Below are 57,671 nucleotides of genomic sequence, written 5' to 3'. Positions count from 1 at the left end.
AACTCGACCAGCAGCCCATGTTATGGGCCGACGTATCACGCATTTTGGCTTATCAACTGCATTTCGCCAGTCTGCGCGACCTGCATTTGCTGAATAACCATGCTTATGACGCCATCCGTGGGAAGCTATTGGAGTTGATCAACGCGCCGGAAAATACTCGCCTCGAGTATTCGGCACTGAGGTATATTCAGGAACGCACGACGCTGGCGCGCAGCACCATATTAAAATGTCTGGGTGATTTGAAGACTGGCGGTTATATCGCCATGGAGAAAGGACATCTTACTCAGGTATTCAATTTACCTCAGCGTTATTAAAAAATGCCGCTGGGGGTGCCAGCGGCAACGGACACTACTGATATTGTCTTTCTTGTTTTATTGCTTACACACACCATGGCAATAATAGAGTAATAAAACTCCCTGCCCATCTTTATTCGGTCCGAATTCGGACTCTTTCCGCTCTGATTATTCCGTAAAATATTCCCAAAGTCCGTCATCGAAATTTTTCTGCATTCAATCAGTCGCCAGACAGCCTCACTGTACCTTCTGGCCAACGGGATAATCATGAACAAAAACGCATTATGCTTAACCGGCAGCTTACTGCTGTGCGGCGGTCTGTTGCTTACCGGCTGCAAAGATCAGAACCCAAAATCATTGCAGGTCCCGCCGCACCCGGTCGGAGTGGTCACCCTCCAGCCACAACCCTTGACGGTAAAAACCGAATTACCGGGGCGCACCAACGCCTACCGCACGGCGGAAGTCCGGCCACAGGTCAGCGGTATTATCCTCAAGCGCCAGTTTGTCGAAGGCAGTGACGTGCAAGCCGGTCAATCGCTATACCAGATTGATCCCGCGACCTACCAGGCCGCCTGTGACAGTGCGCTGGGCGACCTAAAAAAGGCTCAGGCCAGCAGCGAAATAGCGCACCTGACCGTGCGACGTGAACAACCGCTGCGGGCCAAAAATTATGTCAGTCCGCAAGAATTCGATACCAGCGTGGCCCAAGCCAAGCAGGCGGATGCTGACGTGATCGCCGCCCGTGCAGCATTGGAAAACGCGCGTATCAATCTGCAATACACCAAAGTTCTGGCCCCCATCTCCGGCCGCATTGGCAAATCCAGCGTCACCGAAGGCGCATTGGTGACCTCCAGCCAGAGCAGTGCGCTGGCTACCGTGCAGCAACTGGATCCGATGTATGTCGATGTCACCCAATCCAGCGACGATTTCCTCAAGCTTAAGCAGGCTATCGCCTCCGGCGCCCTCACCCACAACGGCGGTAAAGTGCCGGTCAGCCTGATCCTCAATAATGGCCAGCGTTATCAGTCCACCGGCACACTGGAGTTTACTGACGTCACCGTCGATCAAAGCACCGGCTCCATCACCCTGCGCGCCATTATCCCGAATCCGCAACACAGTCTGCTGCCCGGTATGTATGTCCGCGCCGAGATTGACCAGGGTCAGCAGAAAAATGCCCTGCTGGTGCCACAGCAAGGCATCACCCGCAACCCGCGCGGCGAGGCCACGGCGCTGGTCGTCGATGCCCACAATAAAGCGCAGCTCCGTCAGGTGATCGCCAGCCAGGCTATCGGCGACAAATGGCTGGTGAGTTCGGGGTTGAAAGCCGGCGACAGAGTGATCGTCAGCGGTCTGATGCGTCTGAAGCCGGGCATGGCGGTGCAGGCAACGGAAGAGACGCCGGACACCGCTCAAGCCTTGTCTGACGTTTACCACGGTTAAGGGGCGCTGAGACATGTCTAATTTCTTTATCAATCGTCCAATATTCGCCTGGGTCATCGCCATCATCGTCATGATGGCGGGGGCGCTATCCATCATGAAACTCCCGGTAGCACAGTATCCCACCATTGCGCCACCGGCGGTCAGCATCAGCGCCTCCTACCCGGGAGCGGACGCCAAAACGGTGCAGGATACGGTCACCCAGGTGATTGAGCAGAACATGAATGGCCTGGACGGCCTGATGTACATGTCGTCCAACAGTGACGCCGCCGGTAACGCCACCGTCACCCTGACCTTCGCCAGCGGGACCGACCCGGACATCGCCCAGGTGCAGGTACAAAACAAACTGCAACTGGCGATGCCGTTACTGCCACAAACGGTGCAGGATCAAGGGATTAATGTGCAGAAGGCCTCCAGCAGTTTCCTGATGGTGGCCGCCTTCACTTCCGACAGCAGTGCCATGACGCAGGCGGATCTGGCGGACTACGCGGTCGCCAATATCAAGGATCCGATTAGCCGTACCAGCGGCGTCGGCCAGGTGCAACTGTTCGGCGCGCAGTACGCCATGCGTATTTGGCTGGATCCCAACAAGCTGGACAATTATCAACTGACCAGCGAAGACGTGGTGCGCGCCATCAAGGCTCAGAACAACCAGATCGCCGGTGGCCAACTCGGCGCCTTGCCGGCGGTGCCGGGGCAACAGCTCAACGCTTCGATCATCGCCCAAACCCGCCTCAGTTCCCCGCAGCAATTTGGCAATATCTTGCTGCGCGTCAATCAGGACGGCTCGCAGGTTCATCTGCGTGACGTAGCGCGTATTGCGCTGGGCAGCGAAAACTACACCACCAGCGCCGAATACAACGGCAAACCGGCCGCCGGACTGGGGATTAAACTGGCCACCGGTGCCAATGCGCTGGATACCGCCAACGCGGTGAAGGCTGAAATCGGTCGTCTGGAACCTTATTTCCCGGCGGGGATGCACGTGGTGTATCCGTACGACACCACCCCGTTCGTCAAAATCTCGATCAGCGAAGTGGTCAAAACCCTGATCGAAGCCATCATTCTGGTGTTCCTGGTGATGTATCTGTTCCTGCAGAACTTCCGCGCCACGCTGATCCCCACCATTGCGGTTCCGGTGGTGTTACTGGGGACCTTTGCCATTCTGGCGGCTTTCGGCTTCTCGATAAACACCCTGACGATGTTCGGCATGGTATTGGCGATAGGCCTGTTGGTGGACGATGCCATTGTCGTGGTCGAGAACGTCGAACGGGTGATGTCGGAGGAAGGGCTTTCGCCCAAAGAAGCCACGCGCAAGTCGATGACGCAAATCCAGGGGGCCCTGGTGGGCATCGCCATGGTGCTGTCAGCGGTATTTATTCCCATGGCGTTCTTCGGCGGTTCGACCGGTGCCATCTACCGACAGTTCTCGGTGACCCTCGTTTCCGCCATGGTGCTGTCGGTGCTGGTCGCACTGATCCTGACCCCAGCGCTGTGCGTTACCCTGCTAAAACCCGGCGCGCATGCGCCAAAAACCGGCTTCTTCGCCTGGTTTAACCGCCTGTTCGACCGCAGTACCCAACACTATCAGGGTTGTGTCGGCAACATCCTCAATCACACGGGTCGCATGCTGCTGATTTACCTTCTGATTGTGATTGGCATGGCGCTGTTGTTCATCCGCTTGCCCACCGCCTTCCTGCCCGACGAGGATCAGGGGGTGTTCATGAATATGGTACAGCTGCCGGCCGGTGCCACTCAGCAACGCACCGAAGCGGTGTTGGGCCAGGTGACTCACTACTACCTAAATAAGGAAAAAGCCAACGTCAACTCGGTATTCACCGTCGCCGGTTTCGGTTTTAACGGTAACGGCCAGAATAACGGGCTGGCGTTTGTCAGCCTGAAGGACTGGAGCCAGCGCCCAGGAGCGAAAAACAAGGTTGAGGCGATCATCAAGCGCGCCAATATGGCCTTTGCCCACAGCATCAAACAGGGCATCGCCTTTGCCTTCAATCTGCCGGCGATTACCGATCTCGGCACCGCCACCGGCTTTGACTTCGAGCTGATCGACAATGGCGGTCTTGGGCATGCTGCTCTGACCAAGGCACGTAACCAACTGCTGTTTATGGCAGCTAAATACCCCAACGTGGCGACCAAGATCCGTCCGAATGGCCTGGAAGATACGCCGCAGTTTAAGGTCGATGTCGATCAGGCCAAGGCCGAAGCGCTGGGGGTCTCAGTGGATGACATCAACCAGACGCTGTCTACCGCCTGGGGCGGCACCTACGTCAATGACTTTATCGATCGTGGACGGGTAAAAAAGGTCTATGTGCAGGCCGACGCGCCCTACCGCATGCTGCCGGATGACCTCAATCAGTGGTACGTAAAAGGCAATCGCGGCCAGATGGTTCCGTTCTCCGCCTTCGCCAGTGCCCACTGGGAATATGGCTCACCCAGGTTAGAACGCTATAACGGCCTGCCTTCGATGGAAATTCTTGGCGAACCCGCCCCAGGGCGCAGCTCGGGCCAGGCGATGATGCTGATGGAGAAACTGGCGGCCAAACTGCCGAAGGGGATTGGCTATGACTGGACCGGCATGTCTTATCAAGAACGGCTTTCCGGTAACCAGGCCCCGGCGCTGTATGCCCTCTCGCTGGTGGTGGTGTTCCTGTGCCTGGCGGCGCTGTATGAAAGCTGGTCCATCCCGTTTGCCGTGATGCTGGTGGTGCCGCTCGGCGTGATTGGCGCCCTGTTAGGCGCGACCTTGCGTGGCCTTAACAACGACGTTTACTTCCAGGTCGGCCTGCTGACCACCGTCGGCTTATCGGCCAAAAACGCCATTCTTATCGTCGAGTTCGCCAAGGATTTGATGGAGAAAGAGGGCAAACCACTGCTTGCTGCCACCCTGGAAGCCACGCGCATGCGCTTGCGCCCCATCCTGATGACGTCACTGGCCTTTATCCTCGGCGTACTGCCGCTGGTGATCAGCACCGGTGCCGGCTCCGGCGCGCAAAACGCGGTCGGCACCGGCGTTATGTGCGGCATGATCAGCGCCACTCTGTTGGCCATTTTCCTGGTGCCGGTGTTCTTTGTCGTGGTTCAACGCCGCTTCGGCCGTAAATAAACCGATTCCCCCTGGCGGGCCGCACCGGCCCGCACTTGCTTAAAAGGCCTCATGATGATGAAAAAACAAAAGTTAAGCTGGATCCTGCTGAGTGCAGGCTGTTTCAGCCATTCGGTCTGGGCGCAAAGCCCGTGGACACTAGGCGCATCGGTGTTGGTCAGCCCCAGCCCCTATCAGGGCGAACAGGATCGGGTGATGCCTCTGCCGGTGATCGGCTACGACAGCGACCGTTTCTTCGTGCAAGGGCTCAGCGCCGGCGCCTATCTGTGGAAAGACCAGCAGAATCAACTCAGCCTGAACGCCTATTATTCCCCGCTGCATTTCAAGGCATCCGACAGCGACAACGACGCCATGAAGCAGTTAAACAACCGCCACGCCACCCTGATGGGCGGCATCGGTTATCGTCATCAGGCCCGTTGGGGTACCCTCCGTACCGAACTGGCGACCGACATGCTGAACAACAGCAACGGCTTTACCGGTGACGTCGCCTATCTGTACCCCATCGAACACGGCGACTGGCAACTGCGGCCCGGTGTCGGCGTCACCTACAGCAACGGTAAAAGCAATGATTACTACTATGGCGTTTCGGCCGACGAGTCGGCACGCAGCGGGCTGGCCACTTACCATGCCGGCTCGTCCTGGTCACCCTATCTGGAATTGTCGGCCACCTATCAAATGACCCCACAGTGGTCGACCTTTATCACCGGGCGCTATACCCAGTTGGCCAACGCCATCACCGACAGCTCGATGGTGAACAAAAAAGGCAGCGGCATGCTGTGGACCGGTGTGTCATACCGCTTCTGACCGCCGCAGTCCGATTCCGGACCCGGTTTAAATATCGTCCGGAAATTGAACATGCCATTCTGAGGCATCCGAGAAAATTGAGTGGGGAACGACATCAAGCGCACAGAGCAGGATCTTTTCCTGTCAGCGCCGTTCCCCGGACAGGCTCAAGAGTTCCTCGGTTTAACAAGAGGAAGATCGCATGTTCAACATGAAAAAATTACCCTGGGTTCTGATGGCGCTGCTGGCACTGAGCGGGTGCGATCGGGCACAAGACCGCCCTGCTGCTGCATCTTCTGCCGCCGCGCCGGCACCGCAGGTACCGGGCAGCAGTGTGCGACAAAGCGCCCCCAATGCTGAGCAATTGTATTCACTGCTCGGCCCTGTCGCCCTGTTCCCTGATAATTTGCTGGCGCAGGTCCTGGCCGCCAGTACCACGCCCGAGCAGGTCAACGCCGCCAACACCTGGTTGCTGCAAAACAAAAACCTGACGGGCACCGCACTGACGAAGGCGGTTAACGCACAGCCTTGGGCACCGGCCGTAAAAGCCATGGTGACCTTCCCTGATGTACTCCAGCAGATGGCGCAGAATCCGGGCTGGACCCAGGCATTAGGCACCGCCTATACCCAGGCTCCGAGTGATGTGATGAACGCCGTCCAGCAACTGCGTCAACGCGCCAGCAACAGTGGCGCACTGAAAAGTAATGCTCAACAGCAGGTTGTCGTTACCGCCAACAATAGCGCCAACGCACCTGCCGTGGCGGCCGGTAAAACCGTGGCAGCGCCAACCCAAACTATCGTCATTAAATCGGCTCAACCTGGCGTGGTGTATGTACCCAGCTACGGGACCGCCGTCTACGGCAACCCGCCAGTGGCCTATTATCCCGGCTATGCGCCACCTCCGGCCTACAGCTCCGGCGACATGGTCGCCACCGGGTTGATCAGCTTTACCGCCGGCGTCATGGTGGGGTCGATGTTTGATAACAACTGGGGCGTGCATTGGGGCGGCAGTCCGGTGGTGGTGTACAACAACCACACCTTTGTGAACAACAACCGGATCAACCGCAACGACTGGCATCATGACGGTTATGGCCCACGGGCGTCCTTTAGCGAACCGCACTTTTCACCGGCGCGCAGCAACTTTACGCCAATGCATACCGCCCCGTTGGCACATCGAGCGATGACCTCGCCCAACTTCGAACCGCGCCGCAACGCCGAACGTTATACTGGGCCAACCCGCACTGCCGCGCACCAACCGCAAAGACGAGTCGAACATGCTCTGCCGCAACGCGATAACCGGCTGCAGCCTGAACGTCATTTTGCACCCGGCCCGGTACGTCTGTCACAAGAGCATCAGCCGCAGTTCCAGCGCGAGCGTGATACGCGTCCATTTGCCGACGGCGCATCTCACCAGGCATTTTCCACTGCCCTGAACCACTCATGGGGCGATGGGCATCTCTTTGGCGGCAATCATCGCCGTCGGTTGTAATCCCGCCAAGACAGCAGCCCGAACATCAAACTTCGGGCTTTTCCCAATGTCCACGTATACACCTGAGAAGCCTCACCTTAAGCCCAGACTATTAAAGGCAAACCCCGACTTCTCATAGTAACCCTCCAGTTCGGTGCATAAATGCAACTACAGGCAACCAGCCTGACGAGTGTCCTCCGCTACATGGTTAATCAGCAACGCACCATGACCACGGCATCCCGCTTAAGCCAAAGATATAAAACAACAACAGAGCATCCAAATAGGTCATTATTGATACCTGAACAACTCGATGATAATACTCTGCTATTTCGTATCGACAGCGAGAACCGTGACGTTAACCATACATAAGAATGGTTTCCCCTGTGATACGAGCAATAAAGATGAAATGTCAAGGCTGTACACATGCCAAGAGTGCATAAATAATAACCAACATGTTCTTCAGCAATGGCAATATTACATCAACCCTCTATATCTCACTGAAATGTCATAATCAGAAAATACTTATATTGCATTTTCATAACTCAAAAGATTGTATATCTCATATGAGAAACTAATGAATTATTAATGAACACTATGATTGATAGCTTCCCATTAAATCAGTACGCTTAAACACTTATTTTTAATCCGGGTATTTTACTACTTTGAGGGAACAATCTGGCTCGTTACGGAGTAGAACATCCGTCACAAGCAGGGCTGGCACGAGGCACATGATATTCCTGATTCAGCTAACCACTCCAGTCGACCACGGTTATGCACCAGCAGAATCTCCGCATTAAAAATCAAGCAATATCAAATAAATACCATCATGCATCTCGGCATTACCTAATAATTGGACAGTACGTTTATTTTGTTTTTGACCTAGGTTGGATCCAGACAATCGCAGCCGATACTGGCCAGTATAAACTGGGTACACCACGGAAAAACTTCTGACATAAAACGCGGCCTAGCCTATTAATTTATTTGCACAATCCATAGGTCAAAAAACTCTATGTCTGTCTCATTTTGTAGGGATTAGCCTGTCGCCATTAGTCTTACTAAAATAAGGGTAATAGTATAAATTTTAGTTCAACACCGAAATGGTAACCATGGAAATAATACACACTTCAATATTTTCAGGCCTGCACAGTAAATTACTTTTTATTTAAAAACAAAGAGCTACCAAACCACGATCGCCATAAAACTAGTGTAAACACGATTTACAGCATCTATCATCCACATCGCAATTTTCATATCACTGTCATTATTCCTACTACACTTATCTTATTTATAGGCAAGAAAAACTCAGATACCTTCAATATCAAAAATATGTTTTAGCATTGCCATTGACAGTTCGTATTAGTTGAACTTTCCTTTACATAGGTAGCAATAACGCCATTTGTGCGCCTTTGCCACTCGTTACTCTCCTTCACAACTTTTTTTCTGGGAATTTTATTATCTCAGGGTGGACCCCCCCGTCGAAAAGTTGCAGATGTAACAAAGTTATTGAGGTGACAATAGTTCGTATCCTTTTGACTGACATGAGGTAATTTATTATGGCTTCTTTACCATCACAGCAGCAAGCTGCATCTATTTACTACGCGCTTCTGGGCCCCGTGACAACATACTCAGCGTTTAATTCTTATGCAAAACAACTGGAAAGCGGTGATAAAACGGTAGAAAGCTTGGCCGCGGAGTTTTTAAACTCAGCGAAAGGGCAACAACTTTACGCGGGCCAAAGTAATGAACAAATCATCGCTCAGGTTTATGAGCGCGTTTATGGTGAAGCTCCATCAGCAGAACAAGTCACACAGTTGCTTGGCACCGGTTCTCTGGGGCAAGCATTGGCGTCCATCAGCAGCAGTTTAATTAATTATCAAGGGTTTGACGATGCAACTTTGACCCAGCAGGTTGCATTTGAAAGCAATGTGAATAAATTGCTTTATCTGGATCCCGAGCATTTAGCATCTCAAGAGCTCCGCGAACAAGCGGTTTCTCTAGCATTAGGCATTGCAGATCGCGGTATTTACTCCATTTCTCTTGAGGCCTGGAGCAAATCCTTATCGGAAGGGAGCAGCCTCAATTATCTGACCCAAAAACTGCTTGCTTATCCAGAATTCCAAAACAGCGTTGGCCAGTTGGAAGGCAATGCTCTGATCCAAAAGGTCTATACCACGGTACATGGCACAGCACCTACGGCCGAGCAGTTGGCTGCCTATAGCGCGCTGCCGAATAAACAAACCATCATTGAAGCCATCATCAACGATCTGCGTACCTCGACAGGTACTGGCGATACCGCAGTCTCTCAACAGCACGCATTCGAAGCCCGTGTCGGTGAAAACCTTTTGTACAAAACCGCCGCTAAGCTGAGCGTTACAGAAGGTGGCGGCAATGCAACCGGCACAGTGAACACTCAAAATAGCCATCAACTTAGCAATGCTGAAACAGCAGTACTAAAAAATGTCCAACTCGATGCCAACAGCGCAGGCACAGTGGATCTGAAGTTTGCCGATAATTTGAGTGCTCTGACTATCAACGGTAGTGCCGCCACGACGGTTAACCTGTCCGATAATGGCGTTAACACTGGGGTGGACATTACAGTAAACAACGCTAACATCGTGTTAAACGCCAGTTCTGGAGACGATGTCGCTAGTATTTCATCCACAGCCAATATTGCCGCTGCTACAGGTAAATTTAACTTGGGTAAAGGCGATGACGCGCTGATATGGGGTGGTAATGCCACTACGGGTGCCAACAGTATCGCCACTACCCTCACCGCAAACGGTGGGGACGGCACTGATAGTATTTCCGCCAACTTCATCACCAAAAATGTCGCAACCACCACAGGTCTGTTGGGGGCTCGCACCAGCACCATTACCACTAACACCAGCCAATTCACTGGTTTTGAACAGATCGACCTGGGGGGCTATGTTGGGAAATCCACCGGGACCTTGAATGGACAGACGGTCACTACAGGCGCTCATACCTTTGACTTTGGCGTGCTGAATGGTACCGCGACAGCAGAAGGCACCACAGGCGGTACCACTACTCAAGCAACTCAAAGCACCTTGGGCTCACTCGGTTTCGCGCTGTCCAGTAAAGCCGATAACGTCAAAGTAATCAACGCCGCCGGCGGTGATGCTGCAGCGCTAACGGTTACCGGTAACGCCACCGCCGACAGCAACCTGGAAATTACTTTCCGTCAAAATGCCACCAACAAATTCGATATCCACTTCGATGCCACCAGCACTGGTAATATCGATGCAGGTTCTCTGAGTCTGATAAGTAGCAGCAGCCTACTGGGCGGGACTTCACTGGCCAATGTCAATATTGCTTCTGATGGAACAGGTGATTTCACTAACCTTCTGAACCTTATTGGTACCAACGCTCAGGTAACGACCATCAATGTCTCAGGCGACAACAAGTTGGATCTGACTCTGGGTAGCGGTTACAGCAATGTTCGCACTATCGATGCATCCAGTAATACTGCAGGCATCGATTTGGATTCAGCACATGCCGGTACCGGTGACGGTATCCTGGTACAATTGTTGAATATCCTGCCTCTGAGCACGGTAACTACCACACTGCTGACCCCGCTACTGAATACCCTTGGCCTGAACGGTTACCAGTTGAACATTACCGGTACAGCAACCGATGACACCTTCAACGTAGCCGCTAACTCCACCATCACTGGTGGCGCTGGCAGCAATATCTATGAATTGAAGGGCAGCACCAGCCAAGCCGGTGTCACCATCACCGACTTTAGCAGCGCCAAAGACAGTATTATTGATGCCGCATCCGGCGTGACTATCTCTGGTGATGCCGGCAGTTCCGTGGCAGATTACGGCCTGCGTTCGGCCGATATCATGGACGGTTTGTTGGGTTCGCTGATTGGTGGGTTGACCAACGGCGTTGTCGGCCTGTTAGGCGGTATTCTGGGTCTGAGCAACAGCAACTCGTTAACGTCAAAAGTCGGTGTAGCCTCTGTAGCATTCGACGGCGGTAACGATGCCAGCTATGTCATTATCGATAACAACGATAACGGTTCTCTTGATAGCGCTGACAGCGTGATCTACCTGACAAATCAGAATCACCAGACACTGATTGATACTCTGCACTACGCTGAAGTCAGCGTAAACGGTGTTGCCAGCACCTCAACTGCAGATTTGGCGGTAGCCTAACAGATAACAGTTGGCAGAAACCGTTCGAATAGAAACTGTTCAAAGCCCGCAATGTAAATTGCGGGCTTTTTTTAATGAGTATGACCCTTCCCGAATAGCGTTGACACGTTTCGACCTAAGTCATTACGGTTGTCGGTAGCAGCACGCTCTGCCCCCTATATCATCACTGTGCCCCAATAACGTTGGTGAGAAACAACAGTATATTTATCTACTATAGCTGTAGAAAGCAGCTCATTGCTTGAATATGATGATTTCTTGCCTGAACGTCCCACCGGAAGTGGACGTTACAACTAAAACCAGGAGTCATCATGACGCAAAATATTTATGACAATCAGGCCTTCTTCGACGGCTATGCCCAGCTCAGTCGTTCGGTCAACGGGCTGGACGGCGCCCCGGAATGGCCGACTATCCGCAGCATACTGCCGAATTTACACGGCAAGCGGGTGGTCGATCTCGGTTGCGGCTACGGTTGGTTCTGTCGCAGTGCGCGTGAACAAGGGGCTGCCGACGTACTCGGGCTGGATCTGTCGGAGAAAATGCTCAATAAAGCGCGGGCAATGACGCAGGATGCCGGCATTGAATACCGCCAGCAGGATCTGGAACAGCTTCAGCTGCCGCCGGAGTCCTGTGATCTGGCCTACAGTTCGCTGACGCTGCACTACATCGAAGATCTGGCGCGGCTGTTCGCCACGGTTTATCAAGCACTGGCAACCGGCGGGCAGTTTATCTTCACCGCCGAGCACCCTATTTATACCGCGCCGCAACATCAGGGCTGGTTGGTCGATCAAAACGGACAAAAGTCCTGGCCGGTCAACGGTTATCAGCAGGAGGGGCAACGAATTTCCAACTGGCTGGCGGAAGGGGTGATCAAGCAGCACCGTATGCTCGGTAGCTACGTTAATTTGCTGGTGCAGCAAGGTTTCGTCATTTCCTACCTGAATGAATGGGGTCCTTCAGCACAGCAAATAACAGAAAACCCGGCGCTGGATGAAGAGAAAGAACGCCCAATGATCTTTATTCTGGCCGCCCATAAACCCGCCTGATGATCCCGTCCTGCAGTAAATCCTGAACACATCCAATATTGGGGAGGCTGCCTCCCCCAGACAGAGTCATACCGTTAAAAATTCAGGCGCGGATATCCTGATATTCCGGCGTAGTATCAAATTCGTGTTTGGCAAACGGGCACAACGGAATAATTTTGCGGTTTTCCGCTCGCATTTTGGCGACCACCAGCGCCACCAGTTTTTTACCCACGCCCTGGCCTTTCAGCACCTCATCCACCCAGGTGTGATCAATAATGGTTAATTTATCCCCACTCGGCACAAAAGATATCTCGGCGATCATTTTTCCCTGCTGATCGTTTATATAGAAACGTTTTTCATCTGCCAGAAATTCAAGATCCATAGAAATTATTCCTATAAAAAAGTGCGTTACTCTCGGCTGTCGCCACAACAAAGCTAATATTAGTCTACTATTTAACCAGTAACACAACATAATTGTGACAGTGGCTGAGGAGTTCAAAATGGGTGAAAGCTCAAAAGATGGCGTTATTCTGCTATCCCGAATATTGTTGATGATCCTGTTTATCATTTTTGGCTGGATGAAGCTGACCAGCTTCGGCGCAACCGTCACGGCAATGGAAGGTTATGGTACGCCAATGCCGTATTTAGCGGCGATTATCGCCGTGGTGGTTGAGTTCTTTTTTGCTATTGCACTTATTCTCGGGTTATTTACCCGACCCATTGCGGTTATTTTTGCCGTTTATGTCCTCGGCACCGCTTTTATCGGCCATCCGTTCTGGAAAATGACCGGCATGGAAATGATGGGCAATGAAATAAACTTCTTCAAAAATATCAGCATTATCGGCGGACTGTTGCTGCTGGCGGTCACCGGTGCAGGGCGTTATTCGCTGGATTATAAATTCTTCAATAAATAACTCTCCTCCGCCGGTAGCCATGCTGCCGGCGGGTTTCTTGTCCTTCCCCTCCCCCTTGGCAACTGCACTTGGCATCGTGCCGCCCCCGCTGGACACCAAGCCTTTAATGCCGGGAATGAACCTGGTTGTAAGACCCACGGCCCCGGTTGCAAGTCGGGAATTTTCCGCAATCGTCGTCAACGGGTGAGGTTCTGTGCAGTTTTCGTTATACTGCAACCCATTATTGAGTGCCGCAAAGGATCGATCCCATGAAAATGCGCGAGCTGGAAACCCAGTTTCAAAATGCAATGAGTGAGTTGCAGGCCAGCTTCGAAAAGCAGCACCGCGAATGGCAGCACAGCTATCAGGCGCTGCAACAGTTGCTGGAAGAAGCCAAACAACGCGAAGTCGCATTACGTATGCAGAACGAGCAGTTAGTGCGCAAACTGAGCACCGCCAGCTCAGTGCCGGAACAGCACGCGTTGGTGAAGCAGATCAAAATGCTGGGCGCCCATCTGGATGCGCTGGCCAAAGATGCCGCCACCTTCAATCATCACCTGCGCAATCAGCAGCGGGCAGCCGACAATTTCAGCGGCGAACAGCGTTGACACCGGGCGCTGACTTGCAGCGCCTCCTGCCAAATACTGGCGTTCGAGAGTGTAATAAATCATAAATGACCTGGATCATCATCGCTGCCCTGATCGTTGTATTTATTATTGGTTACCGCATTCTGACTTCCGATACCCGCAAAGCCATCGACTCTCTGGCCCACCTGCTGAAAGTAAAACCGATGCTGATTGAATCGATGATTCAGGAGATGGGCAGCCGCAACAGCCAGACCTTTATCCGCATGCTGAACAACGGTTACACCGAAGAGATGCACCAGGCGGCCTATTTGCTGTTTATCTATCTGACCTTTATCAAGCAGGCGGACGATCACCAGATCGCCCTGTGGCGTGAAACGCTGCTGCGCGCCGGGTTGTCGCCGGAGCTGCATGCCGAACACACCGAGGCCGCGCTGTTTTACTTTGCCGATCTGGATATTGACGCTTTTGAACTGGCGCAGTTTCGCCGCGCTTACAATGAGCGTTTTAATCAGGAAGCGATCGCGAACTGGTAAGAAGGTGTCCCCCGCAGGCGGGGGAGGCATTACAGAAACATGCTGTAGATATAGCGCGAAAGCGCCTCACGCGAGCTGAAGCCGTGGGGAATGCCGTAACGTGCACTCGGGGCATCGCTGCTTAAATCCAGGGGAAACTCAAGATACTGATCGCTGGTGCGTACCGGCGAGGTCGGCGTAGCAAAATGCACGCTTTTCTCTTTCAGCGCCGGGTGGATCACCAACGCGGTTCTGCCCATCCGCGCTTCACGATTCACATACACGTAGTGCTCACCCTTGCGGTAACCATAGGCCTGATCGGTGACATAATCACGCTCAAACCCCGTATTCTCCAACACTTTAGCCACTTCATCCGGCCGTAAATACATCGATTCCTCCTCTCGTTCTGGACCGCTGAGCGACCTTACCGTAATCATGAGATGAAACAATAAATTTTTCGGTATGGATGTGGGTTTAGGAATATTCCTTAACTAGGTATTTTGCCGGTTTTGCAGCAGTAAGCGCAGCGTCAACATCACGCCCAAAAACACCATCAGCGCCGCCGCCAAATAGATCGACGGCACGCCCATGTGGCTCATCAACAGGCCGGCCAAGGGGCCGGTGATCCCCAATGCCAGATCGAGAAACGCCGAGTAGGTTCCCAGTGCGGTGCCTTGATTCTGCTGCGGCACCTGTTTCACCGCTTCCACACCCAGCGCCGGGAACACCAGCGAGAAACCGGCGCCGGCCAACAGAGCCCCGGCCTGCACCATCAGCGGATCTGCCGCCTGCCAAATCATCAGCAACCCGACAATTTCGATCAGGAACGAAACCAGCGTCACCTTTAAGCCACCGTGACGATTAATGGTCTGGCTGAAGATCAAGCGAATGCCAACAAAAGCGCAGCTGAACAGCGTCAGTGAAAATGCCGCCCCGCTCCAGCCCTTATCAGCATAGTAGAGGGTGATAAAAGTGGCGATCACGCCAAAGCCCACGGTGCCCAGCCCCAGCCCAAGGCCGTACGCCCAGATACGCCCAAGCACCGCGCTAAAGGCGATGCGCTTGCCTGCCGCAATCGACACATTGGGTTTACCGCTCGCCAACCACAGCGAGAGCGCCACCGCCAGCACGATCAGCGCCGCCACACCGGCCAGCCCCCAGTGCTGATTGAGGTACACGCCTAGCGGTGCCCCGGCCGCCATCGCACCGTAAGTCGCCACCCCGTTCCACGAGATCACCCGGGCGGTGTGCAACGGCCCCACCAGGCCAATGCCCCACAGCGTGGAGCCGGTGCTGGCAAAACTTTCGCCAACGCCGAGAAACACCCGCCCGACGCACAGCAGGATCAGGCTCAGCAACGGCACGCCTTCGCACCAAAAGGCCAAGGCGTAAAACAGGCCACTCACCCCGCAACAGGCCAGTCCGAACAACACGACCTTTTTCGGTCCGAGTTGATCGGCATAGCGACCGGCATGCGGCCGGCTAAATAACGTGGCGAAATACTGGGCGCTGATAATCAAACCGGCCAGCACCGAGTTATAGCCCAAATCGTTATGCACAAAACCCGGCAGCACCGCCAACGGTAAGCCGATGGTCAGGTAACAAACAAAGGTGAACATCACCACGGACAGGATCCGCCGGTTAAGTTGGAAGGTGTTTTCTTTAGAACTGATTGCGGTCATCGAAAGTGGCTCGCATTAAACGGGGTAAACAACAACACTCAGCATACCCCGCCAGGATCCGATCATAAATCTGCGAGTTATAACGAATTATTATTTAAAGGCGCTTTTGTTGTCTGCGCCACTCGCTTGGGCTCACGCCCTGGATGCGTAGAAACTCGCGGTTAAAGTTCGATTTGGTGGTAAATCCGGCCCTTTGCATGATCTCGGTCACCGGCTCGTCACCGGTGAGCAGCCACTGTGCCGCCTGGCGAATTCGCAGTTGATTTACATATTGCGACACATTCATGCCCGTGTGGCGGTTGATCGCCTGTGAAACCCGACGCGTCGGCAAGCCGACTTTGCGTGCCAGTCGGGCCAGATTCAGCTCAGGTTCCAGATAGAAATCATCCTGCTGCAACCGTTGCTCCACCCGTGCAAACCAGTCTGCCAACGGCGCTTCATCTTCAATCGGGCTGTCTGTCGGTTCCGCTATCAGCTCGACCGGACGGTCCGCGGGCCGGCTGCGTGACAGCACCAGACACAGGCTCAGCGCCACCAACAGGTTGTCGACCGTCGCCAGCCAACCGACGTGCCGCCCGCCAAACAGGGAAAAATCGAGCGCAATTACCCCTTCGGCTATTGCCACCATGATCAGCAAACTCCCCAACCCCTGCCACAATCGGTAGCTCAGCCAAGTTTCCGCCAGCGCCACCTGCGGCAAGCCGTTTTCACCATGCCGCAACGCATACAGCAGAGCGCCGCCATAGCCCAGATAAGCGCACACCACCAACGTATCCAGCCAAAATGGTGCGACCAGGCTCGCCAACAGCGTCAGACCCAACGGCGTCAGATGCCATAACTCGCGGCACCGCAAACGGCCCTGAGTGCTCACCAAAAATGCCAGATAGGCCAGTGAGGGGATCGCCATCGCACCGAACGGTTGCACCCCATTCAATTGCGTTATGCCATAGCCATAACGGATACCCACCAGCAGGCTCTGCCAGGCGCACAGCAACAGCAATAGTTGAAAGATCCAGTAGCGCGCTCGTGGTCGGCCCAGGCGAAACAGCAGGCCCAAACACAGCAGGCCAAACAAAAAAGTAAGGGGGATAAGCGGCATCGTCGGCATCTTGTTGTCTGCACACGGAACCGACAGTGTACTGTTAAAACAATCCTTTAACGACCCGGATCGCGATCGAGGTCGCCGAATTGCCCCCCACCATGCCACCCTCTCAGCCTTGATACTTTGAGGAATGAAAATGAAAAGTGCGTGGTTTTTGTTGATGCTGTTATGTGGCGCAGCGAGCGCCTCCCCCTATCAGGTGGCCACCGGCGAAGAAACCTTTCAGGCCGGTTCGCGTTCGTTAGTCAGCCGAATTTACTACCCCACCACCGGGGCGGGTGAGCCGCAGCTCATCGGTGCGAATCCGGTCTTTACCGGTATCCTAAGCCGGCCTGATGCGCCGGTGGCCAACGGGCATTTTCCTCTGATCGTGATCAGCCACGGCAGCGGTGGCAATAACGCCAGCCAGGGTTGGCTGGCGACAGCACTGGCCCAACAAGGCGCCATCGTGGTGGCAGCCAACCACCCCGGCAGCACCACCGGTAACTCAGTCCCGGCGCTCTCTGCCGAGCTATGGTTACAAACCGGCGATATATCCGCCTTGATTAGCGCCATTACCGCCGATCCTCGCTGGTCACCGGTGATTAACCCTCAGGCGATTGGCGTGATCGGCCACTCTAAAGGCGGCTACAGCAGCATCGCGGCTATCGGCGGCAGAGTCCGGCTGAGCGACTTTATCGCCGGCTGCCGGCAGGCTCCGCAGTCGCCCAACTGCCAGTTTTACACGCACGCCAACGTCGCGCTGACGCAACTTCCCGCCAAGCAGTTTGACGCCGACTACACCGACCCGCGTATTCGCTTTGCGATCGCTCTCGATCCCGGCATGGTGCCCTACCTGCTACCGGGCAGCCTGCGCCGGCTCAGCGCCCCGTTGCTAATCGTCGAGCCGCAGCACTTTTTACCCGACGGTCAGGAGCCCGGACTTGGCGGTGCAGCACTGGCCGCGTATAGCGGACAACAGCCTATCCAGGCGCTGAAGCTATCCAGCGGCAATCATTTCGATTTCTTGCCGGTTTGTCAGCCCAAAGGAAGGCAAATACTGGCGAGCGAAGAAGAGGACGGGGAAGTCCTGTGCGCATCTTCCCGCGAACAACGTGAAACCCTGCACCGGCAAACGCTGGCCGCCATCATGAAATTTATCCGCCCATGGCTACCCGCGCCCGCAGGAAATCAATAAACGCCCGCACCTTTTCCGGCACGTGGCGGGTGTTCGGATACAGCGCGTAAATGCTTTGCGCAGGAAATTGGTGGTCCGCCAGCAGCGAGCACAGCTTGCCTTCGGCGATGGCGGGCCGTACCAGCCATTCGGGCAACAGCGCTACCCCGGCACCGTGCAGGGCAAACGCCAGCAGCGCCGCAGCGCTGTCGCCCATCAGCGTGGCGGCATCCTCGACCTTGAACAGCACCGCCTGCCGTTCCGGGGTAATCACCTGCCAACTCAACGGTGAACTGAGGCGACTGTGGGCGATCCACTGCGCCTGTGCCAGCTGCGTCAGCGACTCGACAGGATGACGATCCAGATAGGCCGGCGAGGCGACCGGCACAATGGCAAAGCTGTCGAGCCGCGCCGCCCGAAGGCTGGAGTCGGCCAATTGGCCCAGCCGAATGGCGACGTCGAAACGCTCTGAAATCAAATCGGCATGATAAGAAGAGGAAACGTGTTGAATGCGCAAACGTGGATGCAACTGAGAAAAGGCCGCCAGCGCCGGTACCACGACCTGAGCGCCGTATTCCGGTGTCGTGGTGATGCGTAATACACCGCTCAAGCCATGGTGATCGCGGCGCACGTCATCCAATACGTTTTCCGCATCCTGCAACAGCCGCAGACAACGCTGATAGAAACGTTCGCCGGCATCGGTCAGCGCCAGCCGCCGGGTACTGCGCACCAGCAACGAGACCCCCAGTTCGCTCTCCAACTGTTTGACATTGAAACTGACTACCGCCTTGGTTTGCCCCAAGGCCACTGCGGCGGCGGTGAAACTGCCGGCGTCCACCACCGCCACGAAGATAGCCAAACGCTGCAGGTTAAGCATGTTACCACCCTTTATTGTCAAAATAATTTTGACAGTGTAATCGCTCGCAGCCGATTTATCCGCACTTTCCCGCCCGTTACACTGCTGGCCTTCAACCGGAGGCACCATGCCCTATCGCATCAAAGTCGCAATCGTCTACCTGCTCGGATTTTTTGTCGATCTGATCAACATGTTTATCGCCAACGTCGCTTACCCGTCGATCGGCCATGCGTTGCAGGCTTCAGTCGGTGAACTGGCCTGGGTCAGCAACGGTTATATTCTCGGCCTGACGCTGGTGATCCCGCTCAGCGCCTGGTTAGCACAGCGCATTGGCGGGCGGCGGGTGTTTTTGCTGTCGTTGACCTTGTTTATGCTGGCGACGGCAGCGGCGGGTTATGCCGATTCCATCGGTGAGTTGATTGGCTGGCGAGTGCTGCAGGGTATGGGCGGCGGGTTGCTGATCCCTATCGGTCAAACGCTGACCTATCAATTGTATCGCAGCCACGAACGCGCCGGGCTTTCCGCCGCCATTATGCTGGTCGGCCTGCTGGCCCCGGCGCTGTCACCGGCACTGGGCGGGTTCATTGTCGACCGGCTCGACTGGCGCTGGGTGTTCTTCGCCAATCTGCCACTGGCCGCATTGGCACTGTTGTTGGCCGCATTTTGGCTGCGCCCTCAGGCAGGCGATCCGCAACGCCGGCCCCTTGAGGTCAAAGGGTTGCTCAGCGCCTGCACCGCCCTGACGTTGATCTTGCTGGGCCTCACCCAACTGGGTGAAAAGGGAGGTCTGCCGGCAGGCGCTCTGCTGCTGGCCGCCGGGGGATTAACGCTGGCCTATTTCCTGCGCCGTAGTCTGCGCATCGCCCACCCTCTGCTGAACCTGCGCTTGATGCAGGATCCGCTGCTGCGCACTTCGATGATGATTTATCAGTGTATTCCCGGCCTGTTTATCGGCGTCAGCCTGGTGGCCATGCTGTATTTGCAAAATCAGCTGGGCATGCGCGCCGCGCAGGTCGGCAGCCTGATGCTGCCCTGGTCGCTGGCCTCGTTTCTGGCCATTACGCTGACCGGCAGGAAATTTAATCGCCTTGGCCCGCGACCGCTGTTCATCCTCGGTTGCCTGTTACAGGGACTGGGCATTTTGGCGCTGTCACAGGTTGCGCACGCTGGGGATTATGGGTTGCAGGTCATGGCCTTTGCCCTGATGGGGTTTGGCGGCAGCCTGTGCAGCAGCACCGCGCAGAGCAGCGCCTTTTTGCAAATTGCCGATGAGCAGTTGGCGGACGCCAGTGCGCTATGGAATATCAATCGGCAGCTCAGTTTTTGCCTGGGTGTCGCCCTGCTCAGCCTGCTGTTAAACCTGCTGCTGGAGCATTTTACCCCCACGGTTGCCTACAAAATCTGTTTTTATCTGGCCGCCGCCAGCACGCTGCTCCCCCTGCTGCTGTGCTTGCGCATCGCTAACCGCGCCATTGTGCGCCGTCTCAATACTCAACAGGACTCCCAATGAACCAATATTTTACCGAAGTGCTCGACGCTCACGTCGCCATTGAAAACTGGCTGGAAAAAGGGGCTGGGGAAGAACAGGCGTTACTGGCACGTTTTGATCCGGCATTCAGCATGATCGCGCTGAACGGAAGTCGGCTGGATTTCGCCGCACTGAGCGCGTTTTTCCGCGCACACCGGGCTGCCAAACCAGGGCTGGCAATCAGCATAGAAGAGATGACGTTAGTGGCCGAATGGCCAACAGGGGCGGTGGTCAGCTATCGCGAAAAACAAAGGCTGCCAGGTCAGGCGGCAACGCTGCGCAACTCCACCGTGGTATTTGAGCAAACCCCAACCGGGCTGGGGTGGCGGCACCTGCATGAAACCCCTATCACGCAATAATCAGAGAAAACCGTCGGCCAGGAACAGTTCCCAGGCCACGATCAACCCGCACAGGGTGACGGTGCTGAAAATCACTTCGAATAAATAACGATTGATCATCATGGGCTGGTCCTCAAAAGAAAACACCCGGCAAAACCGGGTGTTTATACAGCGTCTGGATGCTGCGGTATCCGCAGACTTCACTTATTTAGCGGCTGGAGTTGCTGCTTTTTTGGTAGCTTTGTGGTGTTTTTTAGCGGCCTGAGCTTTCTGTACTGGCGCTTTTTTGTGGTGCTTTTTAGCAGCCTGGGCTTTCTGCACTGGCGCTTTTTTGCTTACTTTTTGGTGCTTTTTAGCAGCCTGAGCTTTCTGGGCTGGGGCTTTCTTGGTCGCTTTGTGGTGCTTTTTAGCCGCCTGGGCTTTCTGAGCTGGGGCTTTCTTGGTCGCTTTCTTGTGCGCTTTCTTATGGTGAGTCGCTTTAGCCGGAGCCTTCTCAGCAGCCGCTGGTGCAGCGCTAGTGGTGGTGGTTGCAGCCGGAGCAGCAGTGGCCGGAGCGGTTGCAGCGGTGTCGGCAGCGAAAGCCACAGAAGACAGACCCATGGTGGCAGCAACGATCAGGGCTAATACTTTTTTCATCTTTAATTCCTCAGAGTGTTTTTTCAGTAAGCCCCGTTGGGCCGTTGAAGCAGATACTAGAGGAATCGATGAGGCGCTTCCGTGAGTGATTGGTTTCGCCGAGTAACCAAATGTACAACGTCACTGAGCCTTGTGGCGAAGATGACCGGATATGTATTTTACCGTGATCAGCGGCACATTTTCAAAAATGGTCTACACTTAATAGACATGTGTCGAAACGGAGAGTCGAATGTTTAAGAAATCAGAAAAAGTTGAACGCGACATCGATCAGGACGTCACTCTTTTGGCTGATACCTTAGATGAGGTGCTACGCGCATCCGGTGACAAGACCAAAGAGGAACTGAAAGAGCTGCACAGCAAGGCTAAAGGCGTATTACGCGATGCCCGTGCGCGCTTCAATGGTTCCAATAATCTGACACAGCACGCCCGCGATGCCGTCGAACAAGCCGACAGTTACGTGCGCGACAAACCTTGGCAGGGCGTAGGGATCGGGGCCGCGGTTGGCATCGTCCTCGGCGTTCTGCTGGCCCGGCGTTAACACCCCTTGCAGTCATAAAGATAAAACAGATGCGCGTCTGGCCCACGGGAAACCGTGGGCCGTTTAATTTGTACCTTTGAATAACTCGGCTAATCTGGCTACCGCCTGCTCTGCCGCACTCTGCTGGGTGAAGTTGGCAAATCCCATTAATAATCCTTCCCCCGCCGGGTTTGCTATAGCCCATGCCGAAAGCGCCTGTATTGACAACCCACGTTGCCAGGCTTCTTCCGATAAGCGCCGATCCTGCCCATTGTCCGTCAGCCGAGCCAACAACTGAATGCCACCGGCCTGCGAGGCCACCGTCAGATATTCACCCAGTTGGTGTTCCAGCGCCTGCGCCAGCCACTCGCGCCGTTGGCGATAAAGGGGCCGCATTCGCTTGAGATGACGATAAAAATGCCCCTGATTGATAAAGTCCGCCACGCTGGCCTGCAGCAGCGGCGGGCAGCCGCAACCGCGTAGCCGGCTGCCGTGCCCAAAGGCCTCCACCAGCCCGTTCGGGACCACCAAATAGGCCATGCGCAGGGCCGGAAACAGGGCTTTGCTGAAGGTTCCGGCATACAGCACCCGCCCTTGCCGATCGAGGCTTTTCAGCGGCGGCAGCGGTCGGCCGTGATAGCGAACCTCGCTGTCGTAATCGTCCTCCAGGATCCAGGCGGCTTGCCGTTGTGCCCACTCCAGCAAGGCCATACGCCGTGCCAGGCTCAGTGAGACGCCCAGCGGACTTTGGTGGGTCGGCGTCAGCACCGCCATGCGCGCCTGGGGTGCAGTGGCCAGGCCAAGAGCAATATTCATGCCCTGCTGGTCAACCGGCACCGCCACCGGCCGCATGCCGGCGGCGCGAAACACCGGCAGCGTCACCGGGTAGCCCGGATCCTCCAGCCACACTTCGTCATCCGCTTTAAGCAAGGTGCCCACCACCAGATCCAGCAATGCCTGATACCCGGCGCAAATAAAAACCTGTTCCGGTCGACAACGGATGCCGCGCGAAAGCTGCAAATAATTTACGATGGCCGCGCGCAGCTCAGGTAATCCCTGGGTTGATGGATGCGCCATCGCCGACAGCGGGCCGGTGCGCAATTGACGTCCGACAATCCGTTGCCATAACGCACGCGGAAACGCATCCAGCGCCGGTAGCCCAAGTTGGAATGGCTGAGTTGCCCCGCTCGGGTGCAGCGGATCCGCCGTCACGGTCGGCATCGCCTCCGCCGCTAACAGCTTGCGCACCGGCAGGTTCTGCAACTGCGGCGAAACATAAGTGCCTGCCTGTCCCCGGCTCTGCAAAAAACCTTCGGCGATCAGTTGGCCGTAAGCGTTTTCCACCGTGGCACGCGCAACGCCCAGATCGCTCGCCAGCCCACGCACCGAAGGCAGTCTGCTGCCCGCCTGCAGGGTCCCCTGGGCAATGGCATCTTTAATCCGCAGATAAATCTGCCGGTACAAGGGATCGGCCAGCCGGCTGTCCAGCCGCAGGGAGGGAAGAAACTGACGCATCACGTCTTAATGCTGCAAATTAAGGCGAAATAGCCCCCTCTCCCTTGGGAGAGGGGGCGCTCACTTAAGCAACGTTGCGCACACTTATGCATAGTCTGATGGATATAGCGCATTATGGCCCGGTTAAATAATCATTTTATGGCCCTATAGCATAGTCCATACCACCGCTAAAGTAGCGTCATGATTTTGCTATTCGCTAACTGAGGTTGACCATGATTAAGCCACGTTTGAAATATTCCGAACTCTCTCCTGCCCCTTACAAAGGCATGGTGAACGCCCTGATGGCACTGGAGAAAGGTGCGCTGGACAAGGCGACGATTGAGCTGATGTTTATGCGTGTCTCGCAGATTAACGGCTGCGCCTACTGCCTGGACATGCACGGCAAAGCGCTGCGCGAAAGCGGTGTCGACAACGCCAAACTGGACCAGCTTGCAGGCTGGCGCGTGAGCCATGAGTTCAGCGACCGCGAGCGTGCGGCGCTGGAGTGGGCGGATTCCGTCACTCTGATCGCCGCCACCGGCGCACCGGACAGTGCGTTTGAATCACTGCAGGCGCACTTCAGCGATGCGGAAATTGCCGATTTAACCTTCGCCATCAGCATTATGAACGCCTTTAATCGTCTGGCTGTCAGCATGCGTCAATGATCAAACCGCACTTTTCCCCTCTCAGCACGAGAGGGGTTTCCCGCCGATCCCCCGACAAAAAAATTTTTCCCTGCACGGTTCCAGCCCTGATGCGGCCTCAACGCAAAACCCACCAAAACACCATATATAGCGTGGTTGATAAATTAAATATCTACATATAGTATTTAACTCATCAACCGCAGGGAACATGCAGCGGTTGATAACGCCGTCAGAAACGCCGTTCAATGCTCCGTTATCTGACCTGTCCGCCTTTCCTTCGGCCTAAAAGGTAAATGCGAATCATGAGCATTATTATTTACAGTAAACCGGACTGTGTCCAGTGCAACGCCACCTATCGCGCATTCGATAAACAAGGGATTGGTTATCAGGTGATCGACCTCACCCAGGATCAGCAGGCGCTGAACCATGTGAAATCCCTTGGCTATCAGCAGGTACCGGTAATTATCGCCGGTGAAGATCACTGGTCCGGTTTCCGGCCGGACAAAATTGGCGCGCTGGTCCACGCCTTAGCATCCTGAGGCTGCCCATGAACCCGCTGGTCTATTTCTCCAGCAGTTCGGAGAACACCCACAGGTTCGTTGAAAAACTGGGATTGCCGGCGATACGCATACCGATCGCCGGCGCCCGCAGCAAGCTGCTGATGGACCAACCCTATATTTTGATCGTGCCCAGCTATGGCGGTGGCAGTGCCACAGGAGCCGTGCCGATCCAGGTGATCCGCTTTCTCAACGATCCACAGAATCGCGCTTTCCTGCGTGGCGTTATCGCCGCCGGGAATACCAATTTCGGCGCAGCGTACGGCATTGCCGGCGACATCATCGCCAAAAAATGTCAGGTGCCTTTTCTTTACCGCTTTGAGCTGCTCGGCACCACACAAGACGTTGCAAACGTTCGACAGGGAGTAACCGCATTTTGGCAACGACAGAACTGAACAGGCCCGCCGCAAGCGCGCTGGATTACCATTCGCTCAACGCGATGCTCAATCTTTATGATGCCGAAGGTCGTATCCAGTTCGATAAGGATCGGCTGGCGGCGCGGCACTACTTCCTGCAGCACGTGAATCAAAACACCGTGTTCTTCCACAACCTGGAAGAGAAACTGCGTTATCTGGTGGAAGAAGGTTATTACGAGCAGAGCGTGTTGGCGCAGTACGACTTCACCTTTATCAAACAGCTGTTCCAGCAGGCCTATGCGAAAAAATTCCGCTTCGAGACCTTCCTCGGTGCCTTTAAGTATTACACCAGCTACACGCTGAAAACCTTTGACGGCAAGCGCTACCTGGAACGCTACGAAGATCGGGTGTGCATGGTGGCGCTGACGCTGGCGGCGGGGGATACCGCACTGGCGCAGGATCTGGTGGAGGAGATGATTTCCGGCCGCTTCCAGCCGGCGACGCCGACCTTCCTCAACTGCGGCAAGCAGCAGCGCGGCGAACTGGTGTCCTGTTTTCTGTTGCGCATCGAAGACAATATGGAGTCGATCGGTCGGGCGGTGAACTCGGCGTTGCAACTGTCGAAACGCGGCGGTGGCGTGGCATTTCTACTGACCAATATCCGTGAGGTCGGCGCCCCGATCAAGCGCATTGAAAACCAGTCCTCCGGCGTGATCCCAATCATGAAAATGCTTGAGGATGCCTTCTCTTACGCCAACCAGTTGGGCGCGCGTCAGGGTGCCGGCGCGGTGTATCTCAATGCCCACCATCCGGACATTCTGCGTTTCCTCGACACCAAACGCGAAAACGCCGACGAGAAAATTCGTATCAAAACGCTGTCGCTGGGGGTGGTGATCCCGGATATCACTTTCGAGCTGGCGAAGAATAACGAAGAGATGTACCTGTTTTCGCCGTATGACGTCGAGCAGGTGTATGGCGTGCCGTTCTCGGAAATCAGCGTCAGCGAGAAATACCGCGAAATGGTGGATGACAAACGCATCCGCAAATCGCGTATCAATGCGCGTGAATTCTTCCAGGTACTGGCGGAGATCCAGTTTGAATCCGGTTATCCGTACATGATGTTTGAAGATACGGTCAATCGTGAAAACCCGATCGCCGGGCGCATCAACATGAGCAACCTGTGCTCGGAGATTTTGCAGGTTAACCGCGCCAGTAGCTATCACGATGATCTGAGCTATGACCAGGTGGGCAAGGATATTTCCTGTAATCTCGGCTCGCTGAACATCGCCAAAACCATGGATGCCCCCGACTTCGGCAAAGCCGTCGACACCGCGATCCGTGCACTGACGGCGGTGGCGGACATGAGCGACATTCGCTCGGTACCCTCGATCGCCGAAGGCAACCGCAGTTCGCATGCCATCGGCCTCGGCCAGATGAACCTGCACGGCTACCTGGCCCGCGAACGCATCTTCTACGGCTCAGAAGAAGGCATCGACTTCACCAACCTCTACTTCTATACCGTCGCTTACCATGCCATTCGCGCCTCTAACCGGTTGGCAATTGAACGTGGCAGCGCGTTCGGCGGCTTTGAGGATTCGACCTACGCCTCCGGCGAGTATTTCAGCAAATACACCGAGCAGGAATGGCTGCCGCAAACCGAGCGAGTGCGTGCGCTGTTTGCCGACGCCAATATCGCCATCCCCGGCCGTGAAGAATGGCTGGCACTGCGCCAGTCGGTGATGATGCACGGGTTGTATAACCAGAATCTGCAGGCGGTACCGCCGACCGGCTCCATCTCTTACATCAATAATTCGACCTCCAGCATTCATCCGATCGTGTCGCGCATCGAGATCCGCAAAGAGGGAAAAATTGGTCGCGTGTATTACCCGGCGCCCTTTATGACCAACGACAATCTGGAGTATTACCAGGATGCCTACGACATCGGCCCGGAAAAGATTATCGATACCTATGCCGCCGCCAGTCAGCACGTAGATCAGGGGCTGTCGCTGACGCTGTTCTTCCGCGATACCGCCAGTACCCGCGACATCAACCGCGCGCAGATCTACGCCTGGCGTAAAGGCATCAAAACCATCTATTACATCCGCCTGCGCCAGATGGCGTTGGAAGGCACCGAGGTGCAGGGCTGCGTGTCCTGCGCACTGTGAGGCAACTTATGAATACGATTAAACCGGCGCGGTTGGTGCGTGCCATCAACTGGAACATCATCGAAGACGACAAGGATCTGGAGGTGTGGAACCGCCTGACCTCCAACTTCTGGCTGCCGGAGAAAGTGCCGCTGTCAAATGACATTCCGTCGTGGGCAACGCTGACACCGAAGGAACAGCAGTTGACCATCCGGGTATTCACCGGCCTGACGCTGCTGGACACCATTCAAAATACCCTGGGCGCGCCGGCGCTGATCGAAGATGCGATTACGCCGCATGAGGAGGCGGTGTACTCCAACATCAGCTTTATGGAGGCGGTGCACGCCCGCTCCTACAGCTCGATTTTTTCTACGCTGTGCCAGACGCCGGACGTCGACGACGCCTACCGCTGGAGCGAGGAGAATCGTGCGTTGCAGAAAAAAGCCAGCATCATTCTGGCCTACTACCGCGGCGACGATCCGCTGATGAAGAAGGTCGCCAGCGTCTTCCTCGAGTCGTTCCTGTTCTATTCGGGCTTTTATCTGCCGATGTACTGGTCGAGCCGTGCCAAGCTGACCAATACCGCCGATCTGATCCGGCTGATCATCCGCGACGAAGCGGTACATGGTTATTACATTGGCTACAAATTCCAAAAAGGGTTGGAAAAGGTCGATGCGGCACGCCGCCAACAGGTGAAAAACTTCGCCTTCGATCTGATGCAGGATTTGTACGATAACGAGGTGCGTTACACCGAAGAGCTGTACGACGGCGTGGGCTGGACCGAGGACGTGAAAACCTTCCTTCACTATAACGCTAACAAGGCGTTGATGAATCTGGGTTACGAAGCGCTGTTCCCACCGTCGATGGCGCAGGTCAATCCGGCCATTCTGTCAGCGCTGTCGCCAAATGCCGACGAGAACCACGACTTCTTCTCCGGCTCAGGCTCGTCTTACGTGATAGGTAAAGCGGTCAATACCGAGGATGACGACTGGGATTTCTGAGGGTTGCCGCAGGGGCAATAACTTCGCCCTATAACGATAACCGGTGAACGGGCGCAGCATGCAGCGCCCCTACCCTTTAGATATTCCCGGAGCGCTGCCGGATGCGCTGCCAAATAGCGTGTTTTTCTTCATCATCGGCGCTCGACCAGGCGGCAATTTCATCCAACGTGCGCCAGCAGCCCCGGCACCAGGATTTTTCGCTGTCGATCTGGCAAAGGTTATTGCAGGGCGAGCGAACGCCGTCGTCAATCTGACTGCCGGTTTTTCTTCTTCTACTGCGGCCTGCCATAAGGCACTTCCTCGCGGTGAATTTCTCGCGACAGGATACCCGATCCTGTCGCGAAAAAACCGCCCGCCAGCATCAGATAATGCCACCGTTAGCACGCAAGATTTGGCCATTGATCCAGGCACCGTCGGCACCGGCCAGGAATGATACCGCTGCGGCGATATCCTGCGGCTGGCCCAGACGCTCCAGCGGCGCCATTTTCGCCAGACGGTCGATCAGTTCCGGGGTTTTGCCGTCCAGGAACAATCCGGTGGCGGTCGGCCCCGGCGCGATGGCATTGACGGTGATATTGCGACCGCGCAGCTCTTTCGCCAACACGCTGGTCAGCGCTTCTACTGCAGCCTTGCTGGCGGCGTACATGCCGTAGCTCGGCTGCAACAACCCGACCACACTGGACGAAAAGTTGATGATACGGCCATTGTCGCGCAGACGTTTCGCCGCTTCTCGCAGGGTGTTGAAGGTGCCTTTCAGGTTGATGTCGATCAGCCGATCAACATCGGCATCGCTCATTTCTGCGACCGGAGCCAGGGCAATCACCCCGGCGTTATTCACCAAAATATCCACGCCGCCGAAAGCCTGCTCGGCGCGATCAAACAATTGGGCGACGGCGACGGCGTTGCTGACATCCGCTTTGGCACTCAATGCCCGGCCGCCATTGTGTTCAATTTTGCGTACCAGCTCATCGGCCAATGCCTGATTGCCTGAATAGTTGACGATCACGGTAAAACCGTCGGCGGCCAGGCGTTCGGCAATGGCCGCGCCGATACCGCGTGATGCGCCGGTGACAATGGCAACTTGCTGAGTCGTGGTGTTCATGTTGTCGATCCTCGTCGGGTATGCGCCAACGGACTCGCTGGCGTAAGAACATCATGCCCCTTTCACATCGGCGAATAATCCCCTAATCTTCGTTATCACTATCCGAATTTAGCGAATAATCAGCATGGACAGAATTGACGCCATGCGCCTGTTCACCCGTGTGGTGGAACAGCGCAGCTTTACTCAGGCCGCACAGGATCTGGGCTTGCCGCGATCGACGGTGACCGATGCCATCAAGCAACTGGAAGCCCGGCTACAGGTACGGTTGTTGCAACGCACCACCCGCCACGTCAGCCCAACGCTGGATGGCGAAGCTTACTATCAACGCTGCCTGACCATTCTGGCGGATATAGAAGATGCCGAGATGGCATTTGCCGGTGCCAAGCCGCGCGGACTGCTGCGCATCGACGTACACGGCACACTGGCACGCCACTTTTTGCTGCCGGATCTCCCCGATTTTTTGGCGCAATATCCGGAGATCGCATTTTTCATGAGCGAAGGCGACCGGCTGGTCGATCCGGTGCGGGAAGGTATCGACTGCGTGGTACGCGTCGGCAAACTGAAAGACAGCGACATGGTGGCGCGTCGGTTAGGCGAGTTGGAAGAAGTGACCTGCGCGGCGCCGGACTATCTGCAACGCTTTGGTACGCCGCTTTCCATCAGCGAACTTGAGGGGCACCGAATGGTAGGTTTTCGCTCTTCGGCCAGCGGTACCCTGATGCCGCTGGAGTTTAACGTCGCGGGCCAGGTGCAGCAGGTGACACTGCCGTGCACGGTGTCCGTCAGCGCGGCGGAAAGCCTGGTCGCCGCGGCACAGAGGGGCCTGGGGATCATTCAGGTACCGCGTTATCACCTGCGCGACAGCCTGGCCAACGGCAGTTTGCTGCCCCTGCTGCCGCAATCCCCTTCCACCCCGATGCCGGTTTCACTGCTGTACCCGCGCAACCGCCAACTCTCACCGCGGGTTCGGGTCTTCATCGACTGGTTCAGCAAAGTCTTTGCCGCCCGTAACCGATAAAAAGTGGTGGTTCAGAACGCTTTACATGGCGCCATATTCCAGCGGCACCCAGTCGTATCCTTCCCCCTGCTTATTCAGATAACCCAATCCGGGGAAGGACAAATGTGCTCCCCCCACCAGCACACTGCGTTGAGCACTGTCGCTGAATATCCGCAGGCGTTGGGCTACCGCTGCCTTGGCATCACTGTCAAAACTTATCGCGACGCGCGGGTGGGCGAACTGCACTGCTGCCACGTGGATCAGATCGCCAATCAGCAGCAATTTTTTGCCCTGGCTTTCCACCAGATAAACACTGTGGCCTGGCGTATGCCCATGAGCAGCAAACGCGCTGATCCCCGGCGACAGCTCACCGTCCTTGCTGAACGGCTTAAAATGCCCGGCGGCCTGATAAGGTTTGATCGCGGCAATAACATTCTCGAACGACGCCTTGTCCTTCGGCTCGGCCTGTTTCAAGCGGCTTTCGCTAAGCCAAAAATCGGCATCCTGCTGGCCGACGCGCACCACTGCATTTGGGAACGCGGCCTGGCCATTTGGCGCCAGGCCGCCGAGATGATCCGGATGCATGTGCGTCAGGTAAATTTCATCCACCTGCTGCGGCTGATAACCGGCCGCCTTCAGATTGACGGCCAGTTTTCCCAACCCGTCCCCCAGCAGCGAGCCTGCCCCGGTATCAATCAGAATTAACTTGCTGCCGGTATTGAACAGATAGGCATTGAACGAGGTGACGACCGGCAGGCCCTGATGGTGCTCGGCCAGCGCAGTTTCAATCTGTTTTGGCGAACTGTTTAGCAGCAGTTTGTCTACCGGTAAAGGGAGCACGCCATCGGACAAGGCGGTGATTTCATAACTGCCCAGCATGATGCGATAAAAACCCGGTGCGGGGGTTTTCACCTGAGGCGCAGCGGCCAGGGCTTGCAGCGACATGACGGCCAGCGCCGCCCCCAGCAGGTAGCGTTTCCAGAACATAGCGATTCCTTGTTGTCATTTGGCAGCACCAAGTATTAACCCAAAGTGGAAATGACGCCTGCAGGCGGGGGAAAATGAGCAAAAAAAATCCCCGCGGGGGCGGGGAAAGGCAAAGAAACCAAGGGGTTTTGGGTTATACGAAGAATTTGGCCAGTACCAGCAGGGAAAGCGAGACGTTGATTGCGCCGCCAATACGGGTAGCGATCTGGGCAAAAGGCATCAGTGACATACGGTTACCGGCGGTGAGGATGGCAACATCACCGGTACCGCCCTGCCCACTCTGGCAGCAGGAAACAATAGCCACGTCGATCGGATGCATGCCGATTTTCTTGCCGACGAAGAAGCCGGTCGCCACCAACGCACACACGGTGCTGACAATCACCACCAGGTTCTGGACGGTGAAGGCATTAACCAGCTCCTGCCACGGGGTGATGGCTACGCCGACGGCAAACAGAATCGGGTAGGTTACCGCCGTGCGGAAAAACTTATACACCACCTGCGAGCCTTCCTGAATGCGTGGGGAGACGCCGTGTGCCAATTTCACCGCCACAGCGGCGAACAGCATGCCAACGGGAGCAGGCAGACCAATCATGCGGTGCAGCAACATCCCCACCATGTACAGCAGGATGGCCAACAGCGCGCCGCAGGCAATGGTGCTGACGTCCACCTTACCGCTGATTTTATCCACCGCGCTCATCTCGCTTTCGCCCTGCTTGCTCGGCATCAGGCTGCCTTCGCCGGTCAGGTGCGGGTAACGTTTCCCAAGCTGATTGAGCAAGCCGGCGAGGACAATGGCGGTCAGGCTGCCCAGCATCACGATAGGCAGAATACGGCCCAACGCCACGCCCTGTTCCATATGCAGGATGGCCGCGTAGCCCATCGACAGCGGAATAGCGCCCTCACCGACGCCACCGGCCATGATCGGCAAGATCAGGAAGAAGAAGATTTGGAACGGCTCCAGCCCCAGAGCCATGCCCACCGCCATCCCGACCAGCATGCCGACAATCTCACCGCACAGCATTGGCGCGAAGATGCGCAGGAAGCCCTGGATCAGCACCTGACGGTTCATGCTCATAATGCTGCCGACGATAATGCAGCAGATGTAGAGATACAGAATATTGGTCGATTTATAGAACTTGGTGGTCGACTCCACCACCACGTCCGGCAGCAGGCCGTAATGCACCAACGCGGAAGGAATAAAGGTGGCGCAGATGGCCGCAGCCCCCATTTTGCCGATCAGCGGCAGGCGTTTGCCAAACTCGCCGCAGGCAAAACCAAAGAAGGCCAATGTGGCGACCATCACCACGATGTCGCTCGGTAATTTCCCTTCCAGGCAATCCAATAAAATAAGTACGCCGGCCAGAACAAAGAACGGCAACGGAATAATTCCTACTTTGTAATTGTCCAGTATGTGCCACCATTTTTCCCGCAACGGTATTTCAGCGGTTTTGTCTTTGGCGACGAGGAAAGAATCATCTGTTGTGCTCATAATCTGGCCTCTTATTAGTTTGTTCTGCCATCATAGAGAAACGCACGGATTATCTGCTGTGATTTTGTTCAAAATTAAAAAGGGTTTTTAATGGTGGTTATGGTTTCTATGGTGTTAATTAAGATTATGTAAAATTGATCGTGGTTTTAATGGTGTTAAGGTTATTTTTACTTTAAAGCTTATCAGTTTTATTGCAGCCGATGGCTTATCCGACCCGACAAGAGTAATCCCGTGGCTGCGATCACAAGTTGATCCGGCGCAATATTACATTAACTGCCACTCATGGTAGGGTAAGCGTTCAGGATTTATCAGGACGAACCCCGGCTATGCGCATAAAACTTTCATTTCAAATCAAACTATTCCTGTGCCTGGTCGCCTTCTCTTGCCTGCTGTTGACGTTTATTGGCGCTTACACCTACTACCAGCTCGATGCCCAGCTGCACCGGGACCTCGGTGCGCGAGCACAGGTGCAGGCGCGCGAGATTGCCCTGATCCCTTCGCTGATCACCGCGGTGGAAAAAAAAGACCCGGTTGAAATTGCCGCCTTGATGAAAAAAATACGCGCCAGCAGCGATGCCAGCTATATCGTGATCGGCGATAAACAGACCCGGCATCTTTATCATTCTGAATACGCCAATCGTATCGGTACGCCGATGGTCGGTGGTGATAATAAAGAAGTTCTGGAAGGGAAAAGCATTATTTCCATCCGCAAAGGCGGCATCGGTATTTCATTACGCAGCAAAGCGCCGATTTTTGACGAAAATAATCACGTCATCGGTATTGTTTCGGTCGGTTATCTTAAATCACATATCGACAATTTGAATTCCAGAACCCTGACGCAGATCCTGGGGTCGATAGTGCTGTTATTAATTGCGCTGTTCGTATTTTCGTGGCTGTTGTCGAAAAACTTAAAACGCCAAATGTTCTGGCTGGAACCCAAAGAAATCGCCCTGCTGGTACGTCAGCAGAAAGCCTTGCTGGAAGCGATCTATGAAGGGGTGATTGCCGTCGATCCGCAACTGCGGATCATCACCATTAACCATGCCGCCCGCGAACTGCTGGATCTGCGCCAACCTGCCGGGGCCCTGATGGGCCGTGCAATCGGCGAGGTGATCCAATCCCAGCCGGACTTCTTCGGCGCTTCACAGTTAGGGCATGACACCCACGACGAGGTCTGCCGCTTCAACCATGTGCGGGTCATCGCCAGCCGGGTGCGCATCATGCAGGAAGAAGAACTGCAGGGTTGGGTGATCAGCTTCCGCGACAAGAACGACATCAATACCCTGAGCAGCCAGCTTAGCCAGGTCAAGCGCTATGCCGACAACCTGCGCATCATGCGCCACGAGCAGCTAAACTGGACCGCCACCCTCGCCGGGCTGTTGCATATGCAACGTTACGACGAGGCGATCCGCTATGTGGAAGCGCAATCGGAAGGCGCGCAGGAGCTCCTCGACTTTATCTCGCAGCGCTTCAGTTCGGCGGCGTTGTGCGGCCTGCTGTTGGGCAAGTATTCCAGTGCGAAGGAAAAAGGCGTGGAGCTGCGTTTCGATCCCGCCTGCCAACTACGGCAGATCCCGGCGGCATTGAATGAAACCGAATTGATGTCGATCATCGGCAATTTGCTGGATAATGCGGTAGACGCTACGCTGCGTTACGGTGTGCCCTATGAAGCGGTAGAGCTTTATATCAGCGACAGCAGCAATGAACTGGTGATTGAAGTGGCCGATCGCGGTACCGGTATTGCCCCTGAGGTGCGAGATACGCTGTTCGAACAAGGCGTCACCACCAAAGATGACAAGGGGGATCACGGTATTGGTCTGCATCTGGTTGCCAGCCATGTAGCACAAGCGCACGGCAGTATAGAAGTGTCGGACAACGATCCGCACGGCGCTATTTTTTCTTTGTTTATCCCTAAACAATCTTGAGCACCCGAATGATGCAACCAGAAGCACTGGACGTTTTGATCGTGGAAGATGAGCCACAGTTGGCGACGCTGCACGCGGAATTCATTGAGCAGAACTTTGCTCTGCGGGTGGTGGGCTATGCCGCCACGCTGGCCGAGGCCAAAGCCAAAGTCAAAGCCCACCAGCCGCGGCTGATCCTGCTGGATAACTTTCTGCCGGATGGTCAGGGGATTGAGCTGATGGAAGAAGCCACGGTGAAAAACCCCGGCTGTTCGGTCATCTTCATTACCGCCGCCAGCGACATGAATACCTGCAGTCAGGCTATCCGTAACGGCGCCTTCGATTACATCATCAAACCGGTATCCTACAAACGCCTGCGCAACTCACTGGAGCGCTTTATGCAGTTTGTGCAAACCCAACGCACCTTCAAAGTGATCGACCAGAGCAATGTCGACGCGCTGTATAACCTGCAATCCAAACAGTTCTCCAGCGAACCCAGTGCCAAGGGCATTGAAACCAACACGCTGGAACTGGTGCAGGCGCTGTTTATCCAGCATCCAGAGGTGGCGCATGCGGTGGAAGACGTGGTCGAACAGGTCGGTATCAGTAAAACCACCGCCCGACGTTATCTGGAATATTGCGTCTCTACCCAGTTTGTGCGCGTTGAGATGATGTACGGCAATATAGGCCATCCGCGTCGCCTGTATAGCAAGGCTTGAGCTGCCATCTGGCTGTCATATTGGAGGGGTAATATAACTTCGGCGATATCCCCTCGATATCGGCACCTGTCGTTGAAAACTGATGAAATACTGATGACTTTTACCCGGCCTTTGGTCGGGTTTTTTATTGTCTGAAATGAAGGCTTGACGGGCAAATAATAGCGCTAATGCATCAGGATTATTCTTACCGAAAACCAGAAGGTTATAGGAAATATCAGGCACGGATAATTGAGCACTCACCTCATTACCATAACTAATCGAAAACTTGATGTAAATCGCTAATATCCCATTCATCGGACATTGAGGGTTGTCTCAGATATTCACTGTGTTAGGGTATAGGTGACTATTATTTTCTATTGGGACATTTTTTATCGTTTGATAATTCATCAGAGGAAACAGCAAATTGCATGGCAATTAAACTCGAAGTAAAGAACCTGTATAAGATATTTGGCGAGCATCCGGATCGCGCTTTCAAACTGATTGAGAAAGGTCTGACAAAAGACCAGTTGCTTGAAAAAACCGGATTATCGTTGGGCGTAAAAGACGCCTCTCTGGCCATTGAAGAAGGCGAGATATTTGTCATCATGGGGCTTTCCGGTTCCGGAAAATCCACCCTGGTACGCCTTCTCAATCGTCTGATAGAACCCACTCGCGGACAGGTGCTGATTGATGGTGAGGATATATCGAAAATATCCGACAACGCACTGCGCACCGTACGCCGTAATAAGATCAGCATGGTGTTCCAATCATTCGCATTAATGCCGCATATGAATGTATTGAATAACACCGCATTCGGTATGGAATTAGCCGGTATTCCGCCGCAGGAACGCCAGGAAAAAGCCCTGGAGGCCCTGCGTCAGGTTGGGCTGGAGAATTATGCCCACTCCTATCCCGATGAACTTTCCGGCGGGATGCGCCAGCGCGTGGGATTAGCCCGTGCCATGGCGAACAATCCGGATATATTATTGATGGATGAAGCCTTCTCGGCGCTCGATCCATTAATACGTACCGAGATGCAAGATGAGCTGGTCAAATTACAGGCCCAGCATCAGCGCACCATCGTCTTTATTTCTCACGATTTGGATGAAGCGATGCGTATTGGCGATCGTATTGCCATTATGCAAGGCGGAGAGGTGATTCAGGTCGGTACCCCGGAGGAAATATTAAATAATCCGGCCAACGATTATGTCCGTACCTTCTTCCGTGGCGTGGATATCAGCCACGTTTTCAGCGCCAAGGATATCGCCCAGCGTCGTCCTGTCGCACTGATTCGTAAAACCCCCGGTTTTGGTCCGCGTTCGGCGTTACAGCTGCTGCGCGATGAAGACCGCGATTATGGTTATGTTATTGAACGCGGAAAGAAATTTATCGGCGTGGTGTCGGTAGATTCACTCAAGCAGGCGCTGGCGGCCAACCTGACGTTGGATGATGCCCTGTTGGAAGCCCCCGCCCCGGTCCCGGCCGACATGCCGCTGAGCGAACTGATTTCCCTGGTCGCCCTGGCGCCTTGTGCGGTCCCCGTGGTCTGCGAAGAAAATAACTATATCGGAATTATTTCCAAGGCCATGCTGCTGCAGGCCTTAGATAAAGAGGGCCCAGCGAATGAGTGACACTACACAGGATCCATGGGCGACTGCGCCTGCCGACCCCAGCGCCGCACCGGCGACTGACGCTGCAACCTCGGCGCCACCCGCCGGTGATGCCTGGTCAAGCGCACCGCCACCGGAAACCCATGACGCGGCTAATCAGGCCGCTCAGGGAGCCGACTGGCTTAACAGCGCACCGGCCCAGCAAGAACATTTCAGCCTGCTGGATCCGTTCCACAAGACCTGGGTGCCGTTTGACTCTTGGGTCACCCACGGTATCGACTGGCTGGTGCTGCACTTTCGCCCGCTGTTTCAGGGCATCCGCGTGCCGGTCGACTTTATCCTCAGCGGCTTCCAGCAACTGCTGCTCGGCATGCCGGCGCCGATCGCCATTTTGCTGTTCTCGCTGATTGCCTGGCAGCTCTCAAGCCTTGGCATGGGGGCCGCCACGCTGGTCTCGCTGATTGCCATCGGCGCGATTGGCGCCTGGTCGCAGGCCATGGTGACCCTGGCACTGGTGCTGACCGCCCTGTTCTTCTGTATCGTCATCGGTTTGCCGCTCGGCATCTGGTTGGCGCGCAGCAAGCACGCCGGCAAGGTTATCCGGCCACTGCTCGACGCCATGCAGACCACACCGGCCTTCGTCTATCTGGTGCCGATCGTCATGCTGTTCGGTATCGGTAACGTGCCGGGGGTGGTGGTGACCATCATCTTTGCGCTGCCACCGATCGTGCGACTGACCATTCTGGGCATTAAACAGGTGCCGGAAGATCTGATCGAAGCCGCCGAATCCTTTGGCGCCAGCCCGCGTCAGTTGCTGTTCAAAGTGCAATTGCCACTGGCGATGCCGACCATCATGGCCGGTGTAAACCAAACGCTGATGCTGGCGCTGTCGATGGTGGTTATCGCCTCGATGATCGCCGTTGGCGGTCTGGGGCAGATGGTACTGCGCGGCATCGGTCGCCTCGATATGGGGCTGGCCGCCGTCGGCGGGGTGGGTATCGTGATCCTGGCGATTATTCTCGACCGCCTCACCCAGTCGCTGGGGCGCGATCGCCGCAGCAAAGGCATGGGCCGCTGGTACGCTCACGGCCCGATCGGACTGCTAACCCGGCCCTTCATCAAAAAGCCTTAATCGCCCTGCCCCCGGCCAAACGTCGGGGGCACCGACAGCACCTATAAAATCGAAGGAACCACTATGCGCTCGACAGGAATTTGGGCTCTTGCCCTGACTTCATTGCTAAGCACACAGGCGTTCGCCGTCGAATTACCCGGCAAAGGCGTCACGGTGAAACCGTTGCAAAGCACCCTCGCCGAAGAAAGCTTCCAGACCGAACTGGTCAACCGTGCCCTGGTCAAGCTGGGCTATGACGTCCAGCCCACCGACGAGGTGGAATACAACATTGCCTACACCTCTATCGCTTCCGGCGATGCCACCTACATGGCGGTGAACTGGGATCCGTTGCAAACCGACATGTACCAAAGCGCCGGCGGCGACAAGAAGTTCTATCGCCAGGGTGCCTACATCACCAATGCGGCGCAGGGGTATCTGATCGACAAGAAAACCGCCGATCAATACCACATCAGCGATATTTCCCAGTTGAAAGATCCCAAGCTGGCGAAGCTGTTCGACGCCGACGGTGACGGCAAGGCCGATCTGGCCGGCTGCGAACCGGGCTGGGTGTGCGGCAACGTCATTAATACGCACATCAAGGCCTATGGTCTGAGCAACACCGTCACTCAAAACCAGGGCAATTACTCCGCCATCATCGCCGACACCCTGACCCGCTACAAACAGGGCAAACCGGTGCTGTACTTCACCTGGACCCCCTACTGGGTCAGCGATGAACTGGTGCCGGGTCGCGATGTGGTTTGGCTGACCGTGCCCTTCTCCGCCAGCCCCGGCTCGTTGAAAGACAAGGATACCGCGTTGCCGAACGGCAAGAATTACGGTTTTGCCGTCAATAACGAACACATCGTCGCCAACAAGCAATGGGCCGAAGCCAACCCGGCAGCCGCCAAACTGTTCGCCATCATGAAACTGCCACTGGCGGACGTGAACGCGCAGAACCTGCGCATGCACAAGGGCGAGAACAACGCCGACGACATACAACGCCACGTAGACGGCTGGATTAAAGCCCATCAGGCCACTTTTGACGGCTGGGTCAACACGGCTGCTGCGGCAGCGAAATAATCCCGACGTGCCGGAAATCCCGGCTTCATAACATAAAAAGGTATTTCACTATGCGCACTACAGGAATCTGGGCGGTTGCCCTCACTACACTGATTAGCTCACAGGCGGTTTCCGCCGCCGATTTGCCCGGCAAGGGCATCACCGTCCAGCCGGTGCAAAGCACCATCTCGGAAGAGACCTTCCAGACGCTGCTGGTCAGCAAGGCACTGGAAAAGCTGGGCTATGACGTTAAAGACACCCGTGAAGTGGATTATAACGTTGCCTACACCTCAATCGCTTCCGGCGATGCAACCTTCCTGGCGGTAAACTGGGATCCGCTGCATGCCGATCAGTACAAGGCCGCGGGCGGCGACGCCAAGTTCTACCGTGAAGGGGTGTACGTCAACGGTGCCGCGCAGGGTTATCTGATCGACAAGAAAACCGCCGATAAATACCACATCACCAACGTTGAGCAGTTGAAAGATCCGAAGATCGCCAAGCTGTTTGATACCAATGGCGACGGCAAGGCCGATCTGACCGGCTGTACGCCGGGCTGGGGCTGCGAGGCGGCCATTAACCATCACATCGAAGCCTACGGCCTGGGTAAAACCGTCGAACACAACCAGGGCAACTACGCGGCGATGATTGCCGATACCATTACCCGCTACAAAGAAGGCAAGCCGGTGCTGTACTACACCTGGACGCCGTACTGGGTCAGTGACGTGCTGGTGCCGGGCCGCGACGTCGTTTGGTTGCAGGTGCCGTTCTCTGCCATGCCGGGCGAGATGAAAGATATGGATACCAAGCTGCCGAACGGCGCCAACTATGGTTTCCCAGTGAATACCATGCGTATTGCGGCTAACAAGCAATGGGCGCAAGCCAACCCAGCGGCTGCCAAGCTGTTTGCCATCATGAAGCTGCCGATTGCCGACGTGAATGCGCAAAACCTGCGGATGCATGAAGGTCAGGCGTCCGAAGCCGATATTCAGAGCCACGTTGATGGCTGGATCAAGGCGCATCAGGCCACCTTCGACGGCTGGGTGAAAACTGCCGCAGAAGCTGCGAAGAAATAATCCCTCAGGGCGCGGCATGCTGTGCCGCGCCCTATTCGCTGATTTCAATCCCGCTAAACTGCAAAAAACGTTCGGCGGTGCGGGGTAGCGGCTGCGGCCAAACGCAGTACACCTGACGCCGGGGACCATCCTCTATGGGAATCGACACCAGCGCACTCAGGCGCTGCGCCGTCGAGATGGGCACAATGCCTGTCGCCAACCCACGCCGCACCAAATTCTCCAGCCATTCGATATGATCGATCTCAAAATTGACGTGCCGCTTGATACCCGCTGCCTGAAACGCACGGTCGGTCTGACGTCGGGCACCGGTCCCGCTGTAGAAGTCGACCAGCGGCACTTCCGACAAGGTATGCAAATTCACACGCTCCCGGCTCGCTAACGGGTGTTGTGGCGACACCAGCGCCACCAGCGGCTCGTCGGTCAACTGCCGGTGGGATACCGGCAGCATATCGATATCCCCCGGCCAGATGCCGACAAACGCCACATCGGTCTTTTGCTGACGTACGTCTTCCAGCAATTCCTCGCTCATTCCCACGTACAGCCGAATGTTCACGCCGGGATAATGGCGGTGAAAGTTGCCCAGTTTTTCGGTCAGATCAATCGCGTTTATGGTGGAGATTGTGCCAATGGTCAGGGTGCCGGACACCGCGCCGCTGGCGGCGACCACCTCTTCCACCAGCGCCTGTTTTGCCGCCAGCAGCCGCTGTGCCGGTTGAATAAATGCCTGCCCGGCGTTCGTCAGCCTGACCCGGCGCGAGGTGCGCTCAAACAATGCGCAGCCCAGCTCTTCCTCCAGTTTGGCGATCTGATGGCTGAGGGCCGATTGCACCGTATGGCAACGCTGCGCCGCCCGGGTAAAACTCTGCTCTTCGGCCACCGCCAGCGCAAAACGGATCTGTTTCAGGTTCATTCAGTTATCTCGAAATGAGATTGATCAGATGAAAATTATACATTGGTTTAACCCGCCGTCCTGCCCGATACTTGCACCACTTTTTCTTGTGATTAAATTTTATGAGCCAACAAAATTCACATCCGGGCCTCAGCCCGGCGCTGATTGTACTGATCGCCATCGCCACCGGTTTGGCCGTAGCCAGTAATTACTATGCGCAGCCGCTGCTGGAAACCATCGCCAACAACTTTGGGCTGTCGGTCAATCAGGCCGGTTTTATCGTCACCGCCGCGCAGATGGGCTATGCCGTCGGCCTGCTGCTGCTGGTGCCGCTCGGCGATATGTTTGAACGCCGTGGGCTGATCGTCTTTATGACGTTGCTGGCCGCCGGGGGCATGCTGATCACCGCCAGCTCCACCACGCTGCCGATGATGATCCTCGGTACCGCACTCACTGGGTTGTTCTCGGTGGTGGCGCAAATCCTGGTGCCTTTGGCCGCCACGCTGGCACATCCGGAAAAACGCGGTAAAACCGTTGGCATCATCATGAGTGGCCTGCTGCTCGGCATTCTGTTGGCTCGCACCGTGGCCGGAGCACTGGCGTCGATCGGCGGCTGGCGCACCATTTACTGGGTGGCCAGCGTGCTGATGATCCTGATGGCGCTGATTTTGTGGCGCGCGCTGCCGCGTTACAAACAGCACTCCGGGCTGAATTATCCCCAACTGCTGAAATCCATTTTCACCCTGTTTGGCGGTTCACCGCTGCTGCGTACCCGCGCGGTGCTCGGTGCACTGTCATTTGCCAACTTCAGCGTGCTCTGGACCTCGATGGCCTTCCTGTTGGCGGCACCGCCTTTTGGTTATTCCGAAGGGGTGATCGGCCTGTTCGGGCTGGTGGGTGCCGCCGGTGCTCTGGCGGCCTCCCGGGCTGGGCATTTGGCGGATCAGGGCAAGGCCGGGTTAACCACCACGGTAGGATTGGTGCTGCTGCTGCTGTCGTGGATACCCATCGCTTTCGCTAAACAATCGCTGTGGGCATTGATCGTCGGCATCCTGATCCTCGATCTGGCGGTGCAAGCCGTGCACGTCACCAACCAAAGCGTGATTTACCGCATTATGCCGGAAGCACGCAACCGCCTGACGGCCGGTTACATGACCAGCTATTTTATCGGGGGAGCCCTCGGCTCGCTGCTGTCCGCCTCGGCCTATCAGCATGCAGGCTGGACTGGCGTGGCCGCCGCAGGGGGCGTTTTGTGCCTGCTTAACCTGCTGACCTGGTGGTGCGGCAAACGTCATGATCCCCAGGGACCAGCGGCGATCTGATTAGCAAGCGAATAGTCATAATAGAAATTTATTAGCGACGCAGGGTATAAACATTACTTACTCTCTGGTAATGTTCTGGGCATAAACTATTGGTTCCCTATATACCCTGCGATTCAAATACATTATGCAAAGCCAAGCTGCAGAAAGTATCAATCCCCCTGCCGTCAGTTCCACCTTCACCCACGGCATCGTCGACAGTTTACCGATCGTCATCGGCTATGTGCCGGTGGCTTTTGCTTTTGGCCTGAGCGCCGTTAAGCTGGGGTTTTCCCCGCTAGAGAGCATTTTCTTTTCCTGCATCATCTATGCGGGCGCCAGCCAGTTCGTGATCACCGCCCTGCTGAGTGCCGGCATGTCTTTGTGGGTCTCCGCGTTGACCGTGATGGCGATGGATATACGGCATCTGCTGTATGGCCCCGCTCTGCGTCACCGGATCGTCTCGCGCATGTCGGGCGGTAAAACCGCACTCTGGGCTTTCGGCCTGACCGATGAAGTCTTCGCCGCCGCTACCGCCAAATTGATGCGCAATAACCGCAGTTGGAGCGAGAACTGGATGCTCGGCATCTCGCTGTTTTCCTGGCTGTCCTGGGTCGCAGGCACCGCGCTGGGCGCAGTGTTCGGCAATGGGCCGCTGGAGCAATTCCCGGTGATCGAAGCTTCGCTGTCGTTTATGTTACCGGCACTGTTCCTCAGCTTCCTGCTGGCGGCCTTCAAACGCCCGCAAAGCCTGACTATCGCCGCGTCACTGGCCGGTGCCTTGCTCGGCGTGGTGCTGTTTTCCATCCCGGTGGCTATTTTGGCCGGTATCAGCGCCGGCTGTATCGCCGCCCTGTTCCAACCCGTTGCGGCGGAGGCCATTGATGAACACTGATGTGCTGGTGATCGGCCTGGTGGTCGGCTGTGCTAATTATCTGTTCCGCTACTTACCGTTACGTTTGGCCCCCGCGCGTGCGCAACCGGGGATCAAACGCGGCAAAACCGCGCTGTTGCTCGACAGCATCGGTATCGCTTCCATTTGCGCGCTGTTGGTGGTTTCCAGCACCCCGGTGGTGATGCGCGAACCGGACAAGCTGTGGCCCACCCTGGCCGGTTTCGCCGCGCTGGGGCTGTGCTTTTATCGAAGCAAAAGCATCATTTTGTCCACGCTGATTGGCGCGGTATCCTTTGGCATTACATTAAAATTATTTATGACTTTCAGTCAGGGTAACCTTTAATTTTGTGCGTCATTTCACATTAACCCTTTTTCTGAATGGGGTTTATTGACAATCTGCTGACAAATGACACGAATTGCTAAATTAATCACCCTGCTGAACATTTACATTATTAATCACTATCGTTACTATCTCGAACGAAACTAATGAGGCCCAAAATTATGGAAAGCTCGTTTGCTCCCATTGAACAAATGCTTAATTTCCGCGCGAAGCGTCAGAAAGATTTCCCTTATCAGGAAATCCTGCTGACCCGGCTGTGTATGCACATGCAAAGCAAGCTGCTGGAAAACCGCAATAAAATGCTCAAAGCACAAGGGATAAACGAAACATTGTTTATGGCGCTGATTACCCTGGATGCGCAGGAAAGCCACAGCATCCAGCCTTCTGAGCTAAGCTGTGCCCTGGGCTCATCACGGACCAATGCCACGCGCATTGCCGATGAACTGGAGAAGCGCGGTTGGATTGAGCGCCGGGAAAGCGACAATGACCGTCGTTGCCTGCATCTGCACATGACGCCGCAGGGAGAAGAGTTTCTCAACCAATTGCTGCCGCCGCAGCACAAGTGTCTGCATTTCCTGTGGTCCACGCTGAACGATGACGAACAGCAGCAGCTTGAAAAGCTGACGCGCAAGCTATTGGCGCGTATGGACCAGATGGAAGTTACAGAACAGTTATCCCAATAATTTCTGTTCAGGTACATACTATGCGATCCCCATTTAACTGGAGATTCACCCCGCTGTTCGCCGTATTTTTGCTGGCCGGGTGTGCGTCTACCGATAATATTGCCCCGCAATCCACTCTGATGGATCCGCAGACTCTGCAGCTTTCACAGCCGAAGGTCAGTTCGTTGAACGTCAGCCCGCAGTGGTGGCGTGCGCTTAACGATCAACAACTCGACACGCTGATGACGCAAACGCTGCAAAGCTCCCCAACGCTGCGACAGGCCGCGGCACGCGTGCGCGAAGCCCAGAGCGTGATGGGTGAAGCCAGCGCCGCCAACGGGCCGAACCTGGATCTCAACGCCAGCAGCACCCGCCAGAAGGTGCCGCAAAACGTGAACCTGGGGCTGGGGTATCCTCATCAACCGATCTACGAGACCTCCAACTCTCTGGGGCTGAACCTGGCCTATGAGTTCGATTGGTGGGGCAAATACCGCAACCAGGTTAACGCCGCCAAGGCACAGGTCGATGCGGCCCGCGCCGAGCAGGAACAGGCTGCGTTGACGCTCGCCAGCTCGGTGGCTTCCGCCTATTACCAGCTGCAGAGCAATTTCGCACTGGAGAAACTGCTGCAGCAGGAAGTCGACAACAATCAGCGCCTGGCGGATCTGCGCCAACAGCAATATAAAGCCGGCATCACCGGCGTTGATGTTCCGCAACAAACCCAGGCGCAAGCCGACGGCGCCAAGCAGCAGATCCTTCAGTTGCAATCGCAGATTGAGCAACTTAGACACCAGTTGGCCGCCCTCGCCGGCCTTGGCCCGAACGCGATGCAGCACCTGCGTCCGGTAGCTCTGCCCGCCAGTAATTTGATGGCGCCAAAAGGTGAACTGACTGCCGACCTGCTGGGTAAACGCCCGGACATTGCCGCACAACGTCAGTTGGTGGAATCCTATAACCAACGCGTCAGCGCGGCCCGCAAAGAATTTTACCCCAGCCTGACCATTTCAGCCTTTGCCGGCCTGACCACCACCAACACCAGTGGTACCAGCCCGAATCTGTTTGAAGCGGCCAGCCAGGCCTGGAACGTGATGCCGGCGATTTCATTGCCGATCTTCCACGCCGGTGCGCTGCGCAGCAAGCTGGGCGAGGAATCCGCGCTGTATGACCAGGCGGTGGAATCCTATAACCAAACCATCCTGAATGCCGTGCAGGAAACCGCCGATGCCATCACCGTCCAACAAAGCACTGCGCAACAGCAGCTGCAGGCGGCATCCGCGTCCCAATCGATGCAGCAGGTGTACCGCGTCGCTAACGCTCGATACCAGGCAGGGATTATCGGGCGCGACCAGTTGTTAACCAGCCAAACGCAGCTCTTGCAGCAGCAGCAGGCGGAACTGAATGCCAGCAGTAATTTGCTGCAGGCGAAGATAGGACTGATCCGTGCGCTGGGTGGTGGCTATCAGGCCCCGGCCGCTGCGGGTTCAAAAGCATAATAAAATAGAGAGCTTGGAGAACACCATGAGCGCAAGCGCGGAGACTCAAAACCCGCAACAACCGGTCGGCAAAAAGAAGCAGCGTAAATTTTGGCTGCTGCTGCTGACGGTTATTTTCATCGTTATTGGGGTGGCATATTTAGTGTATTGGTTCCTGGTGTTGCGTCATCATCAGGAAACCGACGACGCCTATGTATCCGGTAACCAGGTCCAGATCATGGCCCAGGTGAACGGCAGCGTTAACCGCGTCAACTTTGACAATACCGACTATGTGAAACAGGGCGATGTGTTGGTCACCCTGGATCCGACCGATGCCGAACAGGCGCTTGAACGCGCCAAAACCGGCCTGGCCAATAGCGTGCGTCAGACCCACCAGCTGATCATCAACAGCAAGCAGTATCAGGCCAACATTGCCCTGCGCAAGTCTGACCTGAGCAAGGCAGAAAGCGATTTGAAACGCCGCGTGGTGCTTGGCAGCGTTGACGCTATCGGCCGTGAAGAACTGCAACATGCTCGCGATGCGGTCGACAGCGCCAAAGCGGCGTTGGAAGTGGCGGTGCAGCAATACAACGCTAACCAGGCGATGGTGTTGAATACGCCGCTGGAACAACAGCCGGCCATTCAGCAGTCCGCAGCGCAGGTGCGTGACGCCTGGCTGGCGTTGCAGCGTACCAAAATCATCAGCCCGATCACCGGTTATGTGTCCCGTCGCAGCGTACAGGTTGGCGCGCAAATCGCCGCCGGTTCCCCGCTGATGGCGGTGGTGCCCGCCGATCACATCTGGGTTGATGCCAACTTCAAAGAAACCCAAATCGCCAATATGCGTATCGGCCAGTCGGCTACCGTAGTCAGCGACATTTACGGTGATGACGTGGTGTATAACGGTAAAGTGGTCGGTATCGATATGGGCACCGGCAGTGCCTTCTCTCTGCTGCCTGCACAGAACGCCACCGGTAACTGGATCAAAGTGGTTCAGCGCCTGCCGGTACGTATTGAGCTGGACGCCAAGCAAATCGCCGATCATCCGCTGCGTATCGGTTTGTCGACATTGGTTAAAGTTGACACCACCAACCTGGACGGCCGCGTGCTGTCTGACGTGGTGCGTGACAAGCCGCTGTACCAGAGCGACGCATTGGCGTTGAACCTGGCGCCGGTTAACCAAATGATCGCCGACGTGATCCATGCGAATGCCGGTTAAGCGCGCGGGAGGCTACCTTGGCACAGAAACCGCTTGAAGGTGCTCAGCTTGCCTGGATGACGGTCGCGCTCGCCATGGCGACCTTTATGCAGGTGCTGGACTCCACCATTGCCAACGTGGCGATCCCAACGATTGCGGGTAACCTCGGGTCTTCCAACTCGCAGGGAACCTGGGTGATCACCTCGTTTGGCGTGGCGAACGCCATTTCCATCCCGATCACCGGCTGGCTGGCGAAGCGCGTCGGTGAAGTGCGGCTGTTCCTTTGGTCGACCGCACTTTTCGTGCTCGCTTCCTGGCTGTGCGGCATTTCCAACAGCCTGGGCATGCTGATTTTCTTCCGCGTGATCCAGGGGGTGGTGGCGGGACCGTTGATCCCACTGTCGCAGAGTCTGTTGCTGAACAACTATCCGCCCGCCAAGCGAGCGATGGCCCTGGCGTTATGGTCGATGACGGTGATCGTCGCGCCGATTTTCGGGCCTATCCTCGGCGGTTATATCAGTGACAACTATCACTGGGGCTGGATCTTCTTCATCAACATCCCGATTGGCGCCGTGGTGATCCTGGTGGCGATGTCGACGCTGAAAGGCCGAGAAACCAAAACCGAGATCAAACCGATCGACACCGTCGGTCTGGTGCTGCTGATCGTCGGTATCGGCTCGCTGCAGGTGATGCTCGACCAGGGTAAGGAGCTGGACTGGTTCAACTCGACCGAGATCATCGTGCTGACGGTGGTGGCGGTGGTGGCGCTGCTGTTCCTGATAGTCTGGGAACTGACGGATGACCATCCGGTGGTGGATTTGTCGCTGTTCAAATCGCGCAACTTTACCGTCGGCTGCCTGTGTATCAGCCTGGCCTATATGCTGTACTTCGGCGCCATTGTGCTATTGCCGCAGTTGCTGCAGGAGGTTTATGGCTATACCGCCACCTGGGCGGGCCTGGCTTCGGCGCCTATCGGGTTGATACCGGTATTGCTGTCGCCGATCATCGGCAAGTTCGGCAACCGGCTCGACATGCGCCGGCTGGTGACCTTCAGTTTCATTATGTATGCCGTGTGCTTCTACTGGCGCGCCTATACCTTTGAACCGGGAATGGACTTTGGCGCCTCGGCCTGGCCGCAGTTTGTCCAGGGCTTCGCCATCGCCTGCTTCTTTATGCCATTGACCACCATTACGCTGTCCGGCCTGCCGCCGGAACGTATGGCGGCGGCATCGAGTCTGTCGAACTTTACCCGTACGCTGGCGGGGTCGATCGGTACTTCGATCACCACCACCTTGTGGACACAGCGCGAATCGCAGCATCACTCGCAGCTGGCGGAGTTTGTGAATCCTTACAGCCCGCAGTCGCAAGATATGTACCGGCAGTTGGAACAAATTGGCATGAGCAAGCAGCAGGCTTCGGCCTACATCGCCAATGAGATCACCGCGCAGGGGCTGATTATCTCCGCCAACGAGATCTTCTGGCTGTCGGCTGGGGTGTTCCTGATCCTGCTGGCGCTGGTCTGGGTGGCGAAACCGCCGTTCAGCTCAGGCGGTGGGGGCGGCGGCGCTCACTAAGCCGTAGAACGCAAAACGGGCGCCCAGAGGCGCCCGTTTTTTATTCTGACTCTATACCTTTGCAGCCAGCCGACGGGTATTAAGCCTGGTTTTGACGCCACCAGTCAGCCAGCAAAATGCCGGTCGCGACCGATACGTTCAGGCTTTCCACCTTGCCGGTACCGCCGATAGACACGTTCATGTCACCCTGCTGCCAGGCGCTGTCGCTCAGACCGTCACGCTCCTGACCCAATACCAGTACCATTTTGGCCGGCAGTTTAGCCTGCGCCAACGGGGTGCCTTTATGGCTCGAGGTGGTCACGATGGCGTAACCCGCCTTGCGGAAGGTATCCAGCACCGACAGGAAGTCATCCGCGTTGATCGCCTTGATGTGTTCCGCGCCGCCTTCTGCGGTACGTACCGCCGCACCGGATTCCAGCAGTGCCGGATCCTGCAACAGAACGCCGTTCACGCCAAAGTGGGCGCAAGAGCGGACGATAGCCCCCAGGTTGTGCGGGTTGCCTACTTCTTCCAATGCCAGCACGCAGTCTTTCGCCGGCGCTTCTTTCAGATAGGTTTGCGCATCCAGACCCTGACGTTTCTTAATCAGGAAGCACACGCCGCCGTGGTGTTCGGTGCCGGACGCTTTGGCCAGCTCTTCTTCATCCACCACGTGGTAGGCTTTGCGGTTCGCCGCCATCCAGCGCAGTGCTTCACGAAAACGTGGCGTGACAGACTGCACGAACCAGGCACGGACGATAGCATCCGGACGGCTGGCAAACAGAGCCTGACAGGCGTTTTCGCCGTAAACGCGGGTTTCTTCCGCACGCTGGCGACGCAGTTGTTCAGGATCGATAAAGCTTTTACCGCTGATACCGCCGTGATCAAACGCCGGCTCTTCTTCCGGACCACGAGACACGGTTTTCCACGGCGAATCGTAACCGCCACGGTCTTCAGTGCGCGCTGGGCGGCGAGGACGATCGCTTTCACTGCGGCGGGAATCAGTGCCAGAGCCACGGCGATCGTTATTACCGCGCGGCTTGTCCTGACCGGTACGGCCCGAAGAGCGAGCACCGTCTGCCGGACGGCCTTTGCCGGCCGGACGCTTATTCTTGTTACGGTCGTCGCCGTTGCTGTCGTCGTCACTGCGGACGTACATCACTTTAACTTTACCGTTCTTGCCACTAAATGAATCGTTCATTTTCTTCTCCACCAACGCGCAGGGCGCGAAGATTACCTGATGTTGGGGTGCTAAGCCACCTACTTGCGCTAAAAGCTAACAACTATCGTATTCATTGAACAAACCTCTTTGTTCATTGCTGCGCTTTTAACGATAATAAGCAGCATTAAAGATACATCTCCGCAACCCGAATGCGGTATGTCGTGCTTTCTCAGTCTCCGAGGTCATCATGAATACAGTTTGTCCCGCTTGTAATGCCACCAACCGCGTGCCTGAAGAACGAGTGGCTGATGGCGCGAAATGCGGCCGTTGCGGCCATGCGCTATTTGACGGTGAAGTGATCAACGCCACCGCCGCGACACTGGATCAGTTGCTGCAGGATGGCCTGCCGGTCGTGGTCGACTTTTGGGCGCCGTGGTGTGGCCCCTGCGTCAGCTTTGCGCCGATCTTCGAAGACGTTGCTGAAGAGCGCGCCGGTAAAGTCCGCTTCGTCAAAGTGAATACCGAGGCCGAACCGGAGCTGAGCACCCGTTTCCGCATCCGCAGCATTCCGACCATCATGTTGTTCCGCGACGGAAAAATGGTCGATATGCTCAATGGCGCCATGCCAAAAACGCCGTTCGATAACTGGCTCAATGAACTAGTTTAACGCAGAAAGTATAGGCGGTGTTGCCCATTGTGGCTGACACCGCCGCAGTGCAAACCAGCCCGAACGCTCCCGTCGGGCTTTTTTCTGCGTTACAATACCGGTTTTCCCCGGGATGTTTATGACCGCCAACGCCGTACTTCGCCTGCGCCAGTTTCGTCTGGAACGCTCTACCCGCCCTTTTCTGGCGCGCGGCAACCGCATTGCGCGTTGTCAGGGTTGCCTGCTGCCGCATAAAAATTGCCTGTGCGACACCATCCAACCGCAGCCGGCCACCAGCCGTTTTTGCCTGATCATGTTTGGCGCAGAACCGCTGAAGCCAAGCAATACCGGCAGACTGATCGCCGATATTCTGCCGAACACCCAGGCATTTCTTTGGTCGCGCACTGAAATCGACCCGGCCCTGCTGGCGGCGATTAACGATCCCGAACGCCAACCTTACGTGGTGTTTCCCGCTTCCTACGCCGCGCCCGAGCGACCGGTATTCAGCGAACTGCCCACCGGCGGCAAACCGCCGTTGTTTATCATGCTCGACGGCACCTGGACCGAGGCGAGCAAGATGTTCCGCAAAAGCCCGTACCTCAATCAGTTCCCGGTGTTTTCGCTCAACGTAACCGCGGCCTCCAATTACCAACTGCGTGAAGCCAGCCGCACCGAGCAGCACTGCACGGCGGAAGTGGCGGCGGCGCTATTGCAACAGGCCGGGGATACGGCCGCCTCGGACGGCCTGGTCGAGCATTTTCGCTATTTCCGTCAACAGTATCTGGCGGGGAAACCTACGCGCCCGGAGGCATCGGTCACAGCAAAGCCGTCGCAAAACGCCTAGAATCAGGCGGTAACGTTGCCTAAAGGAGTCGTGCATGAGCCAGCGAGGGTTAGAAGCGCTTTTACGTCCTAAATCGATTGCCGTTCTCGGCGCTTCACAGCAGCCTGGCCGCGCCGGCAACCTGATGATGAGCAACCTGCTGGCCGGGGGCTTCAATGGGCCGGTGATGCCGGTCACGCCGCGTTATAAGGCCGTGTGCGGGGTCATGGCCTACCCCGACGTCGCCAGCCTGCCGCTCAGCCCCGATCTGGCCATACTCTGCACCCATGCGCGACGCAACCTGGCATTGATTGAGGAGTTGGGTGAACGCGGCTGCAAAACCGCCATCGTGCTCTCCTCCCCGCCGGAACAGTTCGCCGAGCTGAAAGCCTGCGCGCAGCGTTATTCGATGCGCCTGCTGGGCCCCAACAGTCTCGGCCTGCTGGCCCCCTGGCAAGGCATTAACGCCAGTTTTTCACCGGTGCCGATCCTCAAGGGCAAGCTGGCGTTTATTTCCCAGTCAGCGGCAGTGGCCAATACCATTCTCGACTGGGCGCAGCAACGCGAAGTCGGCTTTTCCTATTTTATCGCGCTGGGCGACAGCCTGGATATTGACGTCGACGATCTGCTGGATTTTCTGGCGCGCGACAGTAAAACCAGCGCCATCCTGCTGTATCTGGAAAATATCAGCGATGCACGCCGCTTTTTATCCGCCTCGCGCAGCGCTTCGCGCAACAAACCGATTCTGGTGGTCAAGAGTGGGCGCAGTCAGCAGGCCCAACTGTTGCTCAACAGCCAGCAAGGGCTGGATGCCGCTTATGATGCTGCAATCCAGCGGGCCGGTTTGCTGCGCGTACAGGATACCCACGAGCTGTTTTCGGCAGTGGAGACCCTGAGCCATATGCACCCCTTGCGCGGAGAGCGGCTGATGATCGTCAGCAACGGCGCAGCACCGGCGGCAATGGCATTGGACGAATTACTGGGACGCAACGGCAAATTGGCGCAGTTGGAGGATGAGACCCTGGCGCAACTGGGCGACACGTTGCCCGAATTTATCCGTGCCGGCAACCCGATTGACCTGCGTGACGACGCAACACCGCAACGCTATTTGGCCGCGGTCAAGACGTTGCTCGACAGCCATGACTACGATGCCTTGCTGTTGATCCACGCCCCAAGCGCGGCAGCCCCAGGCACGCTCACCGCCGAACGCATTATCGAGGCCGTACGGCAGCACCCGCGCGGCAAACGCGTTACGCTGCTCACCAACTGGTGCGGCGAGTACTCTTCGCAGGAAGCCCGGCGGTTGTTTACCGAAGCCGGTATTCCAACCTACCGAACACCAGAAGGCGCGGTAACTGCATTCATGCATATGGTGGAATATCGCCGTAATCAGAAACAGCTAAAAGAGACCCCGGCGCTGCCGGTCGGCCTGACCGCCAACACCGCCGATGCCCACCGATTGATTCAGCAGGCGCTGGCAGAAGGCGCTACGCAGCTCGACACCCACGAGGTGCAATCGATTCTGAAGGCCTATGATCTGACCACCCTGCCCACCTGGATTGCCGAGGACAGTGCCGAAGCGGTGCATATTGCCGAGCAGATTGGCTATCCGGTGGCCTTAAAACTGCGCTCACCCGATATCCCGCACAAGTCCGAAGTTCAGGGCGTGATGCTCTATTTGCGAACCGCTACCGAGGTGCAGCGAGCCGCTGAGGCTATTCTCGACCGTGTGAAGCGCACCTATCCACAAGCGCGCATTCACGGCCTGCTGGTACAGAGCATGGCCAACCGCGCCGGGGCACAGGAACTGCGTATCGCGGTAGAGCAAGATGCCATTTTTGGCCCGCTGATCATGCTGGGTGAAGGCGGTATCGAATGGCGTCAGGAAAATCAGGTCGCCGTGGCATTGCCGCCGCTGAATATGGCGCTGGCGCGCTATCTGGTATTGCAGGCGGTAAAAGGAGGCAAGATCCGGGGTCGCAGTGCCCTGCGGCCGCTGGACATTCCCGGACTGAGCCGCTTGCTGGTGCAGGTATCCAACCTGATCCTGGATTGCCCTGAAATCACCCGGCTGGACATCCATCCGGTACTGGCCTCCGGCAGCGAATTTACCCTGCTCGACGTGTCGATGCAGCTCGCGCCATTCGAAGGTGATCCACAGGCGCGGCTGGCAATCCGTCCTTACCCCCATGAGCTGGAAGAAACCATCGGATTGAAAGACGGTTCGCAATGCCTGTTCCGGCCGATCCTGCCGGAAGACGAGCCTGCGCTGAAGCACTTTATCGATCGCGTGACCAAGGAAGATCTCTACTATCGCTACTTCAGCGAGATCAACGAGTTTACCCATGACGATTTGGCTAACATGACGCAGATCGACTACGATCGGGAGATGGCTTTTGTCGCGGTGCGAGATGAACAAATCATCGGCGTAACGCGCGCCCTGTCCGACCCGGACAATACCGACGCGGAGTTCGCCGTACTGGTGCGATCTGATCTGAAAGGACTGGGTCTGGGGCGTCAACTGCTGGAAAAAATGATCGCCTATGCCCGCGCTCATGGGCTGACCCGCCTGACCGGGATCACCATGCCAAACAACCGCGGAATGATCGCGTTGGCGCAACGGTTGGGCTTTGGCATCGATGTGCAGCTTGAGGATGGCATCGTCAATTTGACCCTGCCGCTGCAGGCGGAAGAAGTGCAGTGACCTGCGTCGCAATGCGCTACGAATCCACCACTTAACGCCAAAACATACGCACAATCGGGGCAACTAGTGGTATTATCGCCCGATTATTCGATTTAATATTTTCCCGTATTTGGCGTTCAGGCCATCTAATCATGAGAGAAGAAGCGCACTGTGATGTTGTCAAAATTTAAACGTAGCAAACATCAACAACACCTTGCACAACTGCCCAAACTCCCCCAGACGGTAGCTGATGTACGTACTTTGTACACACCGTCTGATTACCGTGCCACGCTGCTGGAATTAATCGCTAACGCCACCCAACGCATTTATCTGGTCGCTCTGTATCTGGAGCATGACGACGCCGGACGCGATATTCTCAACGCGCTTTATCAGGCAAAGCAGCGGTGTCCGGAGCTGGAGATTTGCATCCTGGTCGACTGGCATCGCGCCCAGCGTGGGCGCATCGGCGCCGCGGCCGCCAATACCAACGCCGATTGGTATTGCTCAATGGCAGACCAGCACCCAGGGTTATCCGTGCCGGTATACGGCGTGCCGGTCAATACCCGCGAAGCCCTGGGCGTGTTGCACCTGAAAGGTTTTGTGATCGACGAGACCGTGATTTACAGCGGTGCCAGCATCAATGACGTTTATCTGCATCAGCATGAGAAATACCGCTACGATCGCTACCAGTTAATCAGCAACGGTGATTTGGCTGATACCATGATCGATTACATCAAACAGCACCTGCTGACCGCCGGTGCCGTACAACGTTTGGATCGTGACGATCGTCCCAAGAGCCCAGAGATCAAAAACGAAACTCGCCTGTTCCGTTTCGGTCTGCGTCGGGCCGGCTATCAATTTCGCAACAAAGCAGGCAACGATGAACTGGCGGTAACCCCGCTGGTTGGGCTGGGCAAGCAAAGCGTGCTGAATAAGACCATTCACCACCTGATGTCCTGCGCCGATCAGAAGCTGACGCTGTGCACCCCTTACTTCAACCTGCCGGCCCTGCTGGTGCGCAATATCATCTATCTGCTGCGCCAGGGCAAACAGGTGGAAATCATTGTGGGCGACAAAACCGCCAATGACTTCTATATTCCGGAAGATCAGCCATTCAAAATTATCGGCGCACTGCCTTACCTGTACGAAATCAACCTGCGACGCTTTCTCAGCCGTCTGCAGCGTTATGTCGATACCGGCCAGTTGATTGTTCGCCTGTGGAAAGACGGCGATAACAGCTATCACCTAAAAGGCATGTGGGTCGATGACGAATGGCAGTTGATCACCGGTAATAACCTCAACCCGCGCGCCTGGCGGTTGGATCTGGAGAATGCCATTCTGATCCACGATCCCAAGCAGGAGATGCGTGAGCAACGGCACAAAGAGCTGGAGTGCATTCGCACTCATACCACCGTGGTGGGTAACTACCTGGAACTGCAAAGCATCCAGCAGTATCCGATCAAAGTACGTAAGCTGATCCGCCGACTCCGCCGTATCCGTATCGACCGGTTGATTAGCCGTATACTGTAATCCCGCTATAATTCAGCTACAGCAGACCCCGGCTAATGCCGGGGTCTGATTGTTGACAAAGGGGGATAAAAGCGTGGTTTTTCCCCCTTTGTGTCATCAGCCGAAAATCAATAAATTGATTTTCCTGATTTATTTTCAAAACCTTTAGCGCCTGCTGACAAACATTATATGTTTGTCAGCAGTCTCACCCCGGCCAATGCCGGGGTTTTTATGTGTCATGACAACAGGATGTTTTCATTATGCGCCCACTCCGCTGCCTGGCTGTGCTCCCCTTTTTACTGTTGACCAGCGGTTGTAGCCACCTGGCAAACGACAGCTGGACCGGCAAAGACAAGGCACAACACTTTGTCGCCTCCGCGGCCTTTGCCGCCGCCGGCGCTGCTTATGGCGATCATCAAAACTGGAGTGAGGCACGCAGCCGCAGCTTTGGCCTGATGTTTTCAATCGGGCTCGGTGCCGCCAAAGAGCTGTATGACAGTCGCGAAGGCGGCACCGGCTGGAGTTGGAAAGATTTTGCCTGGGATGTGGCGGGCGCGGCTACCGGTTATAGCCTGTACCACGCCACCCGCTGATTTACAGTTGGATCTCTTTCCCCTTGCGATGCAACCGGAGAGAAACAATCAGTGCCAGCAGACACATGCCGGAAACATACCAGAAGAAGGCATTCTCAAAGCCAAACGACTTCAGCGACAGCGCGACATATTCTGCTGACCCGCCAAACATTGCATTAGCCACCGCATAAGACAGACCAACGCCCAACGCTCGCACTTCCGGCGGGAACATCTCAGCTTTCAACAACCCGCTGATCGAGGTATAGAAACTGACGATAAACAACGCCAGCACAATCAAACCGAAGGCCGCGTAAGGGTTGCTGACATTTTTTAGCGTCAGCAAGATCGGAACGGTCAGCAAGGTCGCAAACGAGGCAAAGATCAGCATTGAACTGCGGCGGCCAATCTTGTCGGACAATGCCCCGACCAACGGCTGCAGCAGCATGTAGATGAAAAGTGCGGCGGTCATAATGCCGCTGGCCAGTTTGGCATCCATCCCGGATGTATTGACCAGATACTTTTGCATATAGGTAGTAAAAGTATAAAAGCTCAGCGAGCCACCGGCGGTAAAGCCCAGCACCATCAGGAAGGCTTTACGGTTCTTCCACAGCCCTTTCAGTGAACCAGCGTCCTTATGGTTACGGGTTTTGGCATCGGAGGTTTCATTCAGTGAGCGTCGCAGGTACAGCGCGACCACCGCCAATACCGCGCCAATCGCGAAGGGAATACGCCAGCCCCAGGCTTTAAGTTCCTCCGAGGAGAGGATTTGCTGCAGAGCCACCAGAACCAGCAACGCCAGCAGTTGGCCACCAATCAGCGTGACATACTGGAAAGAGGCATAGAAACCGCGCCGCCCCTTTATCGCCACCTCACTCATATAGGTGGCGCTGGTACCATACTCTCCGCCGACCGACAGGCCCTGGAACAGACGCGCAACCAGCAGCAGTACCGGTGCCCAACTGCCGATTGACTCATAAGTCGGCAAACAGGCGATCACCAGCGATCCTGCGCACATCATGCAAACGGAGATCAACATCGAGTTTTTACGGCCATGCTTATCGGCTATATAACCGAACAACCAGCCGCCGATCGGGCGCATAAAGAAACCTGCGGCGAAGACACCGGCCGTTTGCAGCAACTGAGTGGTGCTGTTGCCGGCAGGGAAGAACGAGGCGGCAAAGTAGATAGAGCAGAAGGAGTAGACGTAAAAATCAAACCACTCCACCAGGTTCCCCGATGAAGCCCCAACAATAGCGAAAATACGTTTCTTTTTGTCCTGGACCGCCAAATGGGCGGCATCGCCTTCCTCAATCACCGAAGTTGCTTCTGTCATTTTATATTCTCCGAGCCAGATAAACAGTAAAGTCGGCGTCCTGCCGTTTAAATGTAATTTAATTGTTAATTCTCAGTTAACGATTAAAACAAATAGCGGGCGAAGAATATAGCGTGATTTTTGTGATGTGTATTGAAGACTGGCGTGAAAATAGATCGAAATAACAGCAAATATTTATAGCAGACAAAGTAAAAAGCCCCATGCTTTCGCATGAGGCTTTGTACTTTATTTGATGCCTGGCAGTGTCCTACTCTCGCATGGGGAGACCCCACACTACCATCGGCGCTACGGCGTTTCACTTCTG

At 55.8% G+C, this 57,671-nt stretch carries 53 protein-coding genes (1 of these 53 running past the window's edge); 38 read left to right on the top strand and 15 right to left on the bottom strand.

Annotated elements, in window-relative coordinates; all coding sequences use genetic code 11:
• From ACGS9J_RS14285 to ACGS9J_RS14255, 7 genes are all read left to right on the top strand, one after another.
• On the top strand, positions 1–314 hold the 3' end of the coding sequence (locus ACGS9J_RS14285; RefSeq protein ID WP_442231541.1) for a helix-turn-helix domain-containing protein. It extends 367 nt beyond the left edge of the window; only the last 314 of its 681 coding nucleotides appear in the window; its start codon lies off the left edge, out of view; the stop codon is at positions 312–314.
• 246 nt (positions 315–560) lie between these two features.
• A complete protein-coding gene (locus ACGS9J_RS14280) occupies positions 561–1,733 on the top strand; it encodes an efflux RND transporter periplasmic adaptor subunit (protein WP_442231540.1) in 1,173 nt (390 codons plus the stop codon).
• Between the two features lie 13 nt (positions 1,734–1,746).
• Positions 1,747–4,848, top strand: coding sequence for an efflux RND transporter permease subunit (locus tag ACGS9J_RS14275; protein WP_442231539.1), 3,102 nt, complete (start codon positions 1,747–1,749; stop codon positions 4,846–4,848).
• Between the two features lie 51 nt (positions 4,849–4,899).
• Positions 4,900–5,652 (top strand): MipA/OmpV family protein, encoded by a 753-nt coding sequence (locus ACGS9J_RS14270; protein ID WP_442231538.1) that lies wholly within the window; start codon positions 4,900–4,902, stop codon positions 5,650–5,652.
• Positions 5,653–5,833: 181 nt separating this feature from the next.
• Entirely contained in the window at positions 5,834–7,120 is a 1,287-nt protein-coding gene (locus ACGS9J_RS14265; protein WP_442231537.1) for a DUF3300 domain-containing protein, read from the top strand.
• Positions 7,121–8,652: 1,532 nt separating this feature from the next.
• Positions 8,653–11,277 (top strand): beta strand repeat-containing protein, encoded by a 2,625-nt coding sequence (locus ACGS9J_RS14260; RefSeq protein ID WP_442231536.1) that lies wholly within the window; start codon positions 8,653–8,655, stop codon positions 11,275–11,277.
• 308 nt (positions 11,278–11,585) lie between these two features.
• A complete protein-coding gene (locus tag ACGS9J_RS14255; RefSeq protein ID WP_442231535.1) occupies positions 11,586–12,320 on the top strand; it encodes a class I SAM-dependent methyltransferase in 735 nt (244 codons plus the stop codon).
• Positions 12,321–12,402: 82 nt separating this feature from the next.
• On the opposite strand, the gene ACGS9J_RS14250 is transcribed toward ACGS9J_RS14255, so the two are convergent.
• On the bottom strand, positions 12,403–12,681 hold the full coding sequence (locus tag ACGS9J_RS14250) for a GNAT family N-acetyltransferase (RefSeq protein WP_442231534.1): 279 nt from the start codon (positions 12,679–12,681) through the stop codon (positions 12,403–12,405).
• Between the two features lie 118 nt (positions 12,682–12,799).
• On the opposite strand from ACGS9J_RS14250, the gene ACGS9J_RS14245 reads away from it, so the two are divergent.
• The 3 genes from ACGS9J_RS14245 to ACGS9J_RS14235 all read left to right on the top strand — a co-directional run bounded on the left by ACGS9J_RS14245 (position 12,800) and on the right by ACGS9J_RS14235 (position 14,312).
• On the top strand, positions 12,800–13,213 hold the full coding sequence (locus tag ACGS9J_RS14245; RefSeq protein ID WP_442231533.1) for a DoxX family protein: 414 nt from the start codon (positions 12,800–12,802) through the stop codon (positions 13,211–13,213).
• Positions 13,214–13,461: 248 nt separating this feature from the next.
• Positions 13,462–13,800: an MbeD/MobD family mobilization/exclusion protein gene (locus ACGS9J_RS14240; RefSeq protein WP_085118397.1), complete on the top strand. Its 339-nt coding sequence runs from the start codon at positions 13,462–13,464 to the stop codon at positions 13,798–13,800.
• Positions 13,801–13,865: 65 nt separating this feature from the next.
• Positions 13,866–14,312: a DUF1198 family protein gene (locus ACGS9J_RS14235; protein ID WP_020828288.1), complete on the top strand. Its 447-nt coding sequence runs from the start codon at positions 13,866–13,868 to the stop codon at positions 14,310–14,312.
• Positions 14,313–14,341: 29 nt separating this feature from the next.
• Here the strand turns inward: ACGS9J_RS14235 and ACGS9J_RS14230 are convergent, their stop codons facing one another.
• The 3 genes from ACGS9J_RS14230 to ACGS9J_RS14220 all read right to left on the bottom strand — a co-directional run bounded on the left by ACGS9J_RS14230 (position 14,342) and on the right by ACGS9J_RS14220 (position 17,081).
• Positions 14,342–14,680, bottom strand: coding sequence for a DUF2002 family protein (locus tag ACGS9J_RS14230; protein ID WP_442231532.1), 339 nt, complete (start codon positions 14,678–14,680; stop codon positions 14,342–14,344).
• Positions 14,681–14,782: 102 nt separating this feature from the next.
• Complete coding sequence (locus tag ACGS9J_RS14225; protein WP_442231531.1) at positions 14,783–15,973, bottom strand: MFS transporter; 1,191 nt, start codon at positions 15,971–15,973, stop codon at positions 14,783–14,785.
• Positions 15,974–16,067: 94 nt separating this feature from the next.
• A complete protein-coding gene (locus tag ACGS9J_RS14220) occupies positions 16,068–17,081 on the bottom strand; it encodes a helix-turn-helix domain-containing protein (RefSeq protein WP_442231530.1) in 1,014 nt (337 codons plus the stop codon).
• 130 nt (positions 17,082–17,211) lie between these two features.
• Here ACGS9J_RS14220 and ACGS9J_RS14215 point away from each other — a divergent pair, with 130 nt between their 5' ends.
• Positions 17,212–18,252, top strand: coding sequence for an alpha/beta hydrolase family protein (locus ACGS9J_RS14215; protein WP_442231529.1), 1,041 nt, complete (start codon positions 17,212–17,214; stop codon positions 18,250–18,252).
• On the opposite strand, the gene ACGS9J_RS14210 is transcribed toward ACGS9J_RS14215, so the two are convergent.
• Entirely contained in the window at positions 18,212–19,108 is an 897-nt protein-coding gene (locus ACGS9J_RS14210; protein ID WP_442231528.1) for a LysR family transcriptional regulator, read from the bottom strand. The genes ACGS9J_RS14215 and ACGS9J_RS14210 overlap by 41 nt on opposite strands.
• Positions 19,109–19,214: 106 nt before the next feature.
• On the opposite strand from ACGS9J_RS14210, the gene ACGS9J_RS14205 reads away from it, so the two are divergent.
• Both ACGS9J_RS14205 and ACGS9J_RS14200 read left to right on the top strand, forming a co-directional pair.
• Positions 19,215–20,597, top strand: a complete 1,383-nt coding sequence (locus ACGS9J_RS14205) for an MFS transporter (RefSeq protein ID WP_442231527.1) — start codon at positions 19,215–19,217, stop codon at positions 20,595–20,597.
• Positions 20,594–20,974, top strand: coding sequence for a DUF4440 domain-containing protein (locus ACGS9J_RS14200; RefSeq protein ID WP_442231526.1), 381 nt, complete (start codon positions 20,594–20,596; stop codon positions 20,972–20,974). The genes ACGS9J_RS14205 and ACGS9J_RS14200 overlap by 4 nt, the downstream gene beginning before the upstream one ends.
• Positions 20,975–21,157: 183 nt before the next feature.
• Here ACGS9J_RS14200 and asr read toward each other — a convergent pair whose 3' ends face one another.
• The gene (asr, locus tag ACGS9J_RS14195) at positions 21,158–21,589 is read right to left on the bottom strand and encodes an acid resistance repetitive basic protein Asr (RefSeq protein ID WP_442231525.1); all 432 of its coding nucleotides are present in this window, start codon (positions 21,587–21,589) and stop codon (positions 21,158–21,160) included.
• 229 nt (positions 21,590–21,818) lie between these two features.
• Here asr and ACGS9J_RS14190 point away from each other — a divergent pair, with 229 nt between their 5' ends.
• Positions 21,819–22,127 (top strand): DUF883 family protein, encoded by a 309-nt coding sequence (locus ACGS9J_RS14190; RefSeq protein WP_044554512.1) that lies wholly within the window; start codon positions 21,819–21,821, stop codon positions 22,125–22,127.
• 63 nt (positions 22,128–22,190) lie between these two features.
• On the opposite strand, the gene pdxR is transcribed toward ACGS9J_RS14190, so the two are convergent.
• A complete protein-coding gene (gene pdxR, locus ACGS9J_RS14185; protein WP_442231524.1) occupies positions 22,191–23,624 on the bottom strand; it encodes a MocR-like pyridoxine biosynthesis transcription factor PdxR in 1,434 nt (477 codons plus the stop codon).
• A 209-nt stretch (positions 23,625–23,833) separates the two neighbouring features.
• Between pdxR and ACGS9J_RS14180 the strand changes: the two genes are divergently transcribed.
• The 5 genes from ACGS9J_RS14180 to nrdF all read left to right on the top strand — a co-directional run bounded on the left by ACGS9J_RS14180 (position 23,834) and on the right by nrdF (position 28,302).
• Complete coding sequence (locus tag ACGS9J_RS14180; RefSeq protein ID WP_442231523.1) at positions 23,834–24,265, top strand: carboxymuconolactone decarboxylase family protein; 432 nt, start codon at positions 23,834–23,836, stop codon at positions 24,263–24,265.
• A 281-nt stretch (positions 24,266–24,546) separates the two neighbouring features.
• Positions 24,547–24,783: a glutaredoxin-like protein NrdH gene (nrdH, locus tag ACGS9J_RS14175; RefSeq protein ID WP_442231522.1), complete on the top strand. Its 237-nt coding sequence runs from the start codon at positions 24,547–24,549 to the stop codon at positions 24,781–24,783.
• A gap of 8 nt (positions 24,784–24,791) precedes the next feature.
• A complete protein-coding gene (gene nrdI / locus ACGS9J_RS14170; RefSeq protein ID WP_442231521.1) occupies positions 24,792–25,196 on the top strand; it encodes a class Ib ribonucleoside-diphosphate reductase assembly flavoprotein NrdI in 405 nt (134 codons plus the stop codon).
• Positions 25,178–27,322 (top strand): class 1b ribonucleoside-diphosphate reductase subunit alpha, encoded by a 2,145-nt coding sequence (nrdE, locus tag ACGS9J_RS14165; RefSeq protein ID WP_442231520.1) that lies wholly within the window; start codon positions 25,178–25,180, stop codon positions 27,320–27,322. Before nrdI ends, nrdE begins: the two co-directional genes overlap by 19 nt.
• Positions 27,323–27,330: 8 nt before the next feature.
• On the top strand, positions 27,331–28,302 hold the full coding sequence (nrdF, locus tag ACGS9J_RS14160; RefSeq protein ID WP_442231519.1) for a class 1b ribonucleoside-diphosphate reductase subunit beta: 972 nt from the start codon (positions 27,331–27,333) through the stop codon (positions 28,300–28,302).
• A gap of 76 nt (positions 28,303–28,378) precedes the next feature.
• On the opposite strand, the gene ACGS9J_RS14155 is transcribed toward nrdF, so the two are convergent.
• Entirely contained in the window at positions 28,379–28,591 is a 213-nt protein-coding gene (locus ACGS9J_RS14155; protein ID WP_442231518.1) for a DUF1289 domain-containing protein, read from the bottom strand.
• Between the two features lie 72 nt (positions 28,592–28,663).
• On the bottom strand, positions 28,664–29,404 hold the full coding sequence (locus ACGS9J_RS14150; RefSeq protein ID WP_442231517.1) for an SDR family oxidoreductase: 741 nt from the start codon (positions 29,402–29,404) through the stop codon (positions 28,664–28,666).
• 124 nt (positions 29,405–29,528) lie between these two features.
• Here ACGS9J_RS14150 and ACGS9J_RS14145 point away from each other — a divergent pair, with 124 nt between their 5' ends.
• A complete protein-coding gene (locus ACGS9J_RS14145; RefSeq protein WP_442231516.1) occupies positions 29,529–30,422 on the top strand; it encodes a LysR family transcriptional regulator in 894 nt (297 codons plus the stop codon).
• A 21-nt stretch (positions 30,423–30,443) separates the two neighbouring features.
• On the opposite strand, the gene ACGS9J_RS14140 is transcribed toward ACGS9J_RS14145, so the two are convergent.
• Both ACGS9J_RS14140 and ACGS9J_RS14135 read right to left on the bottom strand, forming a co-directional pair.
• Entirely contained in the window at positions 30,444–31,388 is a 945-nt protein-coding gene (locus ACGS9J_RS14140) for an MBL fold metallo-hydrolase (protein ID WP_442231515.1), read from the bottom strand.
• A 133-nt stretch (positions 31,389–31,521) separates the two neighbouring features.
• Positions 31,522–32,877, bottom strand: a complete 1,356-nt coding sequence (locus tag ACGS9J_RS14135; RefSeq protein ID WP_442231514.1) for a 2-hydroxycarboxylate transporter family protein — start codon at positions 32,875–32,877, stop codon at positions 31,522–31,524.
• Positions 32,878–33,203: 326 nt separating this feature from the next.
• On the opposite strand from ACGS9J_RS14135, the gene ACGS9J_RS14130 reads away from it, so the two are divergent.
• The 6 genes from ACGS9J_RS14130 (at position 33,204) to proX (ACGS9J_RS14105) (ending at position 40,332) form a co-directional block, all read left to right on the top strand.
• Positions 33,204–34,802, top strand: coding sequence for an ATP-binding protein (locus ACGS9J_RS14130; RefSeq protein ID WP_442231513.1), 1,599 nt, complete (start codon positions 33,204–33,206; stop codon positions 34,800–34,802).
• 11 nt (positions 34,803–34,813) lie between these two features.
• Positions 34,814–35,500 (top strand): response regulator, encoded by a 687-nt coding sequence (locus ACGS9J_RS14125; protein WP_442231728.1) that lies wholly within the window; start codon positions 34,814–34,816, stop codon positions 35,498–35,500.
• A gap of 407 nt (positions 35,501–35,907) precedes the next feature.
• Positions 35,908–37,110 carry a glycine betaine/L-proline ABC transporter ATP-binding protein ProV gene (gene proV, locus ACGS9J_RS14120; RefSeq protein ID WP_442231727.1) on the top strand — a complete coding sequence of 401 codons (1,203 nt, stop codon included), beginning with the start codon at positions 35,908–35,910 and terminating at the stop codon, positions 37,108–37,110.
• The gene (gene proW / locus ACGS9J_RS14115) at positions 37,103–38,221 is read left to right on the top strand and encodes a glycine betaine/L-proline ABC transporter permease ProW (RefSeq protein WP_442231512.1); all 1,119 of its coding nucleotides are present in this window, start codon (positions 37,103–37,105) and stop codon (positions 38,219–38,221) included. The genes proV and proW overlap by 8 nt, the downstream gene beginning before the upstream one ends.
• 63 nt (positions 38,222–38,284) lie before the next feature.
• Complete coding sequence (proX, locus tag ACGS9J_RS14110; protein ID WP_442231511.1) at positions 38,285–39,280, top strand: glycine betaine/L-proline ABC transporter substrate-binding protein ProX; 996 nt, start codon at positions 38,285–38,287, stop codon at positions 39,278–39,280.
• Between the two features lie 50 nt (positions 39,281–39,330).
• Positions 39,331–40,332, top strand: a complete 1,002-nt coding sequence (gene proX, locus ACGS9J_RS14105; protein ID WP_442231510.1) for a glycine betaine/L-proline ABC transporter substrate-binding protein ProX — start codon at positions 39,331–39,333, stop codon at positions 40,330–40,332.
• Positions 40,333–40,363: 31 nt separating this feature from the next.
• Here the strand turns inward: proX (ACGS9J_RS14105) and ACGS9J_RS14100 are convergent, their stop codons facing one another.
• Positions 40,364–41,242, bottom strand: a complete 879-nt coding sequence (locus ACGS9J_RS14100; protein ID WP_442231509.1) for a LysR family transcriptional regulator — start codon at positions 41,240–41,242, stop codon at positions 40,364–40,366.
• Between the two features lie 101 nt (positions 41,243–41,343).
• Here ACGS9J_RS14100 and ACGS9J_RS14095 point away from each other — a divergent pair, with 101 nt between their 5' ends.
• From ACGS9J_RS14095 to emrB, 7 genes are all read left to right on the top strand, one after another.
• The gene (locus ACGS9J_RS14095) at positions 41,344–42,543 is read left to right on the top strand and encodes an MFS transporter (protein WP_442231508.1); all 1,200 of its coding nucleotides are present in this window, start codon (positions 41,344–41,346) and stop codon (positions 42,541–42,543) included.
• A 124-nt stretch (positions 42,544–42,667) separates the two neighbouring features.
• Positions 42,668–43,414 (top strand): AzlC family ABC transporter permease, encoded by a 747-nt coding sequence (locus ACGS9J_RS14090; protein ID WP_442231507.1) that lies wholly within the window; start codon positions 42,668–42,670, stop codon positions 43,412–43,414.
• Positions 43,404–43,757: an L-valine transporter subunit YgaH gene (ygaH, locus tag ACGS9J_RS14085; RefSeq protein ID WP_442231506.1), complete on the top strand. Its 354-nt coding sequence runs from the start codon at positions 43,404–43,406 to the stop codon at positions 43,755–43,757. Before ACGS9J_RS14090 ends, ygaH begins: the two co-directional genes overlap by 11 nt.
• Positions 43,758–43,915: 158 nt before the next feature.
• The gene (gene mprA, locus ACGS9J_RS14080; protein WP_442231505.1) at positions 43,916–44,437 is read left to right on the top strand and encodes a transcriptional repressor MprA; all 522 of its coding nucleotides are present in this window, start codon (positions 43,916–43,918) and stop codon (positions 44,435–44,437) included.
• Positions 44,438–44,457: 20 nt separating this feature from the next.
• On the top strand, positions 44,458–45,909 hold the full coding sequence (locus ACGS9J_RS14075) for an efflux transporter outer membrane subunit (RefSeq protein ID WP_442231504.1): 1,452 nt from the start codon (positions 44,458–44,460) through the stop codon (positions 45,907–45,909).
• Between the two features lie 25 nt (positions 45,910–45,934).
• Complete coding sequence (gene emrA / locus ACGS9J_RS14070) at positions 45,935–47,107, top strand: multidrug efflux MFS transporter periplasmic adaptor subunit EmrA (protein WP_442231503.1); 1,173 nt, start codon at positions 45,935–45,937, stop codon at positions 47,105–47,107.
• Positions 47,108–47,124: 17 nt separating this feature from the next.
• Positions 47,125–48,660 carry a multidrug efflux MFS transporter permease subunit EmrB gene (gene emrB, locus ACGS9J_RS14065; RefSeq protein WP_442231502.1) on the top strand — a complete coding sequence of 512 codons (1,536 nt, stop codon included), beginning with the start codon at positions 47,125–47,127 and terminating at the stop codon, positions 48,658–48,660.
• 79 nt (positions 48,661–48,739) lie between these two features.
• Here the strand turns inward: emrB and ACGS9J_RS14060 are convergent, their stop codons facing one another.
• Positions 48,740–49,840, bottom strand: coding sequence for a tRNA/rRNA methyltransferase (locus ACGS9J_RS14060; protein WP_442231501.1), 1,101 nt, complete (start codon positions 49,838–49,840; stop codon positions 48,740–48,742).
• 208 nt (positions 49,841–50,048) lie between these two features.
• Between ACGS9J_RS14060 and trxC the strand changes: the two genes are divergently transcribed.
• From trxC to ACGS9J_RS14035, 5 genes are all read left to right on the top strand, one after another.
• Positions 50,049–50,468 (top strand): thioredoxin TrxC, encoded by a 420-nt coding sequence (gene trxC, locus ACGS9J_RS14055; protein ID WP_442231500.1) that lies wholly within the window; start codon positions 50,049–50,051, stop codon positions 50,466–50,468.
• 118 nt (positions 50,469–50,586) lie between these two features.
• Positions 50,587–51,291, top strand: a complete 705-nt coding sequence (locus ACGS9J_RS14050; RefSeq protein WP_442231499.1) for a tRNA-uridine aminocarboxypropyltransferase — start codon at positions 50,587–50,589, stop codon at positions 51,289–51,291.
• 34 nt (positions 51,292–51,325) lie between these two features.
• Positions 51,326–53,974: a bifunctional acetate--CoA ligase family protein/GNAT family N-acetyltransferase gene (locus tag ACGS9J_RS14045; RefSeq protein WP_442231498.1), complete on the top strand. Its 2,649-nt coding sequence runs from the start codon at positions 51,326–51,328 to the stop codon at positions 53,972–53,974.
• A gap of 153 nt (positions 53,975–54,127) precedes the next feature.
• Entirely contained in the window at positions 54,128–55,483 is a 1,356-nt protein-coding gene (pssA, locus tag ACGS9J_RS14040) for a CDP-diacylglycerol--serine O-phosphatidyltransferase (protein WP_442231497.1), read from the top strand.
• A 239-nt stretch (positions 55,484–55,722) separates the two neighbouring features.
• Positions 55,723–56,055 (top strand): YfiM family lipoprotein, encoded by a 333-nt coding sequence (locus ACGS9J_RS14035; protein ID WP_442231496.1) that lies wholly within the window; start codon positions 55,723–55,725, stop codon positions 56,053–56,055.
• Position 56,056: 1 nt separating this feature from the next.
• On the opposite strand, the gene ACGS9J_RS14030 is transcribed toward ACGS9J_RS14035, so the two are convergent.
• A complete protein-coding gene (locus ACGS9J_RS14030; protein ID WP_442231495.1) occupies positions 56,057–57,367 on the bottom strand; it encodes an MFS family transporter in 1,311 nt (436 codons plus the stop codon).
• Positions 57,368–57,450: 83 nt separating this feature from the next.
• Positions 57,451–57,671, bottom strand: a 221-nt coding sequence (locus ACGS9J_RS14025) for a hypothetical protein (RefSeq protein WP_442231494.1), incomplete at its 5' end; no start/stop codon positions are given.

The organism is Serratia quinivorans (genome assembly GCF_052113645.1).
GTDB lineage: Bacteria > Pseudomonadota > Gammaproteobacteria > Enterobacterales > Enterobacteriaceae > Serratia > Serratia quinivorans_B.
The sequence above is the reverse complement of the archived record's forward strand: the minus strand, read 5'-3'. Positions and strand labels throughout refer to the sequence as shown.

Coding starts and splice junctions, on each gene's coding strand:
- ACGS9J_RS14280 (WP_442231540.1), top strand. CDS start 561: ATGAACAAAAACGCATTATGCTTAACCGGCAGCTTACTGCTGTGCGGC.
- ACGS9J_RS14275 (WP_442231539.1), top strand. CDS start 1,747: ATGTCTAATTTCTTTATCAATCGTCCAATATTCGCCTGGGTCATCGCC.
- ACGS9J_RS14270 (WP_442231538.1), top strand. CDS start 4,900: ATGATGATGAAAAAACAAAAGTTAAGCTGGATCCTGCTGAGTGCAGGC.
- ACGS9J_RS14265 (WP_442231537.1), top strand. CDS start 5,834: ATGTTCAACATGAAAAAATTACCCTGGGTTCTGATGGCGCTGCTGGCA.
- ACGS9J_RS14260 (WP_442231536.1), top strand. CDS start 8,653: ATGGCTTCTTTACCATCACAGCAGCAAGCTGCATCTATTTACTACGCG.
- ACGS9J_RS14255 (WP_442231535.1), top strand. CDS start 11,586: ATGACGCAAAATATTTATGACAATCAGGCCTTCTTCGACGGCTATGCC.
- ACGS9J_RS14250 (WP_442231534.1), bottom strand. CDS start 12,681: ATGGATCTTGAATTTCTGGCAGATGAAAAACGTTTCTATATAAACGAT.
- ACGS9J_RS14245 (WP_442231533.1), top strand. CDS start 12,800: ATGGGTGAAAGCTCAAAAGATGGCGTTATTCTGCTATCCCGAATATTG.
- ACGS9J_RS14240 (WP_085118397.1), top strand. CDS start 13,462: ATGAAAATGCGCGAGCTGGAAACCCAGTTTCAAAATGCAATGAGTGAG.
- ACGS9J_RS14235 (WP_020828288.1), top strand. CDS start 13,866: ATGACCTGGATCATCATCGCTGCCCTGATCGTTGTATTTATTATTGGT.
- ACGS9J_RS14230 (WP_442231532.1), bottom strand. CDS start 14,680: ATGTATTTACGGCCGGATGAAGTGGCTAAAGTGTTGGAGAATACGGGG.
- ACGS9J_RS14225 (WP_442231531.1), bottom strand. CDS start 15,973: ATGACCGCAATCAGTTCTAAAGAAAACACCTTCCAACTTAACCGGCGG.
- ACGS9J_RS14220 (WP_442231530.1), bottom strand. CDS start 17,081: ATGCCGACGATGCCGCTTATCCCCCTTACTTTTTTGTTTGGCCTGCTG.
- ACGS9J_RS14215 (WP_442231529.1), top strand. CDS start 17,212: ATGAAAAGTGCGTGGTTTTTGTTGATGCTGTTATGTGGCGCAGCGAGC.
- ACGS9J_RS14210 (WP_442231528.1), bottom strand. CDS start 19,108: ATGCTTAACCTGCAGCGTTTGGCTATCTTCGTGGCGGTGGTGGACGCC.
- ACGS9J_RS14205 (WP_442231527.1), top strand. CDS start 19,215: ATGCCCTATCGCATCAAAGTCGCAATCGTCTACCTGCTCGGATTTTTT.
- ACGS9J_RS14200 (WP_442231526.1), top strand. CDS start 20,594: ATGAACCAATATTTTACCGAAGTGCTCGACGCTCACGTCGCCATTGAA.
- asr (WP_442231525.1), bottom strand. CDS start 21,589: ATGAAAAAAGTATTAGCCCTGATCGTTGCTGCCACCATGGGTCTGTCT.
- ACGS9J_RS14190 (WP_044554512.1), top strand. CDS start 21,819: ATGTTTAAGAAATCAGAAAAAGTTGAACGCGACATCGATCAGGACGTC.
- ACGS9J_RS14180 (WP_442231523.1), top strand. CDS start 23,834: ATGATTAAGCCACGTTTGAAATATTCCGAACTCTCTCCTGCCCCTTAC.
- nrdH (WP_442231522.1), top strand. CDS start 24,547: ATGAGCATTATTATTTACAGTAAACCGGACTGTGTCCAGTGCAACGCC.
- nrdI (WP_442231521.1), top strand. CDS start 24,792: ATGAACCCGCTGGTCTATTTCTCCAGCAGTTCGGAGAACACCCACAGG.
- nrdF (WP_442231519.1), top strand. CDS start 27,331: ATGAATACGATTAAACCGGCGCGGTTGGTGCGTGCCATCAACTGGAAC.
- ACGS9J_RS14155 (WP_442231518.1), bottom strand. CDS start 28,591: ATGGCAGGCCGCAGTAGAAGAAGAAAAACCGGCAGTCAGATTGACGAC.
- ACGS9J_RS14150 (WP_442231517.1), bottom strand. CDS start 29,404: ATGAACACCACGACTCAGCAAGTTGCCATTGTCACCGGCGCATCACGC.
- ACGS9J_RS14145 (WP_442231516.1), top strand. CDS start 29,529: ATGGACAGAATTGACGCCATGCGCCTGTTCACCCGTGTGGTGGAACAG.
- ACGS9J_RS14140 (WP_442231515.1), bottom strand. CDS start 31,388: ATGTTCTGGAAACGCTACCTGCTGGGGGCGGCGCTGGCCGTCATGTCG.
- ACGS9J_RS14135 (WP_442231514.1), bottom strand. CDS start 32,877: ATGAGCACAACAGATGATTCTTTCCTCGTCGCCAAAGACAAAACCGCT.
- ACGS9J_RS14130 (WP_442231513.1), top strand. CDS start 33,204: ATGCGCATAAAACTTTCATTTCAAATCAAACTATTCCTGTGCCTGGTC.
- ACGS9J_RS14125 (WP_442231728.1), top strand. CDS start 34,814: ATGCAACCAGAAGCACTGGACGTTTTGATCGTGGAAGATGAGCCACAG.
- proV (WP_442231727.1), top strand. CDS start 35,908: ATGGCAATTAAACTCGAAGTAAAGAACCTGTATAAGATATTTGGCGAG.
- proW (WP_442231512.1), top strand. CDS start 37,103: ATGAGTGACACTACACAGGATCCATGGGCGACTGCGCCTGCCGACCCC.
- proX (WP_442231511.1), top strand. CDS start 38,285: ATGCGCTCGACAGGAATTTGGGCTCTTGCCCTGACTTCATTGCTAAGC.
- proX (WP_442231510.1), top strand. CDS start 39,331: ATGCGCACTACAGGAATCTGGGCGGTTGCCCTCACTACACTGATTAGC.
- ACGS9J_RS14100 (WP_442231509.1), bottom strand. CDS start 41,242: ATGAACCTGAAACAGATCCGTTTTGCGCTGGCGGTGGCCGAAGAGCAG.
- ACGS9J_RS14095 (WP_442231508.1), top strand. CDS start 41,344: ATGAGCCAACAAAATTCACATCCGGGCCTCAGCCCGGCGCTGATTGTA.
- ACGS9J_RS14090 (WP_442231507.1), top strand. CDS start 42,668: ATGCAAAGCCAAGCTGCAGAAAGTATCAATCCCCCTGCCGTCAGTTCC.
- ygaH (WP_442231506.1), top strand. CDS start 43,404: ATGAACACTGATGTGCTGGTGATCGGCCTGGTGGTCGGCTGTGCTAAT.
- mprA (WP_442231505.1), top strand. CDS start 43,916: ATGGAAAGCTCGTTTGCTCCCATTGAACAAATGCTTAATTTCCGCGCG.
- ACGS9J_RS14075 (WP_442231504.1), top strand. CDS start 44,458: ATGCGATCCCCATTTAACTGGAGATTCACCCCGCTGTTCGCCGTATTT.
- emrA (WP_442231503.1), top strand. CDS start 45,935: ATGAGCGCAAGCGCGGAGACTCAAAACCCGCAACAACCGGTCGGCAAA.
- ACGS9J_RS14060 (WP_442231501.1), bottom strand. CDS start 49,840: ATGAACGATTCATTTAGTGGCAAGAACGGTAAAGTTAAAGTGATGTAC.
- trxC (WP_442231500.1), top strand. CDS start 50,049: ATGAATACAGTTTGTCCCGCTTGTAATGCCACCAACCGCGTGCCTGAA.
- ACGS9J_RS14050 (WP_442231499.1), top strand. CDS start 50,587: ATGACCGCCAACGCCGTACTTCGCCTGCGCCAGTTTCGTCTGGAACGC.
- ACGS9J_RS14045 (WP_442231498.1), top strand. CDS start 51,326: ATGAGCCAGCGAGGGTTAGAAGCGCTTTTACGTCCTAAATCGATTGCC.
- pssA (WP_442231497.1), top strand. CDS start 54,128: ATGTTGTCAAAATTTAAACGTAGCAAACATCAACAACACCTTGCACAA.
- ACGS9J_RS14035 (WP_442231496.1), top strand. CDS start 55,723: ATGCGCCCACTCCGCTGCCTGGCTGTGCTCCCCTTTTTACTGTTGACC.
- ACGS9J_RS14030 (WP_442231495.1), bottom strand. CDS start 57,367: ATGACAGAAGCAACTTCGGTGATTGAGGAAGGCGATGCCGCCCATTTG.